Consider the following 55837-nt stretch of genomic DNA (forward strand, 5'->3'; position numbering starts at 1 on the left):
GATCTTCTGGGGCGAGCCCGGAACCAACGGCCAGCACGCGTTCTATCAGCTGCTGCATCAGGGCACCCGGTTGATTCCCGCCGATTTCATCGGATTCAGCGAGCCCACCGACGATCTGCCCACCGCCGACGGCACCGGCAGCATGCACGACCTGTTGATGAGCAACTTCTTCGCCCAGACCCAGGTGCTGGCGTTCGGCAAGACCGCCGCCCAGATCGCCGCGGAAGGGACCCCGGCCGAACTGGTCCCACACCGGGTGATGCCCGGAAACCGGCCCACCACAAGCATTCTGGGCACGAAGCTGACACCGTCGGTGGTGGGCCAGTTGATCGCGCTCTACGAGCATCAGGTGTTCACCGAAGGGGTGATCTGGGGGATCAACTCGTTCGACCAGTGGGGTGTGGAGCTGGGCAAGACCCAGGCCAAGGCGCTGCTGCCGGTGATCGCCGGCGATGAAGTGCCTCCGCCGCAATCGGATTCGTCAACCGATGCCCTGGTGCGCAGGTACCGCGCCGAGCGGGGCCGGTCCGCGTGATTTCGGCGTGCTGACGGTCGCTGAGCGACCGCCGGCACGCCGAAATCCCTAGGTGGCGTCGGGATCGGGCCGGGTCCAGGCCAGGATCATCACCGGCAGGCATCCGCCGATCAGCAGCGCCGCCAGCGCCATCATCCCGCCCGCATAGGCCATGTCGAGCGCGGTGCGGGCGTCGACGTCGCGCATGATCGTCGACATCATGATGAGGTAGAGGATCGGCAGCAGCACCAGGTTCTGTGTCACGGTCAGGCCGATCGACCGGGCGTTGTTGCGCTGCTGGATCTCGTATTCGTCGAGCACGGCCGGCGGTGCGTCACCTTGGCGGCCGGACACGATCTGCAACACCAAAAACGTCGGGAAGAAGACCAGGGTGGCCGGCAGCCAGACCAGGGCCGCCTGACGGAAACCCAGGGCGCACACCACACCGACGACGGCCATCGTCGCCAGCGACAGCGCCAGGATGACGACGAGCATCCGGCGCCGGCGCTGGGTGCGCCACCCCGGAAGGGCGTGGAAATAGGTGCGCTCATTCTTGAGGAACCGCCGGGCGCGGTAGTCCTGGTAACGGTCGAGCAGGGTGGGGCCGGACGTTCGGGGGGTTCGGTCAGGCATGGGAAGTCCCTTCGTGCGGTCGTCCGTCCTTTCGGTAGAGCTCGGTCGACAACGGGGTGAACGGTTCGCGCGAGAACACGGCCTCGACCGGGAGATCGAACACCGCACAGATACGAAACGCCAGGTCGAGGCTGGGATAGTGATCGCCCCGTTCCAGCGCGCCGACGGTCTGCGGGTTGACGTCGATCAGTTCCGCGAGCTGCGCGCGAGACATCTGCCGCTCCGCGCGCAGGACCGCGATGCGGTTGTAGATCGGGGACGTCTTACCCCGTCTGACCGGACTCATACAACTAAGTGTTGTGTTTTCCCAACGATCTGTCAATGAAAATTTCAAATCGTTGGCGATATCTTGTGAGCGCGGTCGGCGAGCGGACACCTGCGGCGTCGAGTGTGCGGTGGTGGCGCCGAGCGTGCGGACGCTGACCCGACCGTGTCCGCACGCAGCGTCACGGCTCGAAAACGCACCGTAGCGGCACACTCGACGCGGTTCTCACACGCTCGAGACGGCCAGGGCACACTCGACGCCGTCAACTCACGGTCGCCGCAGCCAGGACGCGCTCGTCGCGACCGACACTCGTCGCGACCGACACCCGACACATGCCCGGCACATGCCCGATGTATGCCCGGTGCAGGGTGCTCGCCAAACCGGTCCGCATGCCGAGAACGCACGTCGCGGCACGCCCGCCGGACCAGAGCAGCGTCAGTTGCGGGAACCGACCGTCAGCGTCACCTGTTGACGTTGCCCGCCGCGGATGAACACCACCTGCACCCGGGCTCCCGGCCGGGACTGCCGCAGGGCGGTCAGCAGATCCTCGACGTTGCGCACCTGCTTACCGTCGAATTCGACGATCACATCGCCCGGCCGCAGCCCGGCCTCCGCCGCGGGCGCGCCCCGGTCGACCACGGTGACCAGCGCCCCGTCCTCGGCGCCCACATTGAGCTGCCGGCGGATCGACGGGGTCAGCCGGGCCAGCGACACCCCCAGGAACGGATGGGTGACCCGGCCGTCGGCCAGCATCTGGTCGGCGGCGTCGATCGCGGTGGCCGCCGGAATGGCGAATCCCAATGACACCGCGCCCAATTCGGGTGGGATGTAGGCCTCGTTGATGCCGACGACCCGCCCGTCCACGTCGAGCAGGGCACCGCCCGAGTTACCCGGCGAGATCGGCGCGTCGGTCTGGATGAGGTCGATCAGCGACTGGGTCGAGGTCCCCGATCCGGGGATGGCGCGGTTCAACCCGGAGATCACCCCGGCGGTCACGGTGTTCTCGAAACCCAGCGGGCTGCCGATCGCGACGGCCCACTCCCCCGGTCGCGGCAGTTCGGTGCGGAACTCCGGCACCGGCAGGTTTCCGCGTTGCGAGCGCACCACCGCCAGATCGGTGATGGTGTCGGTGGCCAACACCTCGCCGGCCGCCTCCTCCCGGTCGGCGAAGGTCAGTACGACCTCGCGGGCCCGGCCGACGACATGGGCGTTGGTGATGATGATGTTCGGGCGGTAGACCACCCCGCTGCCCACCCCGTCGCCGGTGCGCACCGTGACCACGCTCGGGCCGACGCGTTCCACCACATCGGCGAAACCGGCGGCGGGTCCGACCGGCCCCGACGGCGTCGACGGCCCGGTGGGCGCCTCGGTGGTGGTCGCGGGCGCCTCGGGGGTGGTGGTCGCGCTGTTCCTGCGGGTGTCGACGGGCAGGCAGCCGGTCACGGTGAGCGCCACGACGGCGCCGATCGACACCAGCGCCACCGACACCCGGCGCGGCACCGGCCCCAAGCGGCTCATGCGAATCTCCTCAACATCGACACCGGCACCATCTTGAACAACCGGGCCAGAGGGCGCCACGGCCACCCCGGCACGACGGCGTGTCCGACTTCGCGTTCGATGGCCGCCACCATCGCCCGCACCCCGGTTCCGGTGTCGACCATCAGCATCGTGGACTGCGAGCGCGCCGTCATCTCCGATTCGATGTAGCCGGGTTCGAGCACGGTGATCCTGATCGGCCCGGACCGGTACTCGGCGCGCAGCGACTCGCCCAGTGACGACACCCCCGCCTTGCTGGCGGCGTAGGCGGCCTTCACCCCCGGCACACCGCGGCGCGCGAGCACGGATGAGATCAGCACCAGATGCCCGCCGCCGGCCGACGTGAACATCTCGATCGCGGCCTCGATCTGGGCGAGGGCGCCGAGCAGGTTCGTCTCGATCGTCGCGCGGTTGACCGCCGGCCGCCCCGAGCCCAGCGGGGCGCCCTTGCCCAGCCCGGCGTTGACGATGACGCGGTCGATGCCGCCCAGTTCGTCGGCCAGCTCGCCGAACACCTTCGGCACCCGGTCGTGGTCGGTGACGTCGAGCCCCGCCACCGCGACGGTGATGCCGGGATAACGGTCGAGCAGCTCGTCGCGCAATTCGTGCAGACGGTCGACGCGACGTGCGCACAACGCCAGGTCACGTCCCTCGGCGGCGAACGCCCGGGCCATCCCCGCGCCCAGACCCGAACTCGCGCCGGTGATCAGGATCCGTTGTCGTGTCTTCTGGGACGTCATCTGGGACAAGTTACTCCCGCAACCTACTTCAGCAACTTCGACATCCGACGGTCGGCGAGGATCCTGCCGCCGGTCTGGCAGGTCGGGCAGTACTGGAACGACTTGTCGGCGAACGACACCTCGCGCACCGAGTCGCCGCACACCGGACACGGGAGCCCGGTGCGGCCGTGCACCCGCAACCCGGCCCGCTTCTCCCCCTTGAGCGTGGCCGCCTGCTGGCCCACCGACCGCTGCACCGCGTCGGTGAGCACCCCGATCATCGCCTCGTGCAGGGCGTCGAGTTGCGGTGCGGTCAGGCGGTTCGCGGTGGCGAACGGGGACAGCCGCGCGGTGTGCAGGATCTCGTCGCTGTAGGCGTTGCCGATTCCGGCGATGACCTTCTGATCGGTGAGCACGGTCTTGATCCGGCCGGTGCTCCTGCCCAGCAGTTCGGCGAGCGTGTCCCGGTCGACGTCGAGGGCGTCCGGCCCGAGCGCGGCGATACCGGGTACCTGCGCGGGGTCGTCGACCACCCATACGGCGAGCCGCTTCTGGGTGCCGGCCTCGGTGAGGTCGAAGCCGATCCCGGCCGGTTCGGCCCCGTCGCCGACGTGCACCCGCAGCGCGATCGGCCCCTTGCCGGGTCGCAGCGGGGTGGTGGACAACTTGTCCGACCAGCGCAACCAGCCCGCCCGGGACAGGTGGGTGACCAGATGGAGCTCTGCGCACCGCACACCGAGATACTTGCCCCAGCGGTGCACGTCGGTGACGGTCCGTCCGTGTAGTGCGGTGACGGGCGGGTCAAAGGTCTTGAGCGCCGAGAGCGCCGCCACGTCGATCCGCAGGATCCTCTGTCCGACCGCGTGCCGGCGCAGATGGTCGGCCAGCGCCTCCACCTCGGGCAGTTCGGGCATGCCGTCCAGTCTGCCGCAGGAACCGCGTCAGGTGACGCGCTTGGCGTTGCCGACCACCAGCGACAGCACCCAGCTGACGATCGACAGCACGATCGCCGCCCAGATCGCGGTCCACCAGAAGTCGTCGAGGTGCAGGCCCCACCCGGTGGTGTGCCGGGTGATCCAGGCGGTGATCCACAGCATCAGCGCGTTGACCACGATGTGGAACAGGCCCAGCGTGAGCAGGTACAGCGGGATCGACAACAGCTGCACGACGGGTTTGATGAACGCGTTGACCAGCCCGAAGATCACCGCGACGACGAAGATGATGCCGACCCGCTCCAGGGTGTCGTCACCGCCGACGAAGCTGAGCCCGGGCACGATCAGCGTCACCACCCACAACGCGAAGCCCGTCACCGCGGCCCGGAGCAGGAATGCGCCCATGACGTGATCTTGTCACGGCATCGCGCCGCACGGCTCGGATGGCACGTCGCGCGCATTACGGGGAGGATCGGCACCGTGACTTCGTCTGAGCACCGCCGCTACGTGATCGTCGGCTCCGGCGCCATCGGCGGAACCGTCGGCGGACTGCTGGCCCGGTCCGGCGCCGATGTGGTGCTGGTGGCCCGCGGCGCCCATGCGCAGGCCCTGGCGGACCGGGGACTGACGTTGCGCACACCCGACGGCACGTTCGAGATCGGCGTCACCGCCGCCGCCGACCCCGCCGAGGTCCGCCTGACCTCCCGGGATGTGCTGGTGTTCGCGACCAAGACCCAGCACCTCGAGGATGCGCTGCACGCCTGGGTGGATCGGCCCGTTCATCACGGCGACACCGTCGTCGGCACCGCCGGGTCCACGCTGCCGGTGCTGACCGCGCTGAACGGGGTGGTCGCCGAGGAGATGGCGCTGCGGTTCTTCGCCCGGGTGTTCGGGGTGTGCGTGTGGATGCCGGCCGCGCACGTCGTCCCCGGGGAGGTGATCGTGCGGTCCTGGCCGGTCGCGGGACAGTTCCACATCTCACGGTGGCCGGCGGATCTGGCCGACGCCGAGGATGATCGGTTGCTCTCCGACATCGCGGCCACCTGGACTCCGGCCGGCCTGCTGGTTGCGCGGCCGCCGGACGTGGCGCCGTGGAAGTACCGCAAGCTGCTCGCCAACCTCGCCAATGCGGTTGTGGCGCTCACCGGTTCGGGCCGGGGCGATCCGGTGGTGATTGCGGCGGCCCAGCGGGAGGGTGAGGCGGTGCTGCGCCACGCCGGTATCGAATTCGTCCCGGCGGAGGTGGAGCGGGAGGCCCGCCGCCACGGCCCGCGGGACCGAGACGTCGCCGACGCCGGTGACGTCGTCGCGAACTCCACCTGGCAGTCGTTGGCACGCAACAGTGGGAGTGTGGAAACCGATTACCTCAACGGGGAGATCGTCCGCATCGCACATCGTCACGGGATGACCGCGCCGGTCAACGCGGGGCTGGCGCGGCTGGCCCGGGCCGCCGCACGGGACGGGCACCCGCCCGGGCGGTACTCGGGCGGCGAACTCGCCGAGGCGCTGGGACTGGTCGGCGAGGCGCTGGGGGCCGACGTGATGGTGGAGGGACGATGACGGACCGGGACAGGGTGTTGATCTCCGCCGGGGAGGTGGCGCGCCTGCTCGACTCCGGCCGGCCGGTCACCCTGCTCGACGTGCGCTGGGAGCTGACCCGCCCGCACGGCCGGGCGGCCTACGAGCAGGGACATCTGCCCGGCGCGGTGTATGTCTCCCTCGAGAACGAGCTGTCCGATCACCGGGTGCCCGGCCGCGGCAGGCACCCCCTGCCGTCCGGGCCGGATCTGCAGGCCGCGGCACGCCGCTGGGGTGTGCGCGCCGGGGTTCCGGTGGTGGTCTATGACGACTGGAACGGCGCCGGATCGGCGCGGGCGTGGTGGGTGCTGACCGCCGCGGGTATCGACGACGTCCGCATCCTCGACGGTGGCCTGTCCGCATGGACCGGGGAATTGCACACCGGCCCAGTCGATCCCGAGCCCGGTGAGGTGACCGTCCGGTACCACGATCTGTACTCCGGCGCCCGCCGGACCGTCACCGCCGACCGGGTGTCCGGGGTCGCGGTGCTGCTCGACGCGCGTGCGCCCGAACGGTTCCGGGGCGAGCGGGAACCGGTCGACCCGGTGGCCGGTCACATCCCCGGGGCGGTCAATCTGCCGAGCACCAGCCTGCTGGCCGGGGGCCGCTTCCGCGACCACGACGAACTGCGACGCCTGGTGCGGGACTTGGCGATCGACCCCGAGACCGACGTCGCGGCGTACTGTGGCTCCGGGGTGACCGCCGCGGTCGTGGTGGCGGCGCTGGCGAGCGTCGGAGTGGACGCGGCGTTGTTCCCGGGTTCGTGGTCCCAGTGGTGTTCGGAACCCGGCCGGCCGGTCGAGGTCGGCGCCGGTCAGGGCCGCAGCAGATAGGTGTCCATGATCCAGCCGTGCCGGGCGCGGGCCTCGGCGCGTACGGTTTCGATGCGCTTCCCCACCGCGCCCACGGTGCCGGCGAGCAGGAGCTCGTCCGGGGTCCCGAGGTAGGCGCCCCACCAGATCCGGGTCTGCGGCGGGCAGGTGAGGAACGAGCATTCACCGTCGAGCATCACCACGGCCGCACCGGTCAGCCCGTGCTCACGCAGCCGGCGTCCGGTGGTGATGAGCACCGGCTCGCCGACGTCGTTGAGCGGAATGCGGTGCCGGGCGGTCAGCGCCTGGATGGCGGTGATGCCGGGGATGACGTCGTAGCTGATCTCGACGTGTTCGGCGACCCGGTCCAGGATGCGCAGCGTGCTGTCGTACAGCGACGGGTCACCCCAGGCGAGAAAGGCGCCGACCCCGTCCGGCCCGAGCTCGGTGGCGATGGCGTCGGCCCAGATCCGCGCGCGGGCGGCGTGCCAGTCGGAGACGGCCTGCCGGTAGTCGCCGTCGCGGGCCCGGGGCGGGTCGGGCAACTCCACGAACCGGTAGCCCGGCCGCTCGATGAACCGTTCACAGATCTGCCGCCGCAGGGCCACCAGATCGTCCTTGGCCTCACCCTTGTCCATGGCGAAGAACACGTCGGTGTCGTTGAGCGCCGCGACGGCCTGCGCGGTGACATAGTCGGGGTCACCGGCGCCGATCCCGATGACATGGATGTGTCGAGGCACGCACGCGAGTATGCCGGGTCGGGTCACCGCTCACGGCCGCGGCGGCGGCGTAACCGTCCGTGCGGCGCTCTCTCTCCGACACCTTCACGGTCGACGCGGTGATCAGTTCGGTTCGTCGTGGGTGACGGCCCGATACCCTTTCGCCCCGGCGCGGTCGACCGCGGCGCGGACCAGGCCGAAGATCAGCCCCTGCACGGCGGCGGCCATCAGCGCCTCGGTGCCGGAGCGGGACAGGTCCTTGGGTTCCGGCGGCTCCTCACCGGACCGGCTGAGCCGCTGCCACACCTGGTTGAACACCCATCCGGCGATGAGTCCGCCCGCCACGCTGATGGCGATGGACAGGGGCTTGTACAGCATCTTGGAGACCGCGCTCATGGAGCCGAACGTTCCCGGGGCACCGATTCCCCAAACGCCCACTAGAACACGTTCTAGTATCGGGGGCATGCGGTTCACCTATGCCGAAGCGATGACCGACCCGTCCTACTACATCCCGCTGGCGCAGGCCGCCGAAGCGGCCGGATATCATGCCATGACGATCCCGGACAGCGTCGCCTACCCGTTCGAGTCCGACTCGAAGTATCCGTACACCCCCGACGGTGACCGCGAGTTCCTCGACGGGAAGGCGTTCATCGAGTCGTTCGTGCTCGCGTCGGCGCTGTGTGCCGCCACCACCACGTTGCGGTTCAACTTCTTCGTCCTCAAGCTGCCGATCCGCCCGCCGGCGCTGGTCGCCAAGCAGGCGGGCTCGCTGGCGGCGATGTTCGACAACCGGCTCGGCCTGGGTGTGGGCACCAGCCCGTGGCCGGAGGACTACGAGGTCATGGGGGTTCCGTACGCCAAGCGCGGTAAACGCATGGACGAGTGCATCGACATCATCCGCGGGCTGACCACCGGCGACTACTTCGAGTACCACGGCGAGTTCTACGACATCCCGAAGACCAAGATGACCCCCGCGCCGAGCAAGCCGATCCCGATCCTGATCGGGGGGCACGCCGATGCGGCGCTGCGCCGGGCCGCCCGCAACGACGGCTGGATGCACGGCGGCGGCGACGGTGAGGAACTCGACCATCTTCTGGCCAAGCTCAAGCGGTTTCGGGAGGAGGCCGGCGCCACCGGACCGTTCGAGATCCACGTCATCTCGATGGACGCCTACACCGTCGACGGCATCAAGCGATTGCAGGACAAGGGCGTCACCGATGTGATCGTCGGGTTCCGGGTGCCCTACATCAAGGGTCCGGACACCGAACCGCTGGCCGACAAGATCCGCAATCTGGAGATGTTCGCCGAGAACGTCATCGCCAAACTCTGACGCCGAACTCTGACGCGGTCACGGGCGGGGTTACCACCGCACCGGCCGGGGTAACCGGGGTCGGATGGCCGCCGTCGACCCGCTGCGGGTCTCCTCCGAAACCGCGGACGACGCGACAACGCTCCGCCTCAGCGGCCGCCTCGACGCCAGCTCCTACCGGCGGGCCCGCGACTGCATCGTGACCGCTGCGCTGGCGGAGGTCCGTGCGGTGATCGTCGACGTCGACGGGCTCGACGTGCCGGACGAATCGGCCTGGGCGGTGTTCGCCAGCGCGTACTGGCACATCACCCGCTGGCCGGAGGTGCCGATCCTGTTGGTGTGCGGCGCGCAGCCCGGCCGCCGGGCCCTGGCCCGCAACGGCGTGAGCCGGTTCGTGCCCGTATACGCCAGCCACGACGCCGCGCAGCGGGCGCTCGCGACCGCGCCGCCGGGACTGCGGAGGCGGGTCCGCGCCCAGTTGCCGGCCGGGACCGCGAGCCTGCCGCGCGCCCGCAGGCTGGTGGCCGACGTGCTGGCGCGCTGGTCGCAGGAGGAGCTGATCGGGGTGGCCAAGGTGGTGATCACCACCTTCGTCGAGAACGTGCTCGTCCATACCGACAGCGCGCCGGGGGTGCGGCTGGAGACCGACGGGCAGACGGTCACCGTCGCGGTCGAGGACGACGATCCGGCTCCCCCGACGTTGCGCGAGGACCGGGAGGCCGCGGCCGCACCGGCCGGGCTGCACACCGTCGCGAGGCTGGTGCGAGCCTGGGGCACCGCACCGTCACCGGCGGGCAAGACGGTGTGGGCGGTGCTCGGCCCGGAGAATCGGATCTGACCGCCGCCCGGGTGGCGCCGGGGCATGACCCCGGGCACGGGCCCCCGCGCATGGCCGGTGACCGGCAATGATGAGATGACGGCATGGGTGTTCTGGATAAGTTCCGTCTGGACGACAAGGTCGTCATCGTCACCGGCGCATCGAGCGGGCTGGGCGTCGCGTTCGCGCGGGCGTGCGCCGAGGCCGGCGCGGACGTGGTGCTCGCCGCCCGCCGCGTGGAGCGGTTGCAGCAGACCGCCGAGCAGGTCCGCGCGACCGGGCGGCGCGCGTTGACGGTGGCCACCGACGTCGTGGACCCGCAGCAGTGCCAGGAGATGGTGGACGCCGCGATGACCGAGTTCGGCCGGGTCGACGTGCTGGTCAACAACGCCGGGGTGGGCACCGCGGTGCCGGCCACCCGGGAGACCCCGGAGGAGTTCCGCACCGTCATCGACATCAACCTGAACGGCTCCTACTGGGCGGCGCAGGCCTGCGGCCGGGTGATGCGGCCGGGCAGCTCGATCGTCAACATCTCCAGCATCCTCGGCATCACCACCGCGAGCCTGCCGCAGGCGGCCTACAGCGCCAGCAAGGCCGGTGTCATCGGGCTGACCCGGGACCTCGCCCAGCAGTGGACGCCGCGGAAAGGCATCCGCGTCAACGCCATCGCGCCGGGCTTCTTCAAGTCCGAGATGACCGACCAGTACAAGCCCGGCTATCTGGACAGCCAGATGCCGCGGGTGCTGATGGGCCGCACCGGAGACCCCGAGGAGCTGGCCGCGACGCTGGTGTGGCTGGTCTCCGACGCCGGTGGATATGTCACCGGGCAGACCATCGTCGTCGACGGCGGGATCACCATCACCTGACGGGCGGTCAGCCGCGGTACCCGGCGACCCGCTCGGCGAACTGGTCGAGCATTCTGAGCGACTCGTCGCGCGGTCTGGTCGGCAGCAACAGATTGGCCTGCTGATAGCCGAGCTCTTCGAGGACCTCCCAGTAGCCGGGGTCGACCGGGGTGCCGAACGTCGTCAACAGCACGTCGTGTCCCGCGCCGTCGCGGATCTGCTGGACGCGCCTCTTGAGCATCTCCGGCGGGTGCGGGTTGGACATCCAGCCGGCGCCGTGCCGGATGATGCGCCTGACCGTGGCGTCGGAGTTGCCGCCGACGACGATCGGCGGATGCGGCTTCTGCACGGGTTTCGGCCGCAGGTACGACGGACCGAAATCGACGAAACGGCCGTGATATTCGGCGGGTTCGTCCGTCCACAGGGCCTTGACGGCCTCGATGCGTTCGTCGAGCAGGGCGCCCCGGGTCCTCGGGTCGGTGCCGTGGTGGCGCATCTCCTCGAGGTTCCAGCCGGCGCCGACCCCGAACACGAAACGCCCGTCGGAGATGAGGTCGATGCTGGCGGCCTCCTTGGCGGTGATGATGGGATCACGCTGGATCAGCAGCGCGATCCCGGTGATCAACTGGATCCGCGACGTCACGGCGGCGGCCGCGGCGAGCGTGACGAACGGGTCGAGCGTGCGGTAGTAGACGCTGGGCAACTCACCGCCTTCGGGATACGGCGATTCGCGGCTGGCCGGAATGTGGGTGTGCTCGGCGACGGTGAGCGCGTCGAAACCGCGTTCTTCGATCGCCGTGGCCAGCGACACCGGGTCGATGGTGTCGTCGTTGACGAAGGTCGAGATCCCGAATCTCATCTGGCTGCCTCCTCGTTCCCGACGCGTGGTCCGAACAATGCGCACCAACCGGCTTATTCCCGGCGCCGGGGTGGTTCATGCCGGCGCGTCTAGGCTGTGCCCGGTGACCGTCACCCTCGACGAACTGTGGGCCGCCGATCCGGCCGACGCGTGGCGGCGGGCCGGGTTCCGTGTCGACGCCGACGGCGTCTGCCGCGTCGGCACGGTGGCCGTCCGGCTGCTGGGCCGCGATCGGGGCCGGGGAATGGTCGGCTGGTCGCTTCGGGGTCTGCCGGCGGGGGTTCCGGGGGATCTGGACGGCATCCCGACGTCGCGCGCCGGGATGCACCGAGCCGAGACGAGTCGGGCCGAGCACCCCAACGGGGTGACCGGGATCGATCACGTCGTGCTGATGTCGCCGCATCTGCAGCGGACCCAGGCCGCGCTGGCCGCGGTGGGTCTGGACCCGCGCCGCACCCGCGACGCCGCGCTCGGCGGAGCACCGGTCCGGCAGGTGTTCTACCGCGTCGGCGAGGTGATTCTCGAGGTCGTCGGGGCGCCGGACACGTCGGGCGACGGCCCGTCGACGCTGTGGGGCATCACCTACACCGTCGCCGACATCGATGCGACCGCAGCGTTCTTCGGCGAACACACCGCACCGGTCAAGGACGCGGTTCAGCCGGGACGCCGCATCACCACCGTGCGCAACCGCGAATTGGGGATGTCGGTCCGAACGGCGATGATCTCGACCCCCTATCCTCTGGGCCCATGAGCGCGTTCGACGAGGCCCCCGTCATCATCCACACCGACGGCGGCTGCCGGCCCAATCCGGGCCCCGGCGGCTGGGGCGCGGTGCTGCGCCAGGGCCGCCACGTCCGCGAGATCTTCGGCGGTGACGCCGGCGTGACGAGCAACAACCGGATGGAACTGACCGCGCCGATCATGGCGCTGGAGGCGCTCACCCGGCCGGTCGTCGTGCATCTGCACACCGACAGCACCTACGTGCGCAACGGCATCACCACATGGGTGCACGGCTGGGAACGCAACGGCTGGATGACCGCCGCCCGCCAACCCGTGAAGAACGTCGACCTGTGGCAACGGCTTCAGGCCGCCTGCGCCCGGCACCGCGTGGAGTGGTTCTGGGTGAAAGGTCACTCCGGGGTGGCCGACAACGAACTGGCCGACCAGCTGGCGGCCAGGGGTTTGCGCCAGGCGCTCGAGGCGGCCGCCCTGCTCACCTGACCGGTCCCGCTTCCCCCTCCCCGCCCGAAAGAGCAGTGGTAAGCCCTACTGGAATCGTTTACAGTATGGCGCGAGCCGATGGGTGGCAACCGTTCTCGCCCGGCCCGCTGTGAGGGGGATCCGTGACGTCAGACCCAGCGAGAGACCCGGCGCGCGCCCGGCGCGTCGTGCACGTCGGCACCGGTCACACCGGCAGCGTGGCACTGCGGGCGATCATCGACGATCCGGCGTTACAGCTCGTGGGGGTGAAGGTGTCCACGCCGGAGAAGGTCGGCATGGACGCCGGCCGACTGTGCGGCCGCCCCGACATCGGCGTGGCGGCCACCGGCGATGTGGACGCCGTGCTGGCCGCCGAACCCGACTGCATCGCCTACTGCGCGACGGCCGTCCGCCGTGAGGATGAGGTGATCGCCGACATCGCCGGTTACCTGGCGGCCGGCATCAACGTGGTCACGATCTCGGCGATTCCCATGGTGTATCCGAAGGCCGCTCCCCCGGCCTGGCGGGAACCCATCGAGAAGGCCGCGCAGCGCGGCGGCGCCACCTTCTACGCGACCGGTTGCGAGCCCGGTTTCGTCAGCCTGAACCTGCCGACGGCGCTGCTGACCGGCGCCGGTGTGGTCGACTCCTACCGCATGGACGAGTACGCGCTGGATCTGGACCTCGCCTACCCGATCTGGGACGTGCTGCACGAGTCCATGGGCTTCGGCAAACCCGACGGACATGTGCCGGTGCGCATCGCGGCCGGAAAGGTCAACGACGACTGGGAACCGGTGGTGCGCTACATCGCCGACATCCTGGCGGTCGACGTCGACCGGGTCGCGCTGGACTGGGAGACGATCCTGGCTCCGCGCGATCTCGACACCGCGCTCGGGGTGATCCCGGCCGGCACGATCTGCGGACACCGCTGGCGGCTCGCCGCCGTGCACGACGACCGGCCGGTCGCGGCCGTGCAGTACTTCGCGACGGTCACCTCGACGCCGTGGCCCGACACCTGGCCCCGCCCGGTACAACCCGGCGGCGGCATGGTGTTCCGCATCGAGGGCAACCCCAACATGACACTCGATCTCCGGCTGGAACCGGGTCGGGACGACTCCATCAACCCGGGGGTGGCGACGACGGCGATGGCGGCCGTCAATGCGATACCGGCGGTCGTCGACGCCCCGCCCGGCCTGCTGGACACACCCCTGGCGGGCCCGGCGATCGTGTCACGGCAGGTTCGGCGCTGATGGGCGAGTTGTATTACCACCCATACGACTTCGACATCGACGACGATCCGTACCGGGTGTGGCGGCGGATGACCGGGGCGTCATTCCCACCTCACCTCATCGGGTGACTTGTCCGGACGCAGCCCGCGCCAACTGGGTTGGCGCAGCCGGTTGTCGGCGGTGCGCTCGCTGTAGCGCACCTCGCCGACCAGCTCCGGCCGCACGTACGTCACCCCTTTGGCGTCGGGGCGCGGCAACGGGTCGACGAACGGACTCTCGTCGGTCTCCAGCGGTGCGAGCAACTGCTTGAGCTCGGCCAGTTGCTTGTCGGTGAATCCGGTACCGACCCTGCCGACGAACTGCAGTCCTCCTTCGGTAGGGATGCCCAGCACCAGCGCGCCGATGCCGCTGGACCGGCCGCCCTCGCCCTTGCGCCAGCCGCCGATCACCACCTCCTGCATGTTCCAGATCTTGTCCTTGATCCACGCTTTCGAGCGCCGGCCCGGCTGATAGATCGAGTCGTGCCGCTTGGCCACCACGCCTTCGAAGCCGCGTTCCCGCGCGTACTCCAGCGCCTCGGCTCCGGTGTCGCCGGGTAACAGGTCCGGCACGATCAGACCGTCCTTCTCGGCCAACGCGAGCAGGACCCTGCGGCGGTCGGAATGCTTGGCGCGCAACAAGGAGCGGCCGTCCAGCCACAGGATGTCGAATGCCCAGAACTCGATGTGGGTGGCGCGGGCCCGGTTCTGCATCTCACCGAAGCTCGGCACCCCGGACCCGTCGAGCGCCACCACCTCCCCGTCGAGCACCACCTGGTGGTCGGCCAGATCGGCGGCCATCGCCTGCAGCGTCGGGAACTCCTTGGTGACATCGCGTCCGCTGCGCGACCGCAGGCACAGCTTGCCGTGGTCGATGTGGACCAGCAGCCGGTAGCCGTCCCATTTGCCTTCGAAGGCATGCGTCTCGGCGGAGAGGCGCGCCACCGAGCCGTGGGTGGCCAGCATCGGTGTGAAGTCCTCGGGCCGTATCTCGGTGCGCGGCTTCTGATCCTTCATCTTGTGCGCCAACCAGTTCTTGCCGTCGGTCTGGATGAGCGCGTAACGTCCGGAGATCTTCTCGCCGTGCAGGGTGATGATGACCTCGCCGCCCTCGGCGTCCTCGTCCGGGCCGACGTCGTTGAACTTCTCGGCCTCGTAGGTGCCGGTGTCCCAGATCAGCATCTTGCCGCCGCCGTACTCGCCTTCGGGGATCTCGCCGTGGAAGGTCAGATATTCCAGCGGATGGTCCTCGGTGTGCACGGCCAGGTGGTTGACCGACGGGTCGTCGGGCAGATTCTTCGGGATCGCCCAGCTCACCAGCACCCCGTCGCGTTCCAGCCGCAGGTCGTAGTGCAGCCGTCGCGCGTGGTGCTCCTGGATCACGAAGCGGTTGTCGTCTCCCGTCGCGGCAACGGTTTTCGGGACGGGTTCGGGTGTTCTGGCCGGATCCCGCATGCTGCGATAGCTGCTGAGCCGATCGGCGACCGGGGCGTCGGCGTCCATCGGGGCCAGCAGGTCGCCGAGCCGGTCGACCCGGTCCAGCACCTCGGTGAAGGTCAGGTGCCGCAGGTCGGGGTCGTCGATCTCGTCCCAGGTGCGGGGCGCGGCGACGGTCGGATGCTCGCGGCCGCGTAGCGAATACGGGGCGATGGTGGTCTTGGCGGCGTTGTTCTGACTCCAGTCCAGGAACACCTTGCCGGTGCGCACGCTTTTGGTCATCGTCGCGGTGACCAGCGTGGGCATGGCCTTCTCCAACTGCAGGGCGACCCGTTTGGCCAGCACCGACGCACCCTGCGAACTGATCGGCTCGTCCAGTGGCACATACAGGTGCAGGCCCTTGCTGCCGCTGGTCAGCGGGAAGGTGTCGAGGCCGATGTCGGTGATCAGATCGCGCACCTCGTGGGCCACCCGGCACAGTTCGCGCATCGTGACCCCTTCGCCCGGGTCGAGGTCGAACACGATGCGGGTGGCCGGCCCCATCGTCAACTTCCCGTCGCGCCCGCTGCGCCCACCCGCCACGAACCGCCACTGCGGGACATGCACCTCCAGCGCGGCCTGCTGGGCGATCCAGGCCAGCCCCTCGCGGGTGTCGATGATCGGATAGGTGGTGGTCCGGGATTTGTGGGTGATGGTGCCGCGGGCCAGCCAGTCCGGCGCCGACGAGGCGAGCTGCTTCTCGAAGAACGACGCCTCGTGCACGCCGTTGGGCCAGCGCTTGCGGGTGACCGGGCGACCGGCGATGTGCGGCAGCATCGCGTCGGCGATCTCGATGTAGTACTCGAACACCTCGGCCTTGGTGGTGCCCGAGGCCGGGTAGAGCACCTTGTCGGGGTTGGTGAGTTTCACCCGCTCATAGCGCTCCATCACCTCACCGTATTACCCGTTGTCGCGTGGATCCACGACTCGTGCGCACCGCCGTCGGCTGATCGACTTCTGCACCACGGTCACGATTTCGCCCGGACCACTGCCCCTGTGCAGAACTCGATGAGCGCCGGTTTCGTGTGCATCGGGGCGCGCCCACGGTAGCGTCAGCGCCATGACCGCACGGGCGTTGGTGATCGGTGAAGCGCTGATCGACGTCGTCGAGCGGGACGGCCGGGTGCTCGGTGAGCATGTCGGCGGCAGCCCGCTCAACGTGGCCGTCGGCCTGGCCCGATTGGGTCGCGACGTCGACTTCCTCACCCACATCGCGGACGACGCGCGGGGCCGTCGCATCGCCGATCACCTCGCCGACTCCGGTGTTCAGCTGGTGCCCGGAAGCCGCACCGCCAAGCGCACCCCCACCGCGGTGGCCAGGCTGGACGCGACCGGCGCGGCCGACTACACCTTCGACATCGATTGGCAGCTGTCCGGAACTCCGGAGGTCGCCCCGCCGGTGGTGGCGCACACCGGGTCGATCGCCGCGGTGCTCGAACCGGGCTGCCGGGCGGCCGCGGCGTTGATCGACACCTATCACGTGTCGGCCACCACCACCTTCGACCCGAACGTGCGGCCGGCACTGATCACCGACGACACCGGCGCGCGCGCCCGGATCGACCGCTTCATCGAACGCTGTGACGTGGTGAAGGCCAGTGACGAGGATCTACAGTGGCTGGAACCAGGCCGCTCCCCCGAGCAGGTGGCGCAGACCTGGCTGCGGATGGGGCCGTCGCTCGTCGCGGTGACGATGGGTGACCGCGGCGCGTACGCGGTGTGCGCGGCCGGCGAGGTGCGGGTGCCGGCCCGACCGGTCGAGGTGGTCGACACCGTCGGCGCCGGGGACGCGTTCATGGCCGGACTGATCGACGCGCTGTGGTCGTTGCAGCTGCTCGGCGCCGAACGGCGGCGTCAGCTGGCCGGTATCGCCGTCGAGGCGCTGCAGCGGGTGGTGGAGACCGCGGCGCTGTCGTCGGCTCTGACGGTGGCGCGGGCCGGAGCCGACCTTCCCGACCGGGCGACCCGCGACGCGGCGGCTGCGGCGACGGAACGTGAAACGGGTACATACTGAACCATGCGCTCCATTTGGAAGGGTTCGATCGCCTTCGGCCTGGTGAACGTGCCGGTCAAGGTCTACAGCGCGACTCAGGACCACGACGTCAAGTTCCACCAGGTGCATGCGAAGGACAATGGGCGCATCCGCTACAAGCGGGTCTGCGAGGTGTGTGGCGAGGTGGTCGAGTACCGCGACATCGCCCGCGCATACGAATCCGACGACGGGCAGATGGTCGTCATCACCGACGAGGACCTCGCGACCCTGCCCGAGGAGCGCAGCCGCGAGATCGAGGTGGTCGAGTTCGTGCCGGCCGAACAACTCGATCCGATGATGTACGACCGTAGCTACTTCCTGGAGCCGGACTCGAAATCGTCGAAGTCCTATGTGCTGCTGGCGAAGACGCTGGCGCAGACCGACCGGATCGCGATCGTGCATTTCTCGTTGCGCAACAAGACGCGGCTGGGGGCGTTGCGGGTCAAGGACTTCAGCAAACGCGACGTGATGATGATCCACACGCTGCTGTGGCCCGACGAGATCCGTGATCCCGATTTCCCGGTGCTGGACAAGGAAGTCGAGATCAAACCGGCGGAATTGAAGATGGCGGCCCAGGTGGTCGACTCGATGACCGACGACTTCCACCCCGATCAGTACCGCGACACCTATCAGGAACAACTGCAAGAGTTGGTCCAGGCCAAACTCGAAGGCGGCGAGGCGTTCACCACCGAGGAGCAACCGACCGAACTCGACGAGACCGAGGACGTCTCGGATCTGCTCGCCAAACTCGAGGCGAGCGTGAAGGCACGTCGTTCCGGCGGGTCCTCCAAGTCCTCCGACGCGGATGACGGCGACAAGCCGAAGAAGTCCCCGGCCAAGAAGGCAGCGAAGAAGGCGCCCGCCAAGAAGGCAGCCAGGAAGGCGTCGGCGAAGAAGACCGCGCCGAAGAAATAGGGGTCGAAGAAATAGGGCGTGTGCCGTGCTGGTCGAGAACATCGCGCTGATCGCCTTCCCGGTGGTCGGGTCGGTGACGCTGGCGGTCAGCTACATCTGGTGTCGCCGCAGGATCGACCACTGGAACAACCCGTACGCCGAACCGATCATGCACGTCATCCAGGGCATCGCAGCGCCGGTTCCACGGCGGCCGAGGCGTCGCAGGCGGGTCAGGCGGATCCGGTGACGCCGAAGGTGAACTCGTGCGCGAGATCTTCGCGGCGATTCTTCGCGCATGACAGCGTGATTTCTCGAACACGAGCTCACGTTCGAGGTGCTGTCAGGCCACCTCCCCCGCCCACTAGAACGTGTTCCAGAAATCGGACCACGGCGGGCGGCGAGCCTTGTTACGGTGGCCCCTGCCTAGAAAGAGAGGATCACGTGATTCTGGACAGATTCCGGCTCGATGATCGGGTCGCAGTGGTCACCGGCGCGGGCCGCGGACTGGGCGCCGCGATGGCCGTCGCCTTCGCCGAAGCAGGCGCGGACGTGCTGATCTCGGCCCGCACCCAGGCGCAACTCGAGGAGGTCGCGGCGCAGATCGCCGCCACCGGCCGCCGCGCCCACGTCGTCGCCGCCGATCTCGCCCACCCGGAGGCCACCGCCGAGCTGGCCGGCGCGGCGGTCGAGGCGTTCGGGAAACTAGACATCGTCGTCAACAACGTCGGCGGTACGATGCCCGGTCCCCTGCTGAACACCTCCGCGAAGGAGATGCGCGACGCGTTCACCTTCAACGTCGGCACCGCGCACGCGCTGACGACCGCCGCGGTCCCGCTGATGCTGAAGCATTCCGGCGGAGGCAGCATCATCAACATCACCTCGACGATGGGCCGGCTGGCCGGCCGTGGGTTCGCCGCCTACGGCACCGCCAAGGCGGCGCTGGCGCACTACACCCGGCTCGCCGCGCTGGACCTGGCACCGCGGATCCGGGTCAACGCCATCGCCCCCGGATCGATCCTCACCTCGGCGCTCGACGTGGTCGCCTCGAACGACGAGTTGCGCACCCCGATGGAGCAGGCCACCCCGCTGCGCCGGCTCGGCGAACCCGCCGACATCGCCGCGGCCGCGGTGTATCTCGCCTCCCCCGCCGGCAGCTACCTGACCGGAAAGGTGCTCGAGGTCGACGGCGGCCTCACCCGCCCCAACCTCGACATGCCGATCCCCGATCTGTGAGGAGTTCCGCCGTGACCATACGAACCGCTGTCGTCGGCACCGGGAACGTCGGCCGCCACGCACTGGCGCAGGTCATCGCGGACCCGCGGTTCGACCTGACCGCGGTGTGGGTCTCCTCCGCCGCCAAGGCCGGGCTGGACGCCGGTGAGCTTGCCGGGCTTGATGTCTCGACGGGAATCCGGGCCACCACGGATCTGGACGAGCTGCTGGCCACCGGGCCCGAGTGCGTCGTCTACACCGCGATGGCCGACAACCGGCTCAACGAGGCACTCGACGACTACCGGCGCATCCTGGCCGCCGGCAGCAACGTCGTCGGCAGCAGCGCGGTGTTCCTGCAGCACCCGTGGCAGGTGTTGCCGGCCGAACTCATCGCCCCGATCGAGGAGGCCGCCACGGCCGGGAACGCCAGCCTGTACGTCAACGGCATCGACCCCGGCTTCGCCAATGATCAACTGCCGCTTGCTCTTGCCGGCGCCTGCCAGCACATCGAACAGATCCGGTGCCTGGAGATCGTCGACTACGCCACCTACGACAGCGCCACCGTTCTGTTCGACGTGATGGGATTCGGTAAGCCGCTCGACGAGATCCCGCTGCTGCTGCAACCCGGTGTGCTGACCATGGCGTGGGGTTCGGTGGTGCGCCAGCTCGCCGCCGGCCTGGGCATCGAGCTCGACGAGGTGCGCGAACAGTATGTGCGCGAACCCGCACCCGAGGATTTCGACATCGCCGCCGGCCACATCCCGCAGGGCAGCGCCGCGGCCCTGCGATTCGAGGTGCAGGGCATGGTCGACGGCCATCCCGCGGTGGTCCTCGAGCACGTCACCCGATTGCGCGACGATCTGCGCCCGGACTGGCCACAGCCCGCCCAGCCCGGCGGCTCCTACCGCGTCGAGGTCACCGGGGAACCGTGTTACACCCTGGACCTGCGCCTGAGCAGTCCCCACGGCGACCACAACCATGCCGGGCTGGTGGCCACCGCGGCCCGGGTGGTCAACGCGATTCCCCCGGTGGTCGCTGCGCCGGCCGGTATCCGGACCACTTTGGACTTACCATGGGTCAGCGGGACAGGCCGATACCTGCCCCCTGACCGGCCGGAAGGGACAATCCGATGAAGGCATACCTGACTGCGCTGGGCGCCGCGATCCTCGGCGGTGCCGTGTCCGCGGCGATCGCCGCTGCGCCGACCGCGGTCGCCGAACCCAACAACCCGCTGCTGCCGCAGTGCGAGGTGACCGGCGGCAGCTCCGTCACCGGCGGGCAGACCACCGAGTGCGCGTCCCCGGGCAACGTTCAGATCGATTCGACGCCACCCGATTACGGCTACGGGATGTTCCCGTGGGACGAGGTGTTCTGGACGCTCTAGATCGGCGTCGGCCGACACCGCGCGGTGTCGCATGAGCCGCTTTACGAGGCGATCCTGTTGGCTCACCGCGGCATTGGGGAGCATCGTCGCCGCGGCGCTGGTCGGTGCTCCGACCGCGCCGGCCAAGCCGCAGTGCACCGACCTCACCCCGACGACGACCATGTGCCGAACCCCGGGCCACGTCCGGATCAGCACCTCCTCTCCGGCGCGGCCGTCCGGACCTCAGTACGGCTGGCCGCTCGGCGGGGTGGTGATCGGCTTCTTGTGACGGAGCGCGGCTGATGGGTGTCCGGCACGCCTACTTCGCGTACGGGTCCAACCTGTGCGTACAGCAGATGGCGCGGCGGTGTCCGGGCGCCTGCGATCCGCGGCCGGCTGTGCTGCCCGACCACGACTGGCTGATCAACCAGCGCGGGGTCGCCACCGTCGAACCCTCCACCGGCGCTCGGGTGCACGGCGTGCTGTGGCATGTGACCGACACCGACCTGGCCACCCTGGACAGCGCCGAAGGGGTGCCGGTGCGCTACCGCCGCGACCGGCTCACCGTGCAGCTCGGCGACGGGGGCGCCGAGGCGTGGGTGTACATCGACCACCGCGTGGAGCCCGGTCCGCCGCGGCCCGGATATCTGGAACGCATCATCGACGGTGCGCTGCACCACGGGCTGCCGCAGCGCTGGATCGGGTTTTTGCAGCGGTGGGATCCGGCGCACTATCCGCACCACCTGCCGTCGGCGCGCTACGACCCGGCGGACTCGCCGAGGCTCGCGGAGTTCCTCGACCATGTCGACGTCGGGGTGTCGCTGCACGGGTACGGACGCATCGGACGCAGCACCGAGCTGCTGGTGGGAGGGCGAAACCGCTCGCTGGCAGTACATCTGGCCCGGAACGTGCGGATTCCGGGGTACCGGCTGGTCACCGATCTGGCGGCGATCCCGCGCGAGCTGCGCGGGCAGCACCCGGACAACCCGGTGAACCGACCGGCCCGTGGCGGGGCGCAGCTCGAGCTGTCCGCGCGGGTCCGGGGCATCAGCCCACGCAGCCCGCTGCCCGGCGACGACGGACTGACCGCCCCGGCGTGGGAGTTGATCGAGGGACTGGTCGCCGCGGCGCGCTCCTGGCCGCTGCCGGCGTAGACGCCCGCCGTGTCGCGTGCGCCGCTTTCCACAAGGAACACCAGGAACACGTGAGTAAAATGATCCGGCCCGCCGGGTTCACACGACGGGCCGGATCTCGCGATGGCTCCCCTGGGTATCGGACGCCGAAGTTCGAGCCCTGGTTGACGTCTGCGGCAGACTGATGCCCGTTGCGCGGCATCGCCAAACCTCAAGAACAGATCTTGGTACATCCGATCGCGGATTTGGCCGGATTGCCCGGTTTGACGTCTGTCGAGACCTCCCCGCAGCGGGCCGGGTGGCGACGGCGGTACGCTGTGGCCGGTTCGGCGTTCACGCCGCGGCGGGCCCCCGTAGCTCAGGGGATAGAGCACGGCTCTCCTAAAGCCGGTGTCGCAGGTTCGAATCCTGCCGGGGGCGCCACCCAGATGCCCTGCCTCGACTGATATCGCCGCCACGCGTCCCAGATAGTGGGACATTTCGAAGTTTTTCTGGGACGACGCGCCCGAGCGGTGAAAGTTCACTGAGCCAATTCCCGCGACGGGACGACCACCGACGTTTCCATGAGGTCAAACCGGATCCATTTGCCTCGAGCGGCGTAGGGCCGCTCAGCGAGCCGGAAACCTGTTTGTCTTCGGCAATATCTTCGAGCAAGGTTCTGTTCGTCAGGGTCGGGGGCTTATTACTGGAGGTGGGTGTGATGCGTTCCAAACTCGTCAAGCTCGCGGCCACCGGCGCGGGCGCCGCGGTGGTGTCGCTGGGCGTCGGGCTGGCTGGTGCCGCATCGGCCTCGGCTGCTCCCGCGGTGTGCGTGAGCGGTCCCTACGGACTCGCCCACGCCTGTGTGGAGCATCCGGGCTGGGTCAAGCCATGGCACCCGGGGCCGCCGCCCAAGCACTGGAAGCACGCCAAGCATCATCATCACAAGCACTGGCACTGAGCCGGTGTGGAGACGCCGCGCGGGTCATCGACCCGCGCGGCGTTTGTTTTCCACCCGAATCCACCTTCGCATCGCACCCGGATCGCGACCGGATCGCGACCGGATCGCGCCCCATAGGGCGGGAACTCGCACGGACGAAAATTTGCCCGAAGTTCTTAGCACTCTCTGCCAGAGAGTGCTAATATCACAGTGCACAGTGGTTGAGCCGCCCGCCAGGGTGGCGGGCCTGGGATCGCAGGAGGTGATTGCTGTGCTTCGATTCGATCCGTTCTCCGATCTCGATGAATGGGCCCGCAGCATGCTGAGCACCCAGGTCGGTTCGAATCGCGCTCCGCGGTTCATGCCGATGGATCTGTGCAAGATCGACGACCACTACGTGCTGACCGCCGACCTGCCCGGTGTCGATCCCGGCTCGGTCGACGTCAGCGTCGAGAACGGCATGCTGACGATTTCGGCGCACCGTTCCGCACGGTCGGACGAGTCGGCGCAGTGGCTCGCCAATGAGAGATTCTTCGGCAACTTCCGCCGGCAGATCTCGCTCGGCGAGGGCGTCGACACGTCGGCGATCAAGGCGACGTACGAGAACGGCGTATTGACGGTCACCATCCCGTTGGCCGAGAGCGCCAAGCCGCGCAAGATCGCCGTCGAGCGCGCCGGCGAGCAGAAGACCATCGAGGCGGCCACCGTCGACGCCGAATAATGACCCCCACACCGGTCCGCAGCGGGCGTGCTACCCGCTGCGGATCCGTCTGGTGCCGGGGTCCGCCCACGCGGTGACCAACGCCCACACCGACAACAGCACCGCGAGTGCCGCGACCCCGGCACCGAGGTAGAAGCCGTATCCCGCCGACACCGGCGGTTGCACATAGAGCCGGTGGTACCAGAAGGTCAGTCCGGCCAGAAGCAGTGAGATGGTCAGCGCCGCAACGGAGGCCACCCGCGGCGACAGTTCCCGTGCGACCATCGCACCGGCGACGATCAACATCGCCGCCGACAACACGATCAGCTGGCCCACACCGAATCCGGGCGGCACCACGTCGAGTTCTCCCACCACACCGCCGATCGCATTGGCGCGTCCGTCATCGGACATCAGCCAGGGCAGATACGCCAGCACGGCCAGCAACGCCCCGCACAACGCGACCAACCAACCGGGACGCAGGGTTCTCATGGCGTCGAGACTATCGACCACGCCGGAACCCGCCCGGAGGGCTTTAGGGTGAGGGGTCCACGCGAGAGGTGGTGGGAAATGACCGAACTACCCGACTGGGCCCGCAGGCTCGATCTGTCGCCTCACCCCGAGGGTGGCTGGTACCGGGAGACCTGGCGCAGCGACCTGACGGTTCCGCAGGCGGTGCTGCCGCCGGACTACACCGGGCCGCGCAGCGCCGGAACCGCGATCCTGTTCCTGCTCATGCCCCGTCAGCAGTCGGCCTGGCACACCGTGCGCAGCACTGAGCTGTGGATGTACCACCGGGGCAGTCCGTTGCTGCTCGAGTTCGGGCCGGACCGGGCCCGCGCGACCATCCACCTGCTCGGCGGCGACCTCGACGCCGGTCACTCCCCGCAGCTGGTGGTGCCGCCCGGCCATTGGCAACGGGCCCGGCCGGACGGCGACCAACCGACACTGGTCAGCTGCGTGGTGGTTCCCGGGTTCGACTTCGCCGACTTCGAACTGGCCCCCACCAGGGACCGGGCCGGCGGCTAGTTCACCGACGACAGGTTGAACGCGGCCCCGGTGGGATCGGCGGCCGCCGCGAGCCGTCCGTAGGGAGTGTCCTCGGCCTCCCGCACGACGGTCCCGCCGTTGGCCACGATGACCTCCAACGCCTTGTCGACGTCGTCGGCGCCGAGGAAGAACACCCAACTCGGCGGCGCGCCCTCCGGCAGGACACGGCTGCCGTCCATCACCCCGAGCAGGTCTTCACCGTCGAACGCCGCTGTGGCATAACGGAACTCGTCGGTGTCGGACACCAGCTGGGTCTGCCACCCGAACACCGTGCGGTAGAAGTCCAGCGCGGCGCCGAAGTCGCGGGTGGTCAGCTGGTGCCACACGGGCGCGCCGGGCTCACCCACGACCTCGAAACCCTGGTGCCCGATCGGCTGCCACAGCCCGAACACCCCGCCGGTCGGGTCGCTGAGCATCGCCATCCAGCCCTTGTCCTTGACTTCCATCGGGGCCATGCAGCTGGTGCCGCCGGCCGCGGTGGCAGCCGCGAGCGTCGCGTGGATGTCGGCGGTGTGCAGGTAGGTGGTCCAGCCGTCCGGGGCGTTCCACTGCGGATCGTTGCGCATCAGCCCGGCGACCGGCCGGCCCTGGCTGAACGCGTTGACGTAGCCCCCGTAATCGGGGCCGGCGGATTCGAACGTCCAGCCGAACACCGCGCCGTAGAACTGCAGCGCGCGGTCGAGATCGGAGGTGCCGAGGTCGATCCAGATCGGTGCGCCCAGCGGGGCGCCGTGACGGAGGGGCACGATATCTCTCCTTCGGATGGGGAACGTGTCACCGGTATGGACCGTCCGGGCCACCGGAACTCATCGGCCCCGGCCGGATCAGGCCCCGGACCCGATGCCGAGCACGCGCAGCGCGTTCTCCTTGTAGACGAGCGGCAGCACCGCGGGGTCGATGTCGAGCGTGTCGAAGTCGCGCCGCCACCGGTCCAGCTTGATGTAGGGAAAGTCGGTGCCGAACAGCACCTTGGTGCGCAGCTGCCGGCCGATCGCCCGGACCAGTTGCGGCGGAAAGTACTTCGGCGACCAGCCGGACAGGTCCACGTACACGTTGGCCTTGTGCGCGGCGACGGCGATCTGGGCGTCCACCCACGGCACCGCCGGGTGGGCCATGACGATCGTCAACTCCGGGAAATCGGCGGCCACGTCGTCGAGCAGCATCGGATCGGAGTAGCGCAGTTTGATGCCGTGCCCGCCGGGAAGCCCCGATCCGAGACCCGTCTGCCCGGTGTGGAACAGGGCGGGCACCCCGGCCTCGGCGATCGCCTCGTAGATCGGGTAGAACACCCGGTCGTTCGGTTCGAACGCCTGGAAGCTGGGGTGGAACTTGAACCCTTTGACACCGTGGTCGCGGACCTGTTCGCGCACCCGGCGCACCGCGTGCCGCCCCTGCCACGGGTCCACGCTGCCGAACGGGATCAGCACGTCGTTGTTGCGGGCCGCACCCGCCACCAGGTCCTCGATCGAGTTCGGCGGGTGCCCCATCCCGGACTGCGCGTCGATGGTGAACACCACTGCGGCGATGTTCGCCCGGCGGTAGTAGTCGGCCACGGCGTCGACGTCGGCCGGCGGCCCCGCATCCATCTTGAAGTACGCCGTGGTGGCGGCGACCAGTTCGTCGTCGTAGGCCTGGTGCCCGTGGCAGTCGATCTCGATGTGCGCGTGCATGTCGATCGCGGTCACCGCGTCGAAGTCAACCCCGTATTCGTACACGCCACCGAGACTAGGGGTCGCGGGCCCGGACCGGGTCAGGCGGCCGCGTCCAGCAGTCCGTCGATGTCGGCGCGCAGCCGCCGTACGTCGACGTGCTCGGTGATCAGCTCCAGCGTGTGATCGTCCCCGCCGCGCAGGATGCCCAGCAGCACGTGTTCGGAGTCGATCACGGAGTCCTTGTGCGCGATGGCTTCCCGCAGCGCCAGCTCGAGTGTCTTCTTGGCGGGCTTGGTGAACGGGAGGTGCCGGCGGCGGCGCCGCCGCCCGGACCGGCGCAGCGCACCGTCCCACGCATCGGGTCCGAAGCTGCGCGCCACACTGTCGCGCACGGCGTGCAGGTCGATGCCGATCGCGCGCAGCGCCTCGGCGTCGCGTTCGAACGTCTCGTCGTCGGGGTTGTCCGCCGACGCGATCCGGCCCCGGACCGCTTCGGCGGTGAGCCCGTGGCGGGCGAGCAGCGCGCCGAGGTCGCGTCCGGCGCTCTGCAGCACCCCGACCAACAGGTGTTCGGGCCGGATCTCGTCGCACTCCAGCTCGCGCGCCTCCTCCTGGGCCAGCACCACCGCCACCCGCGCGTGGCGGCTGAACCGCTCGAACATCGTCAGCCCCTCCGGTTGTACTTCTGGTGTACGGCCTGACGGCTGACGCCGAGCGAGTCGGCGATGGCCTGCCAGCTCCAGCCCTGCGCGCGGGCGTTCGCGACGTGGATCGCCTCGAGCCGTTCCTGGAGGCGGCGCAGTGCGCGCACCGCCTCCAGCCCGACGGCGGGATCCACGCTGGCCATCGCCTCGGTCGTCGGCTCAGCGCTCATGCCGTCAAGTTATCTTGACGACAGGAGTGTGTCAAGGAAAGTTGACACGTTTGCCGCGGCGCGGACCGGGTCCCGGTCAGGAGGGTGAGTAGCCGAGGATCGCCTTGGTCTCCAGATACTCGTGGAAGCCGTAATCGCTCCACTCCCGGCCGTTTCCGCTGCGCTTGTAGCCACCGAACGGGGCGTTCAGGTCGAATCCGTGGTTGATGGCGATCGATCCGGCGCGGATCCGGCGGGCCAGCGCACGGGCCTGTTCGAGGTCCGAGCCGGACACGTAGCCGGCCAACCCGTAGTCGGTGTCGTTGGCGATCTCGATCGCGTCGTCGAGGTCGTCGTACCCGAGGATGCACAGCACCGGCCCGAAGATCTCCTCCCGGGCGATCGTCATGTCGTTCTTGACGTTGGCGAACACCGTCGGCTTGACGTAGTAGCCCACCTCCAGCCCGTCGGGCCGGCCCGGTCCGCCGACGACGACGGTGGCGCCCTCGTCGATGCCCTGCTGGATGAGCCGCTGGATCTTGTCGAACTGCACCCGCGACACCACCGGGCCGATCGCGGTCTTGTTGTCCGGATCGCCGACGGCCACCTGTGCGGCGGTCTCCCGGGCGATCTCGATCGCCTCGTCCATCCGGGAGTTCGGCACCAGCATCCGCGACGGCGCGTTGCAGCTCTGCCCGGAGTTGAGCATCATCGTGGTCACCCCGGCGGTCACACTCTTGGCGAAGTCGGCGTCGTCGAGCACGATGTTGGCGCTCTTGCCGCCGAGCTCCTGGGTGACCCGCTTGACCGTCGGCGCGGCGTTGCGGGCCACGTCGACACCGGCGCGCGTCGACCCGGTGAACGACACCAGGTCGACGTCGGGATGGCTGGACAGCGCCACCCCCACCCCGGGCCCGTCGCCGAAGACCATGTTGTACACCCCGGCGGGCACCCCCGCGGTGTCGAGGATCTCGGTGAAGATCTGACCCGAATACGGCGCCACCTCAGAGGGTTTGAGCACCATGGTGCAGCCGGTGGCCAACGCCGGGAACACCTTGCAGGCGATCTGGTTGAGCGGCCAGTTCCAGGGCGTGATCAGCCCGCACACCCCGATCGGCTCCTTGACCACCAGGGTGGCGCCGCGCTGCTCCTCGAAGGAGAAGTTCTTCAGCACGTCGATCGCCGTGGTCAGATGGCCGAGGCCCATGTTGACCTGCGGACCCTTGGCCAGCGACGGCGGTGCGCCCATCTCCTCGTGCACGGCGTCGGCCAGGTCGGCTGAGCGCTTCTGGTATTCGGCGAGGATGCCCTGCAGCAGTTCGAGACGTTCCTCGCGGCTGGACTGCGACCACGCCGGGAATGCGCGCCGAGCGGCCCTCACCGCGTTGTCGACGTCGGTCGCCGAGCCGATCGCGATCCTGCCGGAAACCTCCTCGGTGGCGGGATCGTCCACGTCCAGCGTCTTGAGATCGACCGGATCCACCCAGGCGCCGTCGATGTAGAACTTCAGATATTCGCGCATGCCCTCATCCTCCACTATTCGCGGTCGCTCGCGATCCGATTCCCGGCCGCGCTACTGCTGCCCCTCGGCGTACCAGGTCCGGAACTCGTCGTAGCTCGGCATCTCCTCGGAGTTGGCCTTCGGGTCGATCGCCACGTGCACCACCGCGGTCCGTCCGCTGGCGTAGGCCCGTTTGATCGCCGGACCGATCTCCTCCTCAGAATCGACGAATTCACCGTGGCAGTCCAGACCCTCGGCGATCTTGTCGAACCGCACGTTCTTGCTCCAGTGCACGCCGGGCTGCGGTGAGGGCTGTTCGAAGGTGCGCTTGTACACCCCGACCTCCAGACCCCAGGCGTGGTCCACCCCGACGACGCAGACCAGCGGCAGGTTCTGCCGGGCCGCGGTCTCGAGTTCGGCGATGTGGAACAGGAACGCCGAGTCGCTGGTCAGCAGCATCACTGGCCGTTTGCCGCCCTCGGCGACCGATGCGCCGACCGCGTAGGGCAGGCCGGTGCCCAGATGCCCGAAGTTCTGATTCCAGATCACGTCGCGGGGTTTGGCCTGCGAGTAGGTCCACTGGAAGATCACCGTCGCGCCGCCGTCGCGGACCAGGATCGCATCGTCGGGCAGGGCCTTGGTGGCCTCGACGACGAACCGGGCCGGATGCACCGGTTTGCGCCCGGTCGGGGCGGTCTCGGCCAGTTCGGCCAGCCGCTCGGCGTCCTGTCGGATCCATCTGTCCAGGTCCGGCGACGGCTGACGGGGCTGCTCCCGCAGCGCCTCCACCAGCTGCGGCACCACCCCGCGCAGATCGCCGATCAGTGGGACGTCGATGGGCCGGTTCACCCCGATCGCGGCCGGATCCTGTTCGACGTACACCCATTTGCGGTTGGCCTCGTTGTCCACCCAGTGCCGGTGCCTGCCGAAGTGCACCGGTTCACCCAGCTCGGTGCCCAGCGCCACACACAGATCCGAGGTGCGCACCGCCTCGATCGCGGCCGGTGAGAACCCGTACGGGAAGGTGCGGTCCTCGATGCCGGGGATGAACGACGTGCCGCCGGAGGTCTGGATGACCGGACAGCCCATCAGCTCGGCCAACTCCCGCACCGGCTGCTGGGTGCGGGAGGTGTGCACCGCGTGCCCGACCAGCAGGATGGGATGTTCGGCCGCCCGGATCAGCCGCACCGCCTCGGCGATCTCCGCCGCGCCGGCGCGCTGGTCGACCAGCCGGTACCGGTGTGGCGGCAGCGGGTCGGGCACATCGAGTTCCTCCAGGATGACGTGCTGGGGATACTCGACGTACGCCGGTCCCGGGGTGCCCGACATGGCCCGGCGGATCGCCTCCCGGATGATCTCGTCGGTCTGCTCGGCGTATTCGATCGACGACGAGAACTTCACCATCGGCGCCAGCATGCCCTCCTGCTGGACGAACTGGATGCGGCCGCGCCGCACCCGCCGTTCGGTGATGCGGGCCCGCTGGCCGCCGAGGAAGATCACCGGCGAGTTCTCCACCTTGGCGCACATCATCGCCCCGGCGATGTTGGCGAGCCCGGGGCCGAGCGTGCCGATGCACAGACCCGGCCTGCCGGTCATCCGGGACGCGGCCTCGGCCATGAACCCGGCGCTCTCCTCGTGGTGCGGTGCCACCACGGACCAGCCGCGGGTCTCCGCCTCGAGGAACAGGTGCACGAAGTTGGGGTCGGGGATGCCGAACAGCGTGTTGATGCCCTCGGCCTCGAACAGGTCGAGGATCCGCTTGTAGACGGGTACACCCATGGCGAAACTCCTTAGCGTTCTAGCGGTATCGGGAAACGAGCTGACTGCGGTGCGCGGCCGGTGAGCCGTACAGGGCGCGGTTGAGGGTGGCACGTTTGAGGTAGACGTGCACGCCGCTCTCCCAGGTGTAGCCGATGCCGCCGTGCAGCTGCATCGCCTTACCGACCACCTCGACCGCCGCCGAGCAGACGAACGACTTGGCCATCGCCGCGGCGGCGGCCGTGTCATCGGAGTCCGGATCACACAGGGCCGCAACGGCTCTGCCGACGAGCTGACGGGCCACCGTGATCTGGACCTGCATGTCCGCGCACGCGTGCTTGACGGCCTGGAACGAGCCGATGGGGCGGCCGAACTGGTGGCGTACCTTGGCGTAGGAGACCGTGGCGGACAGCATCGCCTCGGCGAGCCCGAGGCTGTCGATCGCGACGGCGACCGCGGCTCGGTCGGCCAGTCGGCGGGCTGCCGCGCGCGGATCACCGGCGAACCGCCACACCGCCTCGACCCCGGAGTCCTCGGCACAGACCACGGCCAGCCTGCGGGTTTCGTCGAGCACCGGCTGGGCGGTGACGGTGGCGGCGGCGGTCGCGGTCAGCACCGGTGTCCCGTCGGAATCGGTGGCCAGCACCAGCAACCGGTCGGCGCCGGACGCATCGGGCACGAATTCGGCCCGCCCGGTCAATCGGCCGCCGGTGAATGTGAACGGGCCCAGCACCAGCGCGGTGCGCTCGGCGCCGGCGGCCACCGCGGTCAGCAGGTCGTCGCGGGCGGCGTCGGGTTGCACCGCGTTCAGCGCGCCGACCCCCAGCACGGCGCCGCCCAGGTAGGAACTGGCGGTGGCGGCGCGGCCCATCTCGGAGCAGATCACCGCGACCTCGCCGAAACTCGCCCCGGCGCCGCCGAATTCGTCGGCGACCTCCAAGCCCACCCAGCCGGCGTCGGCCAGCACCGGCCAGTCGACGGTGCGGTCCTTGGCCAGCACCTCGGCGGCCACCGCGCGCAGTTCGTCGTGGAATTCGGTGAATTGGTCGGTCATCAGGCCACACTCGGTTCCCGCGGCAGGCCCAGGCCGCGTTCGGCGATGATGGTGCGCTGGATCTCGCTGCTGCCACCGGGGATGGTCCACTCCCACGAGCCGATGAAATCCAGCACCCAGCTTCCGGATTCCCAGCCACTCGACACCGGTTTGGCCAGTTGGGTGTGGGCGGGCAGACCGGCGACCTCGGCGCCGAAATCGGTCATCCGTTGCAGCAGTTCGCTGTAGTACAGCTTGACGATCGACGCGTCCGCGGGGCCGACGGCGCCGGCCTCGGCGTCGAGCACCAGGTCCCGGCACATGCCGCGCAGAGCGGTCAGCTCGACCTCGAACTGCGCCAACCGGTCGGCCACCACCGGGTCGTCCACCGGGCTCTGGGCCACCAGCCAGCGGAACCCGGCGGTGCCGAGCCGTTCGGCCAACTCCAGCATGGTCAACCCGCGTTCGGCCCCCAAAGTGGCCTGGGCGACCTGCCAGCCCTGGTTCTCCCGACCGACCAGGTTGGTCTCCGGAATCACCACGTCGTTGAGGAAGATCTCGCAGAAGTGCGAGTCCCCGATCGCGTTGCGGATCGGCCGGACCTCCACCCCCGGGGTGGTCATGTCCAGCAGGAAGTACGAGATGCCGTGTCGTTTGGGGGCGTCCGGGTCGGTGCGGGCCAGCAGCAGACACCAGTCGGCGTGCTTGGCGCCGCTGGCCCACAGCTTCTGCCCGTTGACGATGAACCGGTCGCCGTCCCGGCGGGCGGTGGTGCGCAGCGACGCCAGGTCCGAGCCGGCTTCGGGTTCGGAGAATCCCTGCACCCAGATCTCCCCGTCGAGGATCGCCGGCAGATGGCGGCGACGCTGTTCGTCGGTGCCGGCGACCAGCAGGGTCGAGGCGGCGTGGTGGATCCCGACGAATGCCAGCACCAGCCGGGGCGCGTCATGGGCGGCCAGTTCGGAGTACAGCACGATCTGCCGGTCGACCGGCATACCGCCGCCCCATTCGGCGGGCCAGTGCGGCACCGCGTATCCGGCCCGGTGCAGTTCGGCGAACCAGGCCTGCTGGAAGGCGACGAAGTCGTCGTCGCTGACGTTGGTCTGCGCGGCCCGCCAGTCCTTCGGGATGTGCTCGGCGCACCAGGTGCGCACCTCGTCGCGGAATTCGTCCAGGCCGGTCATCGGGTCCGCTCCCGCAATGCCAGCAGGCGGTCGCGGTGTTCGGCGGTCCGCATGGTGGCCACCTCGGCGGCGAATCCGGCCTGCAGCGGCCCGGCCAACGCCTGCGACAGATACATGTTGACGATCCGTTTGGTGCCGCGCAGCGCCTCGGCGGGCTGTGCGGCGAGCCGCTCGGCGAGCCGGATCGCCTCGGGCAGCAGGTCATCGGCGGGGACGGTGCGGCTGGCCAGACCGAGTTCGACGGCGGTGGCCGCCGGGATCCGGTCGCCGGTGAACAGGTACTCCCGGGACCGCAGGACAAGGGTCAGCAGCGGCCACATCGCCGCCCCGCCGTCACCGGCGACCAGTCCGACCGCCACGTGCGGATCGGCCAGATAGGCGTTCTCGGCGATCAGCACGATGTCGCACAGCACCGCGACGCTGCAGCCCAGCCCCACCGCCGGGCCGTTGACCGCGGCGATCACCGGCAGCGGGAACCGCAGCATCTCCTCGATGATCTGGGCGCCCTCCCGGATGCTCTCGTCGCGTGCGACCTGGTCGGTCAGGAAGCTGGTGATCCAGTCCAGGTCGCCGCCGGCGGAGAACGCCCGCCCGGCGCCGGTGAGGATGACGACGCGGGCGTCGGTGTCGGCGGCCAGCTGTCGCCACACATTGGCCAGCGCCCAGTGCAGGTCGGCGTCGACGCTGTTGAGGTCGGCGGCGCGGTCGAGGGTGACGGTGCGGATCGGCCCGTCGGCCCGCACCGTCATCACGTCGGGCAGATCGTATTTCACTGCATCACCTGTTCGATGACGTTGGCCCGCAACCGGTCCATCACCTCCGCGACGGCGACCCCGTCGTCGAACGACGGCGTCGCCGGCCGGCCGGTGCGCAGCGCGTCGGCCACCTGTTCCAGCCACGGGGTCAGCGCCGGTTCGTAGAAGGACCGCGGCGGCGCGGGTGGGAACTCGTGGGTCATCGGGTCGGCGTCCGCGCGGTGCACGATCAGCCGGCTGTCGCCGATGAGTTCCAGCGCGCCGGCGCTGCCGGTCAGCACCATCCTCGGCGGTAACGCTACGGCCGCCGCGAAGGCGGTGTCATGCGTTGCGGTGCAGCCGTTCTCGGTGACGAACCAGGCGCTGTAGGCGTCCTCGGCGGTGGCGCGGCGGGGCCGGCCCTGCGGATCGGGACGGTGCGGATCCTCGATGCGGGCGACGCCGCCGCAGCCGGTGATCTCGCTGCCGAACAGGTACCGGGTGTAGTCGATGAGATGTGCGCCGTTGGCGCCGATCCAGCCGCCTCCGGTGTCGCGTTCGTTGATCCACCCGTGCGGGCGGCCCCGCAGCCCGGCGCCGAAGAACGTCCAGCTCAGATGCCGTGGTGTGCCGATCACCCCGGAGTCGGCCAGCTTCTTGAACTCGGCGCGGGCGGGTTGATGCCGCAGTTCGAAGTTCAGGAATGTCGGCACCGCCCGCCTCGCGGCGTGGTCCCGCATCGCACGGGCCTCGTCGGCGTTGCGGCCGAACGGTTTGTCGCACAGCACCGGGTAGCCCCGGTCGACGGCGGCGGTCACGTGCTGTCGATGCAGGAACGGCGGCGAGTGCACCGACACCAGGTCGACACCGGCGTTCAGTGCGCGGTGCAGGGCGGACTCGTCGCGCGGGCTGACCACCTCGACGTCGAAGCCGAGCCCGCGGTAGACCGGCGCCATCGCCTGCCGGCCGAAGCCGGTGCCGATCACCAGAACCCTCATGCGTACAGCCCCGTGAGTCCGCGCCGGCCGAGGCGGCGGCTCAACTCGGCCCGGGTGGCCGACACGCCCAGGGGCAGCCGGCGCAACGGTTGGCTGTACCGCGACAGCCAGGACAGCGTGGTCTCATCGCAGAACCCGACCGCGCCGTGCAGTTGATGGCACACCCGGAACACCACCTCGGCGGCTTCCAGCGCGGCCATCCGGAACGACAACGCGTCCTCGAGCGCGCCGGGCTGACCGGTGCTCACGCTCCACAGCGCGTGTTTGGCCAGGATGTCGGTGCCGCTGCGTTCCACCTCGGCGTCGGTGAGCTGGAACTGCACTCCCTGGAATCGGGCCAGCGGCTGACCGAACTGCTCGCGCAGCCTCACATGCTCGACGGTCAGCCCGATGGCGCGGTCCAGCATGCCCAGCAGCGTCCAGCCGGACAGCACCAACGCCAGTGCGATGTCGTCGCCGCCCGCCTCGTCGAGCGGGGTGGTCTCCAACCGGGCGGTGAACCCCGGCCCGGCACCGACCACCTGTGTCACGTCGGCGCGCCGCCCGGTGAGATCGACGGTGGCCCACCGGAGTCGGACTCCGGCGACGCCGCCAAGCGGAGCGGCGGCGTCGACCACGATCAATCCGTCGACGTCCAGATCGGTCGGCCGGGAAAGCCGTTCGGCCACCGGATAGGGTAGCGCCCAGTAGCCGGCGCTGCGGCACAGTGCGGCCGCGGCCTCGGCGCCGTCGAGGTCGGTGCGGGGGTCCAGGTCCCAGGCGTCCAGCCCGGTCAGCACCGGCCCGACCAGCGCCTCCCGGTTCTCCGGTTTGGCGTCGGCCTGCAGCACCAGCTCGTCGCCGCCGGCGGCTTCGAATGCGCGCAGCGCCTGCCGTCCGTACTCGAGGGCGTCGTCGCTGAGGTCGAGGATCATCGGGCCGTCCATCACCGGGTCTCTCATCGGGGGGCCTTCCCGGTCGCCAACATCGCCCGCGACAGCAGGATGCGTTGCATCTCGATGCTGCCCGAGGACACCGTGGAGGCCTGTGAGTAGCGCCAGTGGTCCTCCACCTCGGCGCGGAAGTACTCCGCCGCCTGCCGATCCGCACTGTCACCGGGCGGCAGAGCCGCCACCAACTCCATGAGCACCTCGGCGCTGTCCTGATCGAGTCTGGTGACCGCGATCCGGTACGCCGCGGCGTCGCCGGGCCTGACCTGCCCGCCGGCCTGCAGCGCCACCACCCGGTAAGCCAGCAGCCGGGCCCGCCGGCAGTGGGTCAGCATCCGTGCCCAGCGCCCGTGCAACTCGGCCGGCAGGGCGTCCCAGTGCTCGCCGAGCACCTGCGGCGCGAGCGCCAGCAGCCGTTCGCACCGGGCGTAGCGGGCGATGCCGACCCGTTCGAAACTCATCACGTCCTGCACGATCGACCAGCCGTCGTCGACGGTGCCGAGCACATCGGCCTCGGTGACCGGCACATCGTCGAAGAACACCTCGTTGAGGTGGTGCGGCCCCATCATGGTGCGGATCGGCCGGACCTGGATGCCCGGCCGGTCCATCGGCACCAGGAAGACGGTGAGCCCCTGCTGTTTCCGCTGCACTCCGCCGTCCCCGACCCGGGTGGTGCGCGCGAGCAGGAAACACCACTGCGCCATGGTGGCGTACGACGTCCAGATCTTCTGGCCGTTGACCAGCCAGCCGGTCGGGTTGTCCCCGGCACGACGCGCAAAGGTGCGCAGCGAAGCCAGATCCGACCCGGCCTCGGGTTCGGAGAAGCCCTGGCACCAGATCACCTCACCGCGGGCGATCGGCGGCAGGTGGGTGCGCTGCTGCTCCTCGGTGCCGTGCCGCATGATGATCGGGCCGACCCAGTTGACGCCCATGTACTGCGCGCCGCGCGGTTCGTGATGCGCCCACATCTCCTCGCGCACCACCGTCTGCTCCCACACCGACGCGTCGCCGCCGCCGTACTCCGACGGCCACGACAGACACAGCAGGTTACGCTCGGCCAGTGTGCGGCAGAACTGCTGCGCCACTTCCAGATCCGCCGGATCGTCGGTGAAGGCACCGAGGTAGCCGGCCGGGACGTGTTCGGCGATCAACTGCCGCAGCTCACCGCGCAGCCGGGCGGCGTCGGCGCCCATGTCGAAATTCAGCGTCATGACATCCCCTGCGCGGGTTCGCGTCCTGCCTGAGGGGTCAGGCCCAGTTCGGCGAGCACGGCCTCGGTGTCGGCGCCGAGTTCCGGAGCGGTGCCGCCGACCCGGCCCGGCGTGCGGGAGAACCACGTCGGCACACCGGGAAAGCGGACCGGGCCGTGCGGGGTGTCGACGGTCTCGAACAACCCGACGGCGTTGAGGTGTTCGTTGTCGAACAGCGCGTCGGGGGTGTTGATCGGCGCCGCGGGGATCTCGAGTTCGCGGAACAGGGTCAGCCACTCGTCGGTGGTGCGTTCCTTGAGCGTCTCGGCGATCAGCGAGTACACCGTGTCGATGTGGCGGGCCCGGTTCTCCAGCGTGGCGTAGCGGGTGCGGTTCTCCTCGTACCAGGCCGGCGCCACCGCGTCGACGAAGGCCTGCCAGTGTTTGTCGTTGTAGATCAGCGCCGCGATGTGACCGTCCTTGGTCTCGTACGGTCTGCGGTTGGGCGCCACGGTGCGCGGATACACCGCCGGCCCCAGCGGCGGGTCGAACATCGCACCGTTGGCGTGTTCGACGAGCATGAACGAGGCCATGGTCTCGAACATCGCGACCTCCACCTCCTGCCCCTCCCCGGTGCGTTCCCGGTGGAACAGCGCCATCATGGTGGCGTACAACGCGGTCAGGCCGGCGACCTTGTCGGCCATGATGGTGCCGACGTAGTTGGCCTCCCCGGTCAGCTGTTCCTGCACCGCGGGCAGCCCGCATTCGGCCTGGATGGTGTCGTCGTAGGCCGGCCGGTCGGCGTCCGGGCCGCGGCGGCCGTAGCCGTAGCAGTTGGTGTAGACGATCGCCGGGTTGATCGCGGCCACGTCCGGATATCCGAAGCCGAGTTTGGCGATCGCCTTGGCTCGCATGGAGTGGATGAACACGTCGGCGCGGGCGATCAGGGCCCGCAGCGCCCCGGCCCCGTCCTCCGACCGCAGATCCAGCACGACGCTGCGCTTACCGCGGTTCACGTTGACGAACACCCCGCTCATCCCGGATCGCGGCCCGACCGAGATGAAACGGGTGTTGTCCCCGGCGGGCGGCTCGACCTTGATGACCTCGGCGCCCATGTCGGCCATGATCTGGGTGCAGTACGGCCCCATCACCATCGCGGTGAGGTCGACGACGCGCACCCCGCTCAGCGGCCCGCGGCGGGGTTCGGCAGAATCGGCCCCGCGAGAATCGGCCCCCGGTGCATCAACCACTGTGCGCCTCCTGGCGGGCCATCGCGAAGCTGTAGCCGATGTGCTCGTTGTGGCCGGTCGGCACCACGTCGAAGACCACCGGGTCGCCGAGGTCGCGGATCGCCTCCAGCTGATCCGCGACGTCCTCGATGGTCCACGAGCCGCGGTACACCCCCGGGCTCTCCACCACCGCGGCGCGGGCCATCCGGCCGGCGATACCGATCAACATCTCCCCGGTGACCGAACAGCTCTCATGGGCCAGCCAGCCCACCAGCGGTGCGACCAGCTCCGGGCCCATCGGCGGGTACGCGGAGGTGTCGATGCCCTCGGCCATCCGGGTCAGCGCGGCGGGCACGACCACGTTGGATTTCACCCCGAACTCCGCGCCCTCCAGCGCGGCGACATTGGACAGCCCGATCACCCCGGATTTGGCGACGGCGTAGTTGGCCACCTCGTGGTTGCCGTACAACCCGCCGATCGACGAGGTCAGCACGATACGGCCGTACCCGGCGTCGCACATCACCGGAAACGCCGGGCGCAGCACATGGAAGGCGCCGCGCAGGTGCACGTCGAGCACCGCGTCGAAATCGTCCTGGCTCAGGTCGCGCAGCGAGCCGCGGCGCACCGTGCCGGCGTTGTGGATCAGGATGTCCAGCCGCCCGTAGCGCGCCAGCGCGGTGTCGATGATCGCCCGCCCGCCGGCCGGGGTCGCCACCGATTCGGTGCAGGCGATCGCCTCCCCGCCGGCGGCGCGGATCTCGGCGGCCACCTGCTCGGCCGGTCCCGGATCGGCGCCGTCCCCGGTGAGGGCGACGCCCGGATCGTCGACCACCACCCTGGCCCCGCGCGCGGCGAGCAACAGCGCGTATTCGCGGCCCAGCCCGCGGCCCGCGCCGGTGATGACGGCGACCCGGTCGTCGAACCTCAGCTCACCCACCGACATTCGTCGCCTCACGCACCGCGCAGTTCCAGCCCGTCCAGGTCGCCCTTGCTGCGCCACTCGGCCAGCAGATCACCGAACGCGTAGAAGCCGGGACCGTACGGTTCGCCGAGATGGCTGCGGATCCCCTCACCGCCACCGCCGCCCTCGTTGTTGTAGTAGCCCGGTGTGCAGGAGGCGTCGAACGCCGAGTTGTCCACCGCGGTCTCACGAATGGTGCGGCACCAGCCGTCCTGCGCATCCTGGGTCGGCTCCACCACGGTCGCCCCACGGTTCAGTGCCTCGGCGATGATGTAGGCGATGTGTTCGCCCTGCAGTTCGTAGTTCGCCGAGATGTTGGCCGAGATGCCGACCTGGGTGAACCCGGTGAAGAACTGATTCGGGAAGCCGCGGCTGGTCATCCCGTGGAACGTCTTGTAGCCGTCGCGCCAGTGGTCGTAGAGCGACACCCCGCCGCGGCCCTCGATCACGTCGATCGAGTAGCGCCGCTTGATGTCGGTGGTGATCTCGAATCCGCTGGCGTAGATGATGCAGTCCACCTCGTACTCGATGCCGCCGGCGACCAGACCCTTGGGGGTGATGCGCTCCACGCCTTTGGATTCTGAGACGTCGACCAGGGTGACGTTGGGCCGGTTGAACGACGGCAGGTACTCGTCGTTGGACAACGGCCGCTTGCACAGGAACCGGTAGTACGGCTTGAGCTTCTCGGCGGTCTCCGGATCCTCCACGATGGCGTCGATGCGCCGCCGCAGCCGCTCCATGAGTTTGAAGTCCTCTTCCTCACGGATCGCCATGAACTGCTCGGGAGTGAGCGACGCCGGGTCGTCCAGCGCCATCACCCGCGCGGCGGTGTTGCGGCCCAGCTCGGTCCAGAAGTCGCACACCAGATCCGGCTGGCCGAGTGCCATGCCCTCGAAGGTCCAGGCGTGGAAGTTGCGTTGCCGCTCCTTCTGCCAGCCCGGTTTGAGCGTCTTCACCCACTCCGGATCGGTGGGGGCGTTGTTGCGTTCGTCGACAGTGGAGGGGGTGCGCTGGAACACGTAGAGGTGTTTGGAGTCCCGCGCCAGGTGCGGCACGATCTGGATCGCGGTCGCGCCGGTGCCGATGACGGCCACCCTCTTGTCGGCCAGCTTGTGCAGGTTCCCGTTGGTGTCACCGCCGGTGTAGTCGTAATCCCACCGCGACGAGTGGAAGCTGTGGCCCTGGAAATCCTTGATGCCCGGGATGCCGGGGAGCTTCGGCCGGTGGAACGGACCGGACGCCATCACCACGAAGCGGGCCCGGATGTCGTCGCCACGATTGGTCCCGATCCGCCAGCGGCTGATCTCGTCGTCCCACCGCATGCTGCGCACCTGGGTGGAGAAGATGGCCTTGTCGTACAGACCGAAATGCTTGCCGATGTTGCGGCAGTGCTGGTAGATCTCCGGCCCGTCGGCGAACTTCTTGCTCGGCATGAAGTCGAGCTCTTCGAGCAGCGGGATGTAGCAATAGGATTCGTTGTCGCACTGGATGCCGGGGTAGCGGTTCCAGTACCACACGCCGCCGAAGTCACCGCCGAGCTCGATGATCCGGACGTCGTCGACGCCGGCCTTCTTCAGGTGCACCGCCGACAACAGGCCGCCGAAGCCCCCGCCGAGCACCGCGACGTCGATGTCCTCGTGGATCGGGTCGCGTTCGGCGACCGGGGTGTACGGGTCGGTCTCGTAGTAGCCGGCGAAATCGTCGGTCAGCTCGATGTACTGTTTGGAACCCTCCGGGCGCAGACGCTTCTCGCGTTCGATGCGGTATTTCTCCCGCAGCGCCTCGATGTCGATGTCGTCCGGCGTCTGCGTCGGCCCGCAGCCGTCACCGAAAAGTGTCATTGCTTCAGATCTCCCGTGGTTCGCCGGTGCCCATGTACTTCGACAGTTGGTGGTGCAGATTGACGGTGCTGCGCTCGCGGTACGGGTTGGGCCGTGGTCCCGGGAAGCCCAGCGACTTCATGCCCTGCTGCACCGCGGCCATGTTCGAGAAGTCCTGCGGCAGCACCGAGAGCCAGCGCGGGTCGCCCACCGGGGTGTACTCCCATTCGGTCTGCGGTTCCTCGCCTTTCGGGAACAGCTCGAGCACCGAGACCTCGAACAGGCACTTGTTCGGGTCATAGCTGGGATGCGGGCGGGCGCTGTAGCACAGCGCTGTGGTCAGCCCCTGGCCGATCTGGAAGTTCGGGAAGATCTGCCACGCGGTGCCGGCCTCACCCAGCACCTCCGGCGGGATGGTCGGCCAGATCACGCCGCGGGCCTCGTCGTCGCGCCGGGCCGAGGCCAGCCAGTGCTCGAGCACCTTGTCCGGGGGGGTGCCCTCGGGGAGTTCGTCGACCAGCCGTTTGGCGGCGTTGACCAGCGTCTCGGTGGTGGTCGCGTTGGTCTGCTCCCAGGTGTACATCTGCATCTCCGCGGTGGAGACGCGCGGGTCGTCCCCGGTGCCCAGCCGGATCTTGGACTTGGTGGCCTCCAAATCCTTCGGGGCGTCGTAGCCGATGTTGCTGTGCCTGCCCTGCGCCTTGGCCCAGCCCTTGAACTCGCCGAACCTGTTGAACTCCGGGTGGGTTGTGTACACGTGGTAGGTCTCGTTGAACGCCTCCAGCGCGACCTTCCAGTTGCAGTCGAAATCGAGCCACCTGCGCCACTTGTAGCGCATGTTCTCCAGCCCGAAGTGGTCGAGGAGCTTGTCGGCCGGGAACAGATAGTCGGCCAGCGGCTCGCAGGCCGGATCCATGTTGATCCACAGCCACCCGCCCCAGGTGTCGACGTTCACCGGCGCCAGGCGGGTGTTCTCCGGCGTGAGCGCACCCTTCCAGTCGTCCTGCTCGCGGATGTGCGTGCAGGCGCCGTCCAGGCCGTAGGTCCAGCCGTGGAAACCGCAGACGAACGATCTGCGGGTGCGGCCGCAGGCGTTCTTGGCCCCCTCGGGGGTGTCGATCAGCCGGCGGCCCCGGTGCATGCACACGTTGTGGTGCGCGGCGAAGGCGGATCCGGAGTCACCGGCGCCGGTCCGCACGACGATGATCGAATCGTCGAGGATGTCATAGGTCAGATAGCTGCCCACCTCGGGCAGCTCCTCCACCCGGCCGACCTGCAGCCACACCTTGCGCCACAACCTGTCCCGCTCGGCCCGGGCATACTCCTCGGAGACATACGCCTCGACCGGGATCAGCATCGGCTCCGAAAGCTCCTCTGGTGCCGCGACTTCCGGTTTGTTGTCGATATCGGTCATCACATCTCCTTGATCGCTGCGCGGAACGACTCGTCCCTGAGGAACAGTGAGGTGTTGTCGGCGCCGAGATGACTCCATCTGAGGTTGAGCCCGCCGTCGACGAGCAGGGTCTGACCGGTGATGTAGCTGGACAGATCCGACAACAGGAACAGGATCGGGCCCGCCTGCTCCTCGGGCCGCCCCCGCCGCCCCATCGCGATCGCGGTACGGTCCCGGTCCGGATCCTCGTCGACATAGGTCCGCGACGCCGCGGTCTCGGTCACCCCGGGCGCGACCGCGTTGACCCGGATGCCGTGCAGCGCATGCTCGACGGCCATCGTCCGGGTCATCGCGACGATGGCCGCCTTGGCGGTGCCGTAGCCGATGTGGAACGGTGCGGTGTTCATCCCGCTGATCGACGAGATCGACACGATCGAACCCGGATTTCCCTGGGCGCGAATCTCGTTCGCGACAGCCTGGCTCATGAAGAAGGCGGTCTCGAGGTTGCGGTGGAACAACTCGCGCCAGTCCTGCCGCCGCACCCGCGAGGAGGGCATCCACGTCGACGGGTCGGCCCCGCCGGCGACGTTGACCAGCCCGTAGAGGGTGCCCTCGGCCCGTCGCGCGGCGGCCAGCACGGTGGCGATGCCGTCATCGGTCGAGGCGTCGGCAGCCACCGGCACCACTGGCAACCCCCCGTCCACCAGGGGCCCGATGTGCTGATCGAGGTTGTCGCACGACCGGCTCACCGCCAGCACCGTCGCACCCGCCCGGGCGGCCAGGGTGGCCACCGCGGTCCCGATACCGCCACCGCCCGCGCCGGAGACCACCACGATGCGGCCGTCGAGGCTGAGGAGGGGCTCGTCGAGGTTCTCCATGACCCGCTTTCGTCCGCGGTCCGCGCCGCGGCACTCGTCGATATTTTGTCCGGACAAGAAGTGTCACTCTTCTGGTCGAAGAACACTATTCCGCAGCGGTTATGGCCGAGTCAAGGGTGTCCGGCGGGACAGCGCGGCCTATTGTCTGGACTACAGCGACTTGATAACGTCCAGCCCAAACCGGCGGACGGAAGGACTCCACACCCGATGGCAGCACCCATGGCCGGCGCGCACCAGCAAGCCCGTTACACCCCGCAGAACCCACCCGGTGCGGCACCGGGCTGGCGGCTGGACCGGATCACCGGCCCCAGCCGGCTGTTCGGCGCCAACGGGCTGCGCACCGGTCCCGACGGGCGGGTCTACATCGCCCAGGTGACCGGCAGTCAGATCAGCGCGCTCGACATCGCGACCGGGGCGCTGGAGACCATCAGCCCCAAGGGCGGCGACATCATCTCCCCCGACGACGTGGCCTTCGACCCCCACGGCAACCTGGTCGCCACCGAGGTGATGGAGGGCCGCGTCAGCCTGCGCGACACCGCCGGGCGGGCCCGGGTGCTGCGCGACGACATCCCGTCGGCCAACGGCATCACCTTCCACCGGGGCCGGTTGTTCATCGGCGAATGCCGGGAGGGCGGCCGGCTGCTGGAGTTCAGCCTCAACGGCGACGCCCCGCGGGTGCTGCTCGACAACGTGCCGTCCCCCAATGCGATGGAGGTCGGCCCGGACGGGCTGCTGTACTTCCCGGTGATGGGCGCCAACGAGATCTGGCGCATCGACCCGGACCAGCCGGGCGCCGCACCGCAGACCGTGGCCACCGGCCTCGGCGTGCCGGACGCGGTCAAGTTCGACCCCGCCGGGCACATCGTCTCCACCCAGGTGGCCACCGGCCAGGTGTTGCGCATCGACCCGCGCACCGGCGAGCAGACGGTGCTGGCCACCCTCACCCCCGGTCTGGACAACCTCACGTTCGTCGGCGACCGGCTGTTCGTCTCGAACTTCACCGGCGAGATCACCGAGATCCTCGGTGACGGGTCCACCCGCGCGACGCTGCCCGGTGGGCTGAACTGGCCGCTGGACCTCGCCGTCGGCGCCGACGGCGCCCTGTACGTCGCCGACGGGACCTACTTCTACGCCGTGCGACCGGACGGCTCCCTGCAGACCGTCGGCATGCTGTTCTCCTCCGGCTATCCGGGCTTCATCCGCGGCGTGGAACCGTCGGGTCCGGGCGAATTCGTGGTCACCACCTCCGGTGGTCAGGTCACCCGCTACCGGCCGGCCGACAGCGAGAGCGAGGTCCTGGCCGACGGGCTCGATCAGCTCTACGGCCTCGCCCTGGCCGGTGACGGCACCGTGGTGTGCGCCGAGCAGGGCACCGGGCGGCTGCTCGCCGTCCGCGGCGGCGAGGTCGAGGTGCTGGCCACCGGGCTGACCCAACCCGTCGGGGTGGCCCTCGACCCGGACGGCACGCCCCTGGTCGCCGAGTCCGGCGCCGGCCGGATCGTGCGGGTCGCCGGCGGCCGCACCGACACCGTCGTCGACCAACTGTCGTGCCCGCAGGGCATTCTCGTCCGCGGCAACCAGCTGTACATCGTCGACGCGACCGCCAAGGAGCTGCTGGCCGTCGACCTGGCCACCGGTCAGCGGCAGCGCATCGCCACCGGGCTGCCGGTCGGGTCGCCGCCCGGGGTGCAGCCCAAACCGCTCAAGGGCATGCCGCCGTTCTCCGGCCCGCAGGGCCCGTTCGCCGGGATCACCGCGGGACCGGACGGCACCCTGTACCTGTCCGCCGACGGCGACGGCAGCGTCCTGGCGCTGCGCCGTACCCGATGACGTCATGACCGTCAGCCCGGCCGATCACCGCTACCTTCAGGTGGCCCGCATCCTGCGCAAGGAGATCGTCGACGGGGTGTATCCGGTCGGCTCCCAGCTGCCGACCGAACATGAACTGTCCGAACGGTTCTCGGTGAGCCGATACACCATCCGGGAGGCGCTGCGCCGGCTGCGGGAGGACAACCTGATCTCCTCCAGACCGCGCGCGGGCACGATGGTCGTGCCCCGGCCGTCGTCGCACGCCTACGCCCAGGACGTGATGTCGATCAACGACCTGCTGGCGTTCGCCACCGGCGCGAAGTTCGCCATCGAGTCGGTGGCGATGGTGACGATCGACGACGAGCTCGCCGACCGGACCGGGCTGACGGTCGACGAACAGTGGCTGGCGGTGCTGGGCTACCGGCAGGCCGACGGGTCCGACACCCCGGTGTGCCGCACCGAGTACTACATCAACCGGGCGTTCGCCGCGGTGGGCCGGCTCCTGCCCAGCCACACCGGGCCGATCTTCCCGCTCATCGAGGACATGTTCGGGGTCAGCATCATCGAGGTGCACCAACAGATCTCGGCGGTGCTGCTCGGCCCCGGGCTGGCCGACCGGCTGCGCGACGAGGCCGGCAGCCCGGCACTGGAGATGCAGCGCACCTACAAGACCTCCGACGGGGACGTCGCGCAGGTGACCGTCAACACCCACCCGGCGTCCCGGTTCCGCCACTCGATGACCATGCGCCGGGTCAAACCATGACCGAAACCCCCGGTGCCGGGTACCGGACCGATCGGCCCGGCCACGCCGAACGCGCCGCGCAGGCCTACGCCCGCGGGCTGTGGGTACCCACCACCCTGGCCGAGGCGCTGGCCGAGGCGGCCCGCACCACCCCGGACCGCACGGTGCTCGTCGACGGTGCGGTGCGCCTGGACTGCCGATCCCTGCACGCCCGGGCCACGGCCCTGGCCGGTGCGCTACTGCGACGCATCCCGGCGGGCGCCGTGGTGTCGTTCATGCTGCCGAACTGGCATGAGGCCGCGGTGATCTACCTCGGCGCCACCCTGGCCGGGATGGTGGTCAACCCGATCCTGCCGTCGCTGCGAGACCGTGAACTGCGGTTCATCCTCGACGACGCCGACAGCCGGATGATCTTCATCCCCGAGACATTCGGCAACCACGACTACGCGGCGATGCTGGACCGGGTCACCGCGGAGTTGCCCAACCCGCCGCAGGTCGTCGTGGTGCGCGGCGCCGTCCGGCCGGACCGGGTCAGCTACGACGCGCTGCTCTCCGGCCCCGTCGACCGCCCCGTCCTCCCGGCGCTGGACCCGGATGCGGTGCGGATGATCCTCTACACCTCGGGCACCACCGGGCGTCCCAAAGGAGTTCTGCACAGCCACAATTCGATTCACGCACTGATCCACCAGCTGCGCGAGCACTGGCTGATCGACCCGGGCGACACCTTCCTGGTGCCCTCACCGATCGCGCACATCGGCGGATCGATCTACGCGTTCGAATGCCCGCTGCTGGCCGGCACCACCGCGGTGCTGATGGACCGCTGGCGTCCCGACGAGGCGGTGCGGCTCATGCGGGCCGAACACTGCACCCACATGGCCGGCGCCACACCGTTTCTCGACGGTCTGCTGACCGCCGCCCGGCAGGCCGGCACCCGGCTGCCCGACCTCAAGGTGTTCATCTGCGGCGGTGCCTCGGTGTCCCCGTCGTTGATCCGTTCGGCCGCAGACTATTTCGAGCGGGCTGTGGTGACGAGGGTGTACGGGTCCACCGAGGTTCCGGTCACCACCGTCGGCGTCCTGGGGCCCGCCGACGCCGACCGGGCCGCCGAGACCGACGGCCGGCCCGGAATCGCCGAGGTCCGGCTCGCCGACCATGCCGCCGCACCGCCCGGCGCCGGCGAGGTGCTGGCCCGCGGCCCGCAGATGCTGGTGGGCTACCTGCATCCGGAGGACGAGCGGGACGCCTTCGACGCCGACGGCTTCTTCCGCACCGGCGATCTGGCCCGCTGGGTCGACGGCGATCACCTCGTCATCACCGGCCGGGCCAAGGACATCATCATCCGCAACGGGGAGAACATCTCCCCCAAGGAGGTCGAGGACCTCCTCATCGGGCATCCCGGTGTCGCCGAGATCGCCGTCGTCGGCGTGCCCGATCCGCGCACCGGCGAACGGGCCTGTGCGGCCATCGTCCCCACCGGCCGTCCCGGACCGGACGTGGCCGAGCTGCGGGAGTTCCTGCTGGCCCGCGGGGTGGCGAAGTTCAAGGCCCCCGAACAGGTGGTGTTCTTCGACGCGCTGCCCAAGAACGACGCCGGCAAGGTGTTGAAACATCAGATCCAGGCGACGCTGACCGCCGCCGAAGTGAGTGGGTGAACATGCAGGTAGCTATCGTCACCGGGGCCAGCAGCGGCATCGGATTCGGCTGTGCCACAAAGCTCGCCGAGCAGGGCATGGCGGTGCTGGGCACCGGCCGAGACTCCGGACGGCTGGCCGGGCTGGAGAAGACGCTGCGAAAGGCCGGGGTGCCCGCCGACCGGATCGCCACGCTGGCGGTGGATCTCACCGCGGACGAGGCCCCGCAACGCATCGTCGACGCGGCGGTGTCCCGCTGGGGGCACATCGACTTCCTGATCAACAACGCCGGGGTGGGCAGCCCGAAACCGTTGGGCGAAACCGACGACGACACCCTGGACCACTTCCTCGGGCTGATGCTGCGGGCCCCGTTCCGGCTGGCCCGCGACGTGCTGCCGCACATGAGACCCGGGTCGGCGATCATCAACATCACCTCGACGTTCGCGGTGGTGGGCGGGCTGCGCGGCGGCGCCTACTCGGCGGCCAAGGGCGGCCTGACCGCGCTGACCACCCACATCGCCTGCCAGTACGGCGCCCAGGGCATCCGGTGCAATGCGGTGGCGCCCGGCGTCACCCTGACACCGATGGTGGCCACCCGGCTGGAGGACGAGCGGTTCCGCAAGATCAACACCGAGATGACACCGCATCAGCGGTTGGGCCGCGTCGAGGACATCGCCGCCACCGTCGCCTTCCTGTGCTCGCCGGGCGCCGAGTTCATCAACGGCCAGACCATCGTCGTCGACGGCGGGTGGAGTTCCACCAAGTACCTGTCGGATCACGCGTTGACCTCCGAATGGGTGCCGCGGTGAACCTGTTCGCGCTGCTCGACCAGACCGCGACCCGGTTCGGTGACCGCGGCGCGGTCTTCCATGGCGAACGGCAGGTGACCACCTGGAGCGGGCTGCGGGACCGCGCGCTGCGGCTGGCCGGCTCGATCCGGCGCGAGGTGGACGCCGGCGCGCGCATCGCGATCGCCAGCGAGAACCGGCCGGAGATCGTCGAATTGATGTTCGCGGTGTGGGCCGCCGAATGCGTCGTGGTGCCGATCAATTTCAAGCTGCACCCGCGGGAGATGGCGCAGATCCTCGACGACGCGGAGGCGTCGCGGGTGTTCACCTCGGCCTCGATCGGCGCCGCGCTGGCCCCGGCCACCGAGGTGCCGGTGGAGACCGTCGTCGGCGACGAGTACGCCCGCCGGCTCACCGCGGACCCGGCGCCGGTGCCGACCGGCACCGATCCCGCCGCGCTGGCGTGGCTGTTCTACACCAGCGGCACCACCGGGCGGTCCAAGGGCGCGATGCTGTCGCACCGCAACCTGATGGCGATGACGGTGGCGCATCTGGCCGACTTCGACGACCCGGATCAGAACTGCAGCCTGATCCACGGGGCGCCGATGTCGCACGGTTCGGGGCTGTACATCCCGCCCTATGTGGCGCGCGGTGCCCGGCAGGTGATCCCGGCGTCCGGGGTGTTCGATCCGGGCGAGTTCCTCGACCTGTGTGAGCACCATCCGGGCTGCAGCGCGTTCCTGGCGCCGACCATGGTGCAGCGGTTGATCGACACCGGCCGCAGCGCGCCGGCCAACCTGCGCACCATCGTCTACGGCGGCGGGCCGATGTACGTCGAGAGCCTCAAGAAGGCGCTGGCGGCGTTCGGCCCGGTGTTCGTACAGCTCTACGGGCAGGGCGAGGCGCCGATGACGATCACCGGTCTGCGGCGCGCGGACCATTTCGACGAGACCGGCGCCGTGGCCGAAGACGCGGTGCTCGGATCGGTCGGCCATCCCCGGTCCGGAGTGCAGGTCGCGGTGCTGCGACCCGACGGCAGGCCGGCCGCCGTCGGCGAGGTCGGGGAGATCGTGTGCCGCGGCGATGTGGTGATGTCGGGCTACTGGCGCAATCCCACCGCGACCGCGGACACGCTGCGCGACGGCTGGCTCTACACCGGCGACATGGGCTCGTTCGACGACCGCGGCCACCTCACCCTGCGGGACCGCTCCAAGGACGTGGTCATCAGCGGGGGCAGCAACATCTACCCCCGTGAGGTCGAGGAAGTGCTCATCGAGCATCCCGGTGTCGCCGAGGCGTGTGTGGTGGGCGCGCCGGATCCGGAGTGGGGCGAGATCGTGGTGGCGTTCATCGTCGGGTCGGCCACCGCCGAGGAGCTCGACGCGCATCTGCTGGACCGTATCGCGAGGTTCAAGCGGCCGAAGCGCTACGAGTTCATCGACGAGCTGCCCAAGAGCAGCTACGGCAAGGTCCTCAAACGCGAACTGCGTGCCCGGCTGTCGTGATTTCGGCGTGCTGACGTTCGCTGAGCGGTCGTGAGCACGCCGAAATCACCACATGAGGCCGCGGATCAGGCTGGTGGGCGGGATGTCGGCCGCCTCGACGAGCCCGGGCGGGGCGTCGCACACCCAGTCGATCGCGTTGATCACCCGCGCCGCGGTGGCGATGCAGCCGGCCTCGGTGACATCGAAGAACGGCTGCGACACATGGGTGTTCAGCTCGATCCGCGGTTCGCCCTCCACCACCACCCGGTGCACGCCGGGCTGGTTGTCCGGCGGGAACTCCCAGTCCGGGGCGGCCGCCGGGGTGAGCCGGGTGACGTGTTCGACGGTGATCACCGGTTCGTCGTCGCGCATCCCCTCGACCGCGAACCGCACCGCCGCCATCCCGCCCGGCTCCACCGTCGTCAGCCGGCATTCGATCCGCTCGGTGGTGAACCACCGCTCGGTGCGCTGGCGCACGTCGTCGAGCTCGACGCCAAGCTGGTCGGCGAGGTTGCGCACCAGCCCGCCGAACATCGCGGTGATCACACCCGGCATCAGCAGCATCGGCTCGTCGTCCGGTGCCGAGCCGAATCCCATTGTGGTGCCGGTGAACTCCCAGTCGTCGTAGTTGGCGTAGTCGAAGATCTCCTGCACCGTGACCGAGCGGGCGCGGGTGACCAGGCTCAGCGCGCTGTGCACCGCGGTGTCGGCCGAGTAGCCCGGGTCGATGCCGCTGACGAACAGCGAGGAGTTGCCCGCCTTGCAGGCCTGCTCCAGCGGGGCACGCAGCCACTCGTCGGCCTGCCGCGGGGTGGCCAGCCACACCAGCGACGTGCCGACGACGTTGACCCCGGCGGACAGAATCTTCGTCATCTGCTCGATCGCCTCGGCGGGCCGGGTCTCCCCCAGCGCGGTGTAGACCACACAGTCGGGTTGCAGCGCGAGCAGGGCGTCGAGGTCGCCGGTGGCGATCACGCCGGTCGGCTCGGACAGCCCGCACAGTTCGGCGGCGTCCCGGCCGATCTTCTCCGGGCCGGCCGCATGCACGCCGACGAGCTCGAGATCGGGCCGTCCGATGAGCGTCCGCAGCGAATGCCGGCCGACGTTGCCGGTGGAGAACTGCACGACCCTGCGCATAGCTCGGCAGTCAACCACAGCGGCCGTCGGCGCGACCGGGTTTTCCGCTCGAGATCAACGCTGCGGAATCCGCCGAACGTGCCCGGGCGGCGGCCACGGTGCCCCGGTGGTGCCGATCGTGACCAGGCTGTGCGATTTTCCGGGAAACGCCTCGGCACGGGCACAACCGACGCCGTGGCCGCACGTGCGGCGCGGTGACGGCACACTCGCCGCCACGGCGCAGCGGTGCCCGGACGGACTAGGTGGCCGGGGCGAAGACGTTCTTGAACCGCTCCAGCGACTCGTTGATGTCGCCCCTGAGCGCGCCTGCCACCAGCATGCCGATCGGCCCGAACAGCGCGGGCCCGCCCAGGTGCACGTCGAACGCCACGGTCGACCCGGTCTCGGAAGGCCGGACCTTCCCCATCAGCTTGACCTTGACGCCGCCCTTGCCGTCCCCGTTGAGCGTCATCGACTGCGGCGGCTTGTAGTGCACCACCGTCCACCGGATGCGGTTGAGCATGCCCATCACCTCGACGATCGACTCGACGACGGTGCCCTTCTCGATCGTCTCGGGCGGCTTGGTGCGCCACATCCGGTGGATGCTCAGCCACTCCTTGTACCGGGTCAGATCGGCGGCGCACGCCCACGCCTCCTCGGGCGGCAGCGGGACGTCTACCGAAGCGGAGAGTTTGGCCATCTCGGGTCTGCTACCTCAGTGCTGGATCAGGGTTGCTGTGGGGTGGGATTGCCCTGGTCGCCCTGGTCGGGATGCGGCGGCGTGGGGTTGCCCTGCTGCGCCTGCCCGCCGGTCACGTACTTACGGGCGGCGTCCTGCACCTTGTCGACGTGCTCGGCGTACCTGCCCTGGGTGCGCTGGTCGACGAAGTCGCCGGCCTTCTCGATGGCGGCGTCGGCCTTGTCCGGGTTCTTCCCCAGCCAGTCCTTCACCTTGTCCAGGAAGCCCATGAGCTTCTCCCTTCTCTCGACCGCCGGTCATTGTCGCGGGCGGCGCACCCCCGATACAAACGGGCCTGTTCAGCCGGGGACCGCCGGGCGACCGCCGCTACTTCCACAACCGCCGGGTCTCTCCCAGCATTCTGCCCTGTACCCACCAGGCGGCCTCGATCACCGCGGCGGCGATCACCCCGATGCCGAACGCGGTGGCGGTGACGGCGACATTCGACGGGTCCAGCATGAACACGTCGCGGGCCAGCGGGATCGCGAAGATGACCACGTAGGCCAGCATGGACACCAGCACCAGGGCCACCCGCCACCACTGATAGGGCCGGGCCACCACCGCCAGCACCCACAGCGCGGCGACCAGCAGCGTGATCAGCGCCGCGGTCGACGCCTGGGTCTGCTGCACCGCGGTGGCCTCACGGCCCTGGTAGGCGATCAGGTACGAGGTGAACGTCGCGATGCCGATGGTGATGCCCGACGGCAGCGCCGACGTCATCACCCGGCGCACGAAGTGGGGTTTGGCGCGTTCGGTGTTCGGCGCCAGCGACAGGATGAAGGCCGGGATGCCGATGGTGAACCAGGCTGCGATGGTCACGTGGATCGGCTGGAACGGAAACAGCAGCGGATCGGCCTCGAAGAACACCGAGGCCAGCCCGCCCAACCCGACGAGAACCGCCAGCAGCACCGAGTACACGGTCTTGGTCAGGAACAGGTTGGAGACCCGCTCGATGTTGCCGATCACCCGCCGGCCCTCAGCCACCACATGTGGCAACGTCGCGAACTTGTTGTCCAGCAACACGATCTGGGCGACCGCGCGGGTGGCCGGGCTGCCGGACCCCATCGCCACCCCGATGTCGGCGTCCTTGAGGGCCAGCACATCGTTGACGCCGTCGCCGGTCATCGCCACGGTGTGGCCGCGGGACTGCAACGCGTGCACCATGGAGCGCTTCTGGTCGGGACGTACCCGGCCGAACGTGGTGTACCGCTGCAGCGTGTCGGCGAGCTCGTCGGGATCCTCCGGCAGCCGCCGGGCGTCGATCGCCTCACCCTCCAGCCCGAGCGACTCCGACACCGCGCCGACCGAGGCCGCGTTGTCACCGGAGATGACCTTGATGGACACCTGCTGGGAGGCGAAGTACTCCAGGGTGTCCCGGGCGTCGGACCGGATGCGCTGTTCGAGCACCACCAGCGCGACCGGGGTGACGGCGCCGGGCGCCTGCGGATGGTCGACGGGCAGATCGCTCGACCCGAGCAGCAGCACCCGCAGCCCGCGCGAACCGATCTCCTCGGCCTGCCGCGCCGCCGGGGACGCCGGGTCCAGCAGCACGTCGGGCGCCCCGATCACCCAGTTGCCGTGCTCGCCGTAGGACACCCCGCTCCACTTGAGTGCCGACTTGAACGGGGCGATCGCGGTGGCGGCCCAGCCAGGCGGATCCGGATAGGCCTCGGCGATCGCCTGCATGCTGGCGTTGGGCCGGGGATCGTCAGCGGCCAACGACGCCAGCACCGCCTCGACGCGGCTCCGGTCACCGGATTCGGTGAGGTGGCGCAGTTCGGCGACCCGCATCCCGTTCTCGGTGAGCGTGCCGGTCTTGTCGGCGCACACCACGTCGACGCGGGCCAGGCCCTCGATCGCGGGGAGTTCGTTGACCAGACACTGGCGCCGCCCCAGCCGGATCACCCCGACCGCGAACGCGATCGACGTCATCAGCACCAGCCCCTCGGGCACCATCGGCACCAGCGCACCCACCATGGCCAGCACGGCGCGCCGCCAGTCGGCGTCGGTGGTGAACAGCTGGGTGTAGATGGTCAGCAGCCCGGCCGGGATCAACAGGTAGGTGATGAACCGCAGGATGGTGTTGATGCCGTTGCGCAGGTCCGATTTGACCAGGGTGAACTTGCTGGCCTCCTCGGCCAGCTTGGCGGCGTAGGCTTCCCGGCCCACCTTGGTGGCGCGGTAGGCGCCGCTGCCGGCGACCACGAAACTGCCCGACATCACCTGATCACCCGGCTCCTTGGGGATCGGGTCGGCCTCGCCGGTGAGCAGCGACTCGTCGATCTCGAGGTTGGCCGCCTCGACCACCTCACCGTCGACGACGATCTGATCGCCGGGGCCCAGTTCGATGATGTCGTCGAGCACCACCTCGCTCGGCGCGAGCGCCCGGGTTCCGGACCGCCGGCGCACCATCGGCTTGGCCTGGCCGATGATGGCGAGGTTGTCCAGGGTGCGTTTGGCGCGCAGTTCCTGGATCATGCCGACCGCGCTGTTGGCGATGATCAGCAGTCCGAACGCGCCGTTGATGATCGAGCCGGTGGACAGCACGATCAGGAACAGCACCCCGAGGATCCCGTTGATGCGGGTGAAGACGTTGGCGCGGATGATCTCCCCGGTGGTGCGGGCCGCGCGGGTGGGGACGTCGTTGGTCTGGCCGGCGGCGACCCGCTGGGCCACCTCGGCGTCGGACAGGCCGGGGGCGAGCGTCGTGGTCACTTGACGAAGACCCCGTCGTGGACGTCGTCGTAGTACTCCAGGGTCAGGCGGTCCCCGTCGAACGTCGCCTTGGAAATCGTTCCCGGTGGGGCGTTCTCGGTGACCAGAGTGAATGTGAACACGTTGCCGTCCCAGTGTGTGAGGGGGAATTCGTCCGGCGCCCCCGGCTGCGGTCGCGCGTCCGGCGGCCCCATGTCGAGCACCAGCTTGCCATCCCGCTCGGTGACCCGTGCCGGGCCCCAGTAGTCGTTGTGGTAGGTGCCGACGTAGGTGGACAGCGGGGCCGGCGGCGCCGGATCGGCCGGCCGCGGCCGACCCACCAGCGAGCCCTGCGGCTGTTCCAGCGGGGCCATCAGCTCGCGGTACAGCCGGTACCAGTCCTCGCGGATCTCACCGAACTGCACCAGGTCGGCGAACTGGGCGGTGAGCGCCTCGGCCACCCCGGACGGGGTGGCGTTGGTCAGCGCGACGATCCCCGCGTCGGCCGACGGCAGGATGACGAAGTTGGTGCCGGTGCCGAGTTCGAACGCCCCGGAGTGGCTGAGCTCGGTGCGGGCCGCCGAGGTGATGCCGACGTTGAAGCCGTAGCCGTAGAAGCCGGACCGCATCGCCGGTTCGGTGGCCGGGCTGGACACGATCTGCGGGGTGAGCGCGGGCAGCAGCGCGTCGGGGTCGACGATCCGGCGGCCCTCGAAGCTGCCGTCGCCCAGCACCATCGCCAGCCAGCGGGCCACGTCGTTCACCGAGGAGCTGACCCCGCCGGCCGGGGATTCGGCGTCCGGGTCGCGGAGGTAGAACGGTTGATAGCCGCCGTCGACGTGGATGTGGCCGACGGCCCGGTCGGCCCGCGCCTGGTAGTCGGCGAACCGGGAACTCGTCGACGCCATCCCCAGGGGTTCGTACAGCACCCGTCCGGACAGCTCCTCCCACGGCATGCCGGCGTCGGCGGCCACCGCCTCGGCAGCCGCGGTGATGCCGAAGTTGGTGTAGGCGTAGGAGATCCGGAACGGCGCCAACGGCAGCTGGGCCAGTTTCTCCAGCACCTGGCGGCGGTCGTAGCCGAGGTCCTCGAGCAGGTCGCCGGCGTGGTCGGGCAGCCCGGACCGGTGGGCGTACATGTCGCCGATGGTGACCCGCTCGGTGACCACCGGATCGGACAATCTGAACCAGGGCAGCCGGCTGATCACCGGCGTGTCCCAGCTGATCGCGCCGGTGCCGACCTGATGCGCGACGACGGTGGCGCCGATCGGTTTGGACAACGAGGCCAGCTGGAACACCGTGTCGGCGCCCACCGGATCCCCGGTCCGGATGTCCTTGACGCCGAAGCCCTTGGCGTACACCGTCTTCCCGCCGTGTACCACCGCCACCGCCAGGCCCGGGATGCCGGACTGTTCCAGCAGGTCGGCGGCCAGCCCGTCCAGCCGGGCGACCGCGTTCGCGACGGCGTCCGCGGGCAGGTCCACCGCCGCGACCAGCGGCGGCGGCAGATCGGAGGACGGGTGAGCCGTGGATGCGTCATCCCCGCTGCGGCAGCCGGCCAGCAACACCAGCGCCGTGAGGACGGCGGCGAAGCGCTTCAGCACAGGTGCACCGTAGCGTGTCGAACCGGAGGTTGCCGCGCGCAAAACGCGGCGATGTGCGCAAACACGATACGCGCCGACGCCCCGGAGTCAGCGGCCGTCGGCCGGCCGCCACCACTGATCGGAGGCGCCGGCGCTGTCGCGGTCCACCCGCTCACCGGGTCTGGGCACCGCGACCGGCACCCGGGCCGGATCGGCGGCGGCCAGCAGTCGCTCCACCGGTTCGGACCACGGGTGCGGCGCCAGCCGGAACGTCGCCCAGTGGATCGGGACCAGCAGACCCGAATCCGCCTCGGCCATGTCCAGGTGGGCGCGCACCGCCTCCTCCGGGTTCATGTGGAT

General features: G+C 69.5%; 59 protein-coding genes and 1 tRNA gene (2 of these 60 only partly in view). 26 read left to right on the plus strand and 34 right to left on the minus strand.

Annotated features, from left to right (window positions below; genetic code table 11):
• On the plus strand, positions 1–535 hold the final stretch of the coding sequence (gene pgi, locus CKW28_RS18835) for a glucose-6-phosphate isomerase (protein ID WP_003925736.1). Its footprint begins 1133 nt before the window's first position; the window shows 535 of its 1668 coding nt (coding positions 1134–1668); the start codon falls outside the window, past its left edge; the stop codon is at positions 533–535.
• A 48-nt stretch (positions 536–583) separates the two neighbouring features.
• Here pgi and CKW28_RS18840 read toward each other — a convergent pair whose 3' ends face one another.
• From CKW28_RS18840 to CKW28_RS18865, 6 genes are all read right to left on the minus strand, one after another.
• Positions 584–1147 carry a hypothetical protein gene (locus CKW28_RS18840; RefSeq protein WP_003925737.1) on the minus strand — a complete coding sequence of 188 codons (564 nt, stop codon included), beginning with the start codon at positions 1145–1147 and terminating at the stop codon, positions 584–586.
• Complete coding sequence (locus tag CKW28_RS18845) at positions 1140–1433, minus strand: helix-turn-helix transcriptional regulator (protein ID WP_003925738.1); 294 nt, start codon at positions 1431–1433, stop codon at positions 1140–1142. The genes CKW28_RS18840 and CKW28_RS18845 overlap by 8 nt, the downstream gene beginning before the upstream one ends.
• A gap of 414 nt (positions 1434–1847) precedes the next feature.
• Positions 1848–2930, minus strand: a complete 1083-nt coding sequence (locus CKW28_RS18850; protein ID WP_003925739.1) for a S1C family serine protease — start codon at positions 2928–2930, stop codon at positions 1848–1850.
• Complete coding sequence (locus tag CKW28_RS18855) at positions 2927–3688, minus strand: SDR family oxidoreductase (protein WP_003925740.1); 762 nt, start codon at positions 3686–3688, stop codon at positions 2927–2929. Before CKW28_RS18855 ends, CKW28_RS18850 begins: the two co-directional genes overlap by 4 nt.
• Before the next feature lie 23 nt (positions 3689–3711).
• Positions 3712–4581, minus strand: a complete 870-nt coding sequence (locus CKW28_RS18860; RefSeq protein ID WP_003925741.1) for an Fpg/Nei family DNA glycosylase — start codon at positions 4579–4581, stop codon at positions 3712–3714.
• Between the two features lie 27 nt (positions 4582–4608).
• Positions 4609–5004: a phage holin family protein gene (locus CKW28_RS18865; RefSeq protein WP_003925742.1), complete on the minus strand. Its 396-nt coding sequence runs from the start codon at positions 5002–5004 to the stop codon at positions 4609–4611.
• A 75-nt stretch (positions 5005–5079) separates the two neighbouring features.
• On the opposite strand from CKW28_RS18865, the gene CKW28_RS18870 reads away from it, so the two are divergent.
• Both CKW28_RS18870 and CKW28_RS18875 read left to right on the plus strand, forming a co-directional pair.
• Entirely contained in the window at positions 5080–6159 is a 1080-nt protein-coding gene (locus CKW28_RS18870; RefSeq protein ID WP_040547019.1) for a ketopantoate reductase family protein, read from the plus strand.
• Positions 6156–7010 (plus strand): sulfurtransferase, encoded by an 855-nt coding sequence (locus CKW28_RS18875; protein ID WP_003925744.1) that lies wholly within the window; start codon positions 6156–6158, stop codon positions 7008–7010. Before CKW28_RS18870 ends, CKW28_RS18875 begins: the two co-directional genes overlap by 4 nt.
• Here the strand turns inward: CKW28_RS18875 and cobF are convergent.
• Both cobF and CKW28_RS18885 read right to left on the minus strand, forming a co-directional pair.
• Positions 6992–7729 carry a precorrin-6A synthase (deacetylating) gene (gene cobF, locus CKW28_RS18880; protein ID WP_003925745.1) on the minus strand — a complete coding sequence of 246 codons (738 nt, stop codon included), beginning with the start codon at positions 7727–7729 and terminating at the stop codon, positions 6992–6994. The genes CKW28_RS18875 and cobF overlap by 19 nt on opposite strands.
• Positions 7730–7831: 102 nt before the next feature.
• Positions 7832–8104, minus strand: coding sequence for a DUF4235 domain-containing protein (locus CKW28_RS18885; protein WP_003925746.1), 273 nt, complete (start codon positions 8102–8104; stop codon positions 7832–7834).
• A 67-nt stretch (positions 8105–8171) separates the two neighbouring features.
• Here CKW28_RS18885 and CKW28_RS18890 point away from each other — a divergent pair, with 67 nt between their 5' ends.
• From CKW28_RS18890 to CKW28_RS18900, 3 genes are all read left to right on the plus strand, one after another.
• Entirely contained in the window at positions 8172–9038 is an 867-nt protein-coding gene (locus CKW28_RS18890) for an LLM class flavin-dependent oxidoreductase (RefSeq protein WP_003925747.1), read from the plus strand.
• Between the two features lie 64 nt (positions 9039–9102).
• The gene (locus CKW28_RS18895) at positions 9103–9855 is read left to right on the plus strand and encodes an STAS domain-containing protein (protein ID WP_003925748.1); all 753 of its coding nucleotides are present in this window, start codon (positions 9103–9105) and stop codon (positions 9853–9855) included.
• Between the two features lie 83 nt (positions 9856–9938).
• On the plus strand, positions 9939–10700 hold the full coding sequence (locus CKW28_RS18900; RefSeq protein ID WP_003925749.1) for an SDR family NAD(P)-dependent oxidoreductase: 762 nt from the start codon (positions 9939–9941) through the stop codon (positions 10698–10700).
• A 7-nt stretch (positions 10701–10707) separates the two neighbouring features.
• On the opposite strand, the gene CKW28_RS18905 is transcribed toward CKW28_RS18900, so the two are convergent.
• Entirely contained in the window at positions 10708–11538 is an 831-nt protein-coding gene (locus tag CKW28_RS18905) for an LLM class F420-dependent oxidoreductase (RefSeq protein WP_003925750.1), read from the minus strand.
• A gap of 103 nt (positions 11539–11641) precedes the next feature.
• Between CKW28_RS18905 and CKW28_RS18910 the strand changes: the two genes are divergently transcribed.
• From CKW28_RS18910 to CKW28_RS18920, 3 genes are all read left to right on the plus strand, one after another.
• Positions 11642–12289, plus strand: a complete 648-nt coding sequence (locus CKW28_RS18910; RefSeq protein WP_003925751.1) for a VOC family protein — start codon at positions 11642–11644, stop codon at positions 12287–12289.
• On the plus strand, positions 12286–12759 hold the full coding sequence (gene rnhA / locus CKW28_RS18915; RefSeq protein ID WP_003925752.1) for a ribonuclease HI: 474 nt from the start codon (positions 12286–12288) through the stop codon (positions 12757–12759). Before CKW28_RS18910 ends, rnhA begins: the two co-directional genes overlap by 4 nt.
• 314 nt (positions 12760–13073) lie before the next feature.
• Complete coding sequence (locus CKW28_RS18920; RefSeq protein WP_040547498.1) at positions 13074–13988, plus strand: dihydrodipicolinate reductase; 915 nt, start codon at positions 13074–13076, stop codon at positions 13986–13988.
• A gap of 80 nt (positions 13989–14068) precedes the next feature.
• On the opposite strand, the gene CKW28_RS18925 is transcribed toward CKW28_RS18920, so the two are convergent.
• Entirely contained in the window at positions 14069–16369 is a 2301-nt protein-coding gene (locus CKW28_RS18925) for an ATP-dependent DNA ligase (RefSeq protein WP_085975130.1), read from the minus strand.
• 172 nt (positions 16370–16541) lie between these two features.
• Here CKW28_RS18925 and CKW28_RS18930 point away from each other — a divergent pair, with 172 nt between their 5' ends.
• The 11 genes from CKW28_RS18930 (at position 16542) to CKW28_RS18980 (ending at position 23752) form a co-directional block, all read left to right on the plus strand.
• Complete coding sequence (locus tag CKW28_RS18930; RefSeq protein WP_003925755.1) at positions 16542–17492, plus strand: carbohydrate kinase family protein; 951 nt, start codon at positions 16542–16544, stop codon at positions 17490–17492.
• Between the two features lie 3 nt (positions 17493–17495).
• The gene (gene ku / locus CKW28_RS18935) at positions 17496–18425 is read left to right on the plus strand and encodes a non-homologous end joining protein Ku (RefSeq protein ID WP_003925756.1); all 930 of its coding nucleotides are present in this window, start codon (positions 17496–17498) and stop codon (positions 18423–18425) included.
• Positions 18426–18450: 25 nt separating this feature from the next.
• Positions 18451–18651, plus strand: coding sequence for a hypothetical protein (locus tag CKW28_RS18940; protein ID WP_003925757.1), 201 nt, complete (start codon positions 18451–18453; stop codon positions 18649–18651).
• Between the two features lie 194 nt (positions 18652–18845).
• Positions 18846–19637, plus strand: a complete 792-nt coding sequence (locus tag CKW28_RS18945) for an SDR family oxidoreductase (protein ID WP_003925758.1) — start codon at positions 18846–18848, stop codon at positions 19635–19637.
• An 11-nt stretch (positions 19638–19648) separates the two neighbouring features.
• A complete protein-coding gene (locus CKW28_RS18950; RefSeq protein ID WP_003925759.1) occupies positions 19649–20749 on the plus strand; it encodes an NAD(P)H-dependent amine dehydrogenase family protein in 1101 nt (366 codons plus the stop codon).
• Positions 20746–21000 carry a hypothetical protein gene (locus tag CKW28_RS18955; protein ID WP_003925760.1) on the plus strand — a complete coding sequence of 85 codons (255 nt, stop codon included), beginning with the start codon at positions 20746–20748 and terminating at the stop codon, positions 20998–21000. The genes CKW28_RS18950 and CKW28_RS18955 overlap by 4 nt, the downstream gene beginning before the upstream one ends.
• A 31-nt stretch (positions 21001–21031) precedes the next feature.
• On the plus strand, positions 21032–21268 hold the full coding sequence (locus tag CKW28_RS18960) for a hypothetical protein (RefSeq protein ID WP_064774570.1): 237 nt from the start codon (positions 21032–21034) through the stop codon (positions 21266–21268).
• A gap of 13 nt (positions 21269–21281) precedes the next feature.
• On the plus strand, positions 21282–22133 hold the full coding sequence (locus CKW28_RS18965) for a poly-gamma-glutamate hydrolase family protein (protein ID WP_003925762.1): 852 nt from the start codon (positions 21282–21284) through the stop codon (positions 22131–22133).
• 326 nt (positions 22134–22459) lie between these two features.
• Positions 22460–22535: transfer RNA gene (locus tag CKW28_RS18970), tRNA-Arg, on the plus strand.
• A gap of 277 nt (positions 22536–22812) precedes the next feature.
• Positions 22813–23052: a hypothetical protein gene (locus CKW28_RS18975; RefSeq protein WP_234784957.1), complete on the plus strand. Its 240-nt coding sequence runs from the start codon at positions 22813–22815 to the stop codon at positions 23050–23052.
• A 250-nt stretch (positions 23053–23302) separates the two neighbouring features.
• A complete protein-coding gene (locus tag CKW28_RS18980) occupies positions 23303–23752 on the plus strand; it encodes an Hsp20/alpha crystallin family protein (RefSeq protein WP_003925764.1) in 450 nt (149 codons plus the stop codon).
• 30 nt (positions 23753–23782) lie between these two features.
• On the opposite strand, the gene CKW28_RS18985 is transcribed toward CKW28_RS18980, so the two are convergent.
• Positions 23783–24220 carry a hypothetical protein gene (locus CKW28_RS18985; protein ID WP_003925765.1) on the minus strand — a complete coding sequence of 146 codons (438 nt, stop codon included), beginning with the start codon at positions 24218–24220 and terminating at the stop codon, positions 23783–23785.
• Between the two features lie 78 nt (positions 24221–24298).
• On the opposite strand from CKW28_RS18985, the gene CKW28_RS18990 reads away from it, so the two are divergent.
• A complete protein-coding gene (locus tag CKW28_RS18990; protein WP_003925766.1) occupies positions 24299–24757 on the plus strand; it encodes a cupin domain-containing protein in 459 nt (152 codons plus the stop codon).
• Here CKW28_RS18990 and CKW28_RS18995 read toward each other — a convergent pair.
• The 17 genes from CKW28_RS18995 to CKW28_RS19075 form a co-directional block, all read right to left on the minus strand.
• Positions 24754–25524: a VOC family protein gene (locus CKW28_RS18995; protein ID WP_003925767.1), complete on the minus strand. Its 771-nt coding sequence runs from the start codon at positions 25522–25524 to the stop codon at positions 24754–24756. The genes CKW28_RS18990 and CKW28_RS18995 overlap by 4 nt on opposite strands.
• Before the next feature lie 78 nt (positions 25525–25602).
• Positions 25603–26448 (minus strand): amidohydrolase family protein, encoded by an 846-nt coding sequence (locus tag CKW28_RS19000; protein WP_050812030.1) that lies wholly within the window; start codon positions 26446–26448, stop codon positions 25603–25605.
• An 80-nt stretch (positions 26449–26528) separates the two neighbouring features.
• Positions 26529–27092, minus strand: a complete 564-nt coding sequence (locus tag CKW28_RS19005) for a Clp protease N-terminal domain-containing protein (protein ID WP_003925769.1) — start codon at positions 27090–27092, stop codon at positions 26529–26531.
• Positions 27093–27094: 2 nt separating this feature from the next.
• Positions 27095–27304, minus strand: a complete 210-nt coding sequence (locus CKW28_RS19010; RefSeq protein ID WP_003925770.1) for a helix-turn-helix domain-containing protein — start codon at positions 27302–27304, stop codon at positions 27095–27097.
• 76 nt (positions 27305–27380) lie between these two features.
• Positions 27381–28805, minus strand: a complete 1425-nt coding sequence (locus tag CKW28_RS19015) for an aldehyde dehydrogenase family protein (RefSeq protein WP_003925771.1) — start codon at positions 28803–28805, stop codon at positions 27381–27383.
• Between the two features lie 51 nt (positions 28806–28856).
• Positions 28857–30563 carry a thiamine pyrophosphate-binding protein gene (locus CKW28_RS19020; protein WP_003925772.1) on the minus strand — a complete coding sequence of 569 codons (1707 nt, stop codon included), beginning with the start codon at positions 30561–30563 and terminating at the stop codon, positions 28857–28859.
• A gap of 19 nt (positions 30564–30582) precedes the next feature.
• Positions 30583–31596, minus strand: a complete 1014-nt coding sequence (locus tag CKW28_RS19025; protein ID WP_003925773.1) for an acyl-CoA dehydrogenase family protein — start codon at positions 31594–31596, stop codon at positions 30583–30585.
• Complete coding sequence (locus tag CKW28_RS19030) at positions 31596–32759, minus strand: acyl-CoA dehydrogenase family protein (protein WP_003925774.1); 1164 nt, start codon at positions 32757–32759, stop codon at positions 31596–31598. Before CKW28_RS19030 ends, CKW28_RS19025 begins: the two co-directional genes overlap by 1 nt.
• Positions 32756–33532: an enoyl-CoA hydratase/isomerase family protein gene (locus tag CKW28_RS19035; RefSeq protein ID WP_003925775.1), complete on the minus strand. Its 777-nt coding sequence runs from the start codon at positions 33530–33532 to the stop codon at positions 32756–32758. The genes CKW28_RS19030 and CKW28_RS19035 overlap by 4 nt, the downstream gene beginning before the upstream one ends.
• On the minus strand, positions 33529–34491 hold the full coding sequence (locus CKW28_RS19040) for a Gfo/Idh/MocA family protein (RefSeq protein ID WP_003925776.1): 963 nt from the start codon (positions 34489–34491) through the stop codon (positions 33529–33531). The genes CKW28_RS19035 and CKW28_RS19040 overlap by 4 nt, the downstream gene beginning before the upstream one ends.
• A complete protein-coding gene (locus tag CKW28_RS19045; protein ID WP_040547502.1) occupies positions 34488–35405 on the minus strand; it encodes an acyl-CoA dehydrogenase family protein in 918 nt (305 codons plus the stop codon). The genes CKW28_RS19040 and CKW28_RS19045 overlap by 4 nt, the downstream gene beginning before the upstream one ends.
• Before the next feature lie 23 nt (positions 35406–35428).
• On the minus strand, positions 35429–36631 hold the full coding sequence (locus tag CKW28_RS19050; protein ID WP_003925778.1) for an acyl-CoA dehydrogenase family protein: 1203 nt from the start codon (positions 36629–36631) through the stop codon (positions 35429–35431).
• Entirely contained in the window at positions 36628–37860 is a 1233-nt protein-coding gene (locus CKW28_RS19055; RefSeq protein ID WP_264016343.1) for a CaiB/BaiF CoA transferase family protein, read from the minus strand. The genes CKW28_RS19050 and CKW28_RS19055 overlap by 4 nt, the downstream gene beginning before the upstream one ends.
• Positions 37853–38776, minus strand: a complete 924-nt coding sequence (locus CKW28_RS19060) for an SDR family NAD(P)-dependent oxidoreductase (protein WP_040547508.1) — start codon at positions 38774–38776, stop codon at positions 37853–37855. Before CKW28_RS19060 ends, CKW28_RS19055 begins: the two co-directional genes overlap by 8 nt.
• A gap of 14 nt (positions 38777–38790) precedes the next feature.
• The gene (locus CKW28_RS19065; RefSeq protein ID WP_003925781.1) at positions 38791–40641 is read right to left on the minus strand and encodes a flavin-containing monooxygenase; all 1851 of its coding nucleotides are present in this window, start codon (positions 40639–40641) and stop codon (positions 38791–38793) included.
• A gap of 4 nt (positions 40642–40645) precedes the next feature.
• Positions 40646–42034 carry an aromatic ring-hydroxylating oxygenase subunit alpha gene (locus tag CKW28_RS19070; RefSeq protein ID WP_003925782.1) on the minus strand — a complete coding sequence of 463 codons (1389 nt, stop codon included), beginning with the start codon at positions 42032–42034 and terminating at the stop codon, positions 40646–40648.
• Positions 42034–42891: an SDR family NAD(P)-dependent oxidoreductase gene (locus CKW28_RS19075; protein ID WP_003925783.1), complete on the minus strand. Its 858-nt coding sequence runs from the start codon at positions 42889–42891 to the stop codon at positions 42034–42036. The genes CKW28_RS19070 and CKW28_RS19075 overlap by 1 nt, the downstream gene beginning before the upstream one ends.
• A gap of 219 nt (positions 42892–43110) precedes the next feature.
• Between CKW28_RS19075 and CKW28_RS19080 the strand changes: the two genes are divergently transcribed.
• The 5 genes from CKW28_RS19080 to CKW28_RS19100 are packed head-to-tail and all read left to right on the plus strand — an operon-like array spanning position 43111 to position 49366.
• The gene (locus tag CKW28_RS19080; protein ID WP_003925784.1) at positions 43111–44721 is read left to right on the plus strand and encodes an SMP-30/gluconolactonase/LRE family protein; all 1611 of its coding nucleotides are present in this window, start codon (positions 43111–43113) and stop codon (positions 44719–44721) included.
• Between the two features lie 4 nt (positions 44722–44725).
• Positions 44726–45463, plus strand: coding sequence for a GntR family transcriptional regulator (locus tag CKW28_RS19085; RefSeq protein ID WP_003925785.1), 738 nt, complete (start codon positions 44726–44728; stop codon positions 45461–45463).
• The gene (locus CKW28_RS19090) at positions 45460–47094 is read left to right on the plus strand and encodes an AMP-binding protein (protein WP_003925786.1); all 1635 of its coding nucleotides are present in this window, start codon (positions 45460–45462) and stop codon (positions 47092–47094) included. Before CKW28_RS19085 ends, CKW28_RS19090 begins: the two co-directional genes overlap by 4 nt.
• Positions 47095–47096: 2 nt before the next feature.
• Positions 47097–47882, plus strand: a complete 786-nt coding sequence (locus CKW28_RS19095; RefSeq protein ID WP_003925787.1) for an SDR family NAD(P)-dependent oxidoreductase — start codon at positions 47097–47099, stop codon at positions 47880–47882.
• Positions 47879–49366, plus strand: coding sequence for an acyl-CoA synthetase (locus CKW28_RS19100; RefSeq protein WP_003925788.1), 1488 nt, complete (start codon positions 47879–47881; stop codon positions 49364–49366). Before CKW28_RS19095 ends, CKW28_RS19100 begins: the two co-directional genes overlap by 4 nt.
• A 45-nt stretch (positions 49367–49411) precedes the next feature.
• On the opposite strand, the gene CKW28_RS19105 is transcribed toward CKW28_RS19100, so the two are convergent.
• The 6 genes from CKW28_RS19105 to CKW28_RS19130 all read right to left on the minus strand — a co-directional run.
• The gene (locus tag CKW28_RS19105; protein WP_003925789.1) at positions 49412–50482 is read right to left on the minus strand and encodes an NAD(P)H-dependent amine dehydrogenase family protein; all 1071 of its coding nucleotides are present in this window, start codon (positions 50480–50482) and stop codon (positions 49412–49414) included.
• Positions 50483–50720: 238 nt separating this feature from the next.
• Positions 50721–51161, minus strand: a complete 441-nt coding sequence (locus CKW28_RS19110; RefSeq protein ID WP_003925790.1) for a type II toxin-antitoxin system Rv0910 family toxin — start codon at positions 51159–51161, stop codon at positions 50721–50723.
• A 26-nt stretch (positions 51162–51187) separates the two neighbouring features.
• The gene (locus tag CKW28_RS19115; RefSeq protein WP_003925791.1) at positions 51188–51430 is read right to left on the minus strand and encodes an antitoxin; all 243 of its coding nucleotides are present in this window, start codon (positions 51428–51430) and stop codon (positions 51188–51190) included.
• Positions 51431–51527: 97 nt separating this feature from the next.
• Positions 51528–53915: a cation-translocating P-type ATPase gene (locus CKW28_RS19120; RefSeq protein ID WP_003925792.1), complete on the minus strand. Its 2388-nt coding sequence runs from the start codon at positions 53913–53915 to the stop codon at positions 51528–51530.
• On the minus strand, positions 53912–55498 hold the full coding sequence (locus tag CKW28_RS19125; protein WP_003925793.1) for a serine hydrolase: 1587 nt from the start codon (positions 55496–55498) through the stop codon (positions 53912–53914). Before CKW28_RS19125 ends, CKW28_RS19120 begins: the two co-directional genes overlap by 4 nt.
• An 87-nt stretch (positions 55499–55585) precedes the next feature.
• Positions 55586–55837 carry the 3' portion of an MBL fold metallo-hydrolase gene (locus CKW28_RS19130; RefSeq protein ID WP_003925794.1) on the minus strand. Its footprint extends 894 nt past the window's final position, so only the last 252 of its 1146 coding nucleotides appear in the window; its start codon lies off the right edge, out of view; its stop codon occupies positions 55586–55588.

It is taken from the genome of Mycolicibacterium thermoresistibile (assembly GCF_900187065.1).
Taxonomy (GTDB): domain Bacteria; phylum Actinomycetota; class Actinomycetes; order Mycobacteriales; family Mycobacteriaceae; genus Mycobacterium; species Mycobacterium thermoresistibile.

Coding starts and splice junctions, on each gene's coding strand:
- CKW28_RS19025 (WP_003925773.1), bottom strand. CDS start 31,596: ATGACCGACCAATTCACCGAATTCCACGACGAACTGCGCGCGGTGGCC.
- ku (WP_003925756.1), top strand. CDS start 17,496: ATGCGCTCCATTTGGAAGGGTTCGATCGCCTTCGGCCTGGTGAACGTG.
- CKW28_RS18875 (WP_003925744.1), top strand. CDS start 6,156: ATGACGGACCGGGACAGGGTGTTGATCTCCGCCGGGGAGGTGGCGCGC.
- CKW28_RS19045 (WP_040547502.1), bottom strand. CDS start 35,405: ATGATCCTCGACCTCAGCGACGACGCCCTCGAGTACGGACGGCAGGCG.
- CKW28_RS18865 (WP_003925742.1), bottom strand. CDS start 5,004: ATGGGCGCATTCCTGCTCCGGGCCGCGGTGACGGGCTTCGCGTTGTGG.
- CKW28_RS18930 (WP_003925755.1), top strand. CDS start 16,542: ATGACCGCACGGGCGTTGGTGATCGGTGAAGCGCTGATCGACGTCGTC.
- CKW28_RS19040 (WP_003925776.1), bottom strand. CDS start 34,491: ATGAGGGTTCTGGTGATCGGCACCGGCTTCGGCCGGCAGGCGATGGCG.
- CKW28_RS19020 (WP_003925772.1), bottom strand. CDS start 30,563: ATGGGTGTACCCGTCTACAAGCGGATCCTCGACCTGTTCGAGGCCGAG.
- CKW28_RS18860 (WP_003925741.1), bottom strand. CDS start 4,581: ATGCCCGAACTGCCCGAGGTGGAGGCGCTGGCCGACCATCTGCGCCGG.
- CKW28_RS18985 (WP_003925765.1), bottom strand. CDS start 24,220: ATGAGAACCCTGCGTCCCGGTTGGTTGGTCGCGTTGTGCGGGGCGTTG.
- CKW28_RS18965 (WP_003925762.1), top strand. CDS start 21,282: ATGGGTGTCCGGCACGCCTACTTCGCGTACGGGTCCAACCTGTGCGTA.
- CKW28_RS19075 (WP_003925783.1), bottom strand. CDS start 42,891: ATGGAGAACCTCGACGAGCCCCTCCTCAGCCTCGACGGCCGCATCGTG.
- CKW28_RS19095 (WP_003925787.1), top strand. CDS start 47,097: ATGCAGGTAGCTATCGTCACCGGGGCCAGCAGCGGCATCGGATTCGGC.
- CKW28_RS18990 (WP_003925766.1), top strand. CDS start 24,299: ATGACCGAACTACCCGACTGGGCCCGCAGGCTCGATCTGTCGCCTCAC.
- CKW28_RS19080 (WP_003925784.1), top strand. CDS start 43,111: ATGGCCGGCGCGCACCAGCAAGCCCGTTACACCCCGCAGAACCCACCC.
- CKW28_RS18905 (WP_003925750.1), bottom strand. CDS start 11,538: ATGAGATTCGGGATCTCGACCTTCGTCAACGACGACACCATCGACCCG.
- CKW28_RS19065 (WP_003925781.1), bottom strand. CDS start 40,641: ATGACACTTTTCGGTGACGGCTGCGGGCCGACGCAGACGCCGGACGAC.
- CKW28_RS19105 (WP_003925789.1), bottom strand. CDS start 50,482: ATGCGCAGGGTCGTGCAGTTCTCCACCGGCAACGTCGGCCGGCATTCG.
- CKW28_RS19015 (WP_003925771.1), bottom strand. CDS start 28,805: ATGCGCGAATATCTGAAGTTCTACATCGACGGCGCCTGGGTGGATCCG.
- CKW28_RS19110 (WP_003925790.1), bottom strand. CDS start 51,161: ATGGCCAAACTCTCCGCTTCGGTAGACGTCCCGCTGCCGCCCGAGGAG.
- CKW28_RS19085 (WP_003925785.1), top strand. CDS start 44,726: ATGACCGTCAGCCCGGCCGATCACCGCTACCTTCAGGTGGCCCGCATC.
- CKW28_RS19005 (WP_003925769.1), bottom strand. CDS start 27,092: ATGTTCGAGCGGTTCAGCCGCCACGCGCGGGTGGCGGTGGTGCTGGCC.
- CKW28_RS18840 (WP_003925737.1), bottom strand. CDS start 1,147: ATGCCTGACCGAACCCCCCGAACGTCCGGCCCCACCCTGCTCGACCGT.
- rnhA (WP_003925752.1), top strand. CDS start 12,286: ATGAGCGCGTTCGACGAGGCCCCCGTCATCATCCACACCGACGGCGGC.
- CKW28_RS18885 (WP_003925746.1), bottom strand. CDS start 8,104: ATGAGCGCGGTCTCCAAGATGCTGTACAAGCCCCTGTCCATCGCCATC.
- CKW28_RS18855 (WP_003925740.1), bottom strand. CDS start 3,688: ATGACGTCCCAGAAGACACGACAACGGATCCTGATCACCGGCGCGAGT.
- CKW28_RS19090 (WP_003925786.1), top strand. CDS start 45,460: ATGACCGAAACCCCCGGTGCCGGGTACCGGACCGATCGGCCCGGCCAC.
- CKW28_RS19000 (WP_050812030.1), bottom strand. CDS start 26,448: ATGCACGCGCACATCGAGATCGACTGCCACGGGCACCAGGCCTACGAC.
- CKW28_RS18960 (WP_064774570.1), top strand. CDS start 21,032: ATGAGCCGCTTTACGAGGCGATCCTGTTGGCTCACCGCGGCATTGGGG.
- CKW28_RS18925 (WP_085975130.1), bottom strand. CDS start 16,369: ATGGAGCGCTATGAGCGGGTGAAACTCACCAACCCCGACAAGGTGCTC.
- CKW28_RS19070 (WP_003925782.1), bottom strand. CDS start 42,034: ATGACCGATATCGACAACAAACCGGAAGTCGCGGCACCAGAGGAGCTT.
- CKW28_RS19030 (WP_003925774.1), bottom strand. CDS start 32,759: ATGACCGGCCTGGACGAATTCCGCGACGAGGTGCGCACCTGGTGCGCC.
- CKW28_RS18845 (WP_003925738.1), bottom strand. CDS start 1,433: ATGAGTCCGGTCAGACGGGGTAAGACGTCCCCGATCTACAACCGCATC.
- CKW28_RS19050 (WP_003925778.1), bottom strand. CDS start 36,631: ATGACGCTGAATTTCGACATGGGCGCCGACGCCGCCCGGCTGCGCGGT.
- CKW28_RS18900 (WP_003925749.1), top strand. CDS start 9,939: ATGGGTGTTCTGGATAAGTTCCGTCTGGACGACAAGGTCGTCATCGTC.
- CKW28_RS18850 (WP_003925739.1), bottom strand. CDS start 2,930: ATGAGCCGCTTGGGGCCGGTGCCGCGCCGGGTGTCGGTGGCGCTGGTG.
- CKW28_RS19010 (WP_003925770.1), bottom strand. CDS start 27,304: ATGAGCGCTGAGCCGACGACCGAGGCGATGGCCAGCGTGGATCCCGCC.
- CKW28_RS18975 (WP_234784957.1), top strand. CDS start 22,813: ATGCGTTCCAAACTCGTCAAGCTCGCGGCCACCGGCGCGGGCGCCGCG.
- CKW28_RS18890 (WP_003925747.1), top strand. CDS start 8,172: ATGCGGTTCACCTATGCCGAAGCGATGACCGACCCGTCCTACTACATC.
- CKW28_RS18895 (WP_003925748.1), top strand. CDS start 9,103: ATGGCCGCCGTCGACCCGCTGCGGGTCTCCTCCGAAACCGCGGACGAC.
- CKW28_RS18955 (WP_003925760.1), top strand. CDS start 20,746: ATGAAGGCATACCTGACTGCGCTGGGCGCCGCGATCCTCGGCGGTGCC.
- CKW28_RS19115 (WP_003925791.1), bottom strand. CDS start 51,430: ATGGGCTTCCTGGACAAGGTGAAGGACTGGCTGGGGAAGAACCCGGAC.